This window comes from Chryseobacterium ginsengisoli (genome assembly GCF_039542325.1).
GTDB lineage: Bacteria > Bacteroidota > Bacteroidia > Flavobacteriales > Weeksellaceae > Chryseobacterium > Chryseobacterium ginsengisoli.
This window is the reverse complement of record NZ_BAABHX010000007.1, coordinates 115,344-173,014: the sequence shown is the minus strand read 5'-3', so window position 1 is coordinate 173,014 and position 57,671 is coordinate 115,344. Positions and strand designations below refer to the sequence as shown.

Annotated in this window: 52 protein-coding genes and 1 riboswitch (2 of these 53 cut by a window edge); of the genes, 16 read left to right on the top strand and 36 right to left on the bottom strand. The window is 34.0% G+C overall.

Translation table 11 applies throughout. The features are described from left to right. The 3 genes from ABD940_RS18765 to ABD940_RS18755 all read right to left on the bottom strand — a co-directional run. A protein-coding gene (locus tag ABD940_RS18765; protein WP_345207350.1) for an Ig-like domain-containing domain crosses the window boundary here: on the bottom strand, positions 1–1,282 show its 5' portion. It extends 467 nt beyond the left edge of the window; the window shows 1,282 of its 1,749 coding nt (coding positions 1–1,282); the start codon lies at positions 1,280–1,282; the stop codon falls past the left edge of the window. Between the two features lie 25 nt (positions 1,283–1,307). Next, the gene (locus tag ABD940_RS18760) at positions 1,308–2,570 is read right to left on the bottom strand and encodes a serine hydrolase domain-containing protein (protein ID WP_345207348.1); all 1,263 of its coding nucleotides are present in this window, start codon (positions 2,568–2,570) and stop codon (positions 1,308–1,310) included. Between the two features lie 212 nt (positions 2,571–2,782). Beyond that, positions 2,783–3,712 (bottom strand): 2-hydroxyacid dehydrogenase, encoded by a 930-nt coding sequence (locus ABD940_RS18755; RefSeq protein WP_345207346.1) that lies wholly within the window; start codon positions 3,710–3,712, stop codon positions 2,783–2,785. Between the two features lie 95 nt (positions 3,713–3,807). Between ABD940_RS18755 and ABD940_RS18750 the strand changes: the two genes are divergently transcribed. Next, positions 3,808–4,164: a DUF1648 domain-containing protein gene (locus tag ABD940_RS18750; RefSeq protein ID WP_345207344.1), complete on the top strand. Its 357-nt coding sequence runs from the start codon at positions 3,808–3,810 to the stop codon at positions 4,162–4,164. Here ABD940_RS18750 and ABD940_RS18745 read toward each other — a convergent pair. The 4 genes from ABD940_RS18745 to ABD940_RS18730 form a co-directional block, all read right to left on the bottom strand. Beyond that, positions 4,157–4,681: an acyl-CoA thioesterase gene (locus ABD940_RS18745; RefSeq protein WP_345207341.1), complete on the bottom strand. Its 525-nt coding sequence runs from the start codon at positions 4,679–4,681 to the stop codon at positions 4,157–4,159. The genes ABD940_RS18750 and ABD940_RS18745 overlap by 8 nt on opposite strands. Continuing rightward, positions 4,669–5,436 (bottom strand): hypothetical protein, encoded by a 768-nt coding sequence (locus ABD940_RS18740; protein WP_345207339.1) that lies wholly within the window; start codon positions 5,434–5,436, stop codon positions 4,669–4,671. Before ABD940_RS18740 ends, ABD940_RS18745 begins: the two co-directional genes overlap by 13 nt. A 305-nt stretch (positions 5,437–5,741) precedes the next feature. After that, positions 5,742–7,844 carry a TonB-dependent receptor gene (locus ABD940_RS18735; RefSeq protein ID WP_345207337.1) on the bottom strand — a complete coding sequence of 701 codons (2,103 nt, stop codon included), beginning with the start codon at positions 7,842–7,844 and terminating at the stop codon, positions 5,742–5,744. Positions 7,845–8,072: 228 nt separating this feature from the next. Continuing rightward, positions 8,073–8,843 (bottom strand): WG repeat-containing protein, encoded by a 771-nt coding sequence (locus ABD940_RS18730; protein ID WP_345207335.1) that lies wholly within the window; start codon positions 8,841–8,843, stop codon positions 8,073–8,075. Between the two features lie 332 nt (positions 8,844–9,175). On the opposite strand from ABD940_RS18730, the gene ABD940_RS18725 reads away from it, so the two are divergent. Continuing rightward, complete coding sequence (locus ABD940_RS18725) at positions 9,176–11,956, top strand: bifunctional aconitate hydratase 2/2-methylisocitrate dehydratase (RefSeq protein ID WP_345207333.1); 2,781 nt, start codon at positions 9,176–9,178, stop codon at positions 11,954–11,956. Positions 11,957–12,056: 100 nt separating this feature from the next. Here the strand turns inward: ABD940_RS18725 and ABD940_RS18720 are convergent, their stop codons facing one another. The 3 genes from ABD940_RS18720 to ABD940_RS18710 all read right to left on the bottom strand — a co-directional run bounded on the left by ABD940_RS18720 (position 12,057) and on the right by ABD940_RS18710 (position 14,157). After that, entirely contained in the window at positions 12,057–12,548 is a 492-nt protein-coding gene (locus ABD940_RS18720; protein WP_345207331.1) for a hypothetical protein, read from the bottom strand. After that, on the bottom strand, positions 12,548–12,829 hold the full coding sequence (locus tag ABD940_RS18715) for a hypothetical protein (protein ID WP_345207329.1): 282 nt from the start codon (positions 12,827–12,829) through the stop codon (positions 12,548–12,550). The genes ABD940_RS18720 and ABD940_RS18715 overlap by 1 nt, the downstream gene beginning before the upstream one ends. A 77-nt stretch (positions 12,830–12,906) precedes the next feature. After that, entirely contained in the window at positions 12,907–14,157 is a 1,251-nt protein-coding gene (locus tag ABD940_RS18710) for a hypothetical protein (protein WP_345207326.1), read from the bottom strand. Positions 14,158–14,492: 335 nt separating this feature from the next. Here ABD940_RS18710 and ABD940_RS18705 point away from each other — a divergent pair, with 335 nt between their 5' ends. After that, complete coding sequence (locus ABD940_RS18705) at positions 14,493–16,760, top strand: aconitate hydratase (protein WP_345207324.1); 2,268 nt, start codon at positions 14,493–14,495, stop codon at positions 16,758–16,760. 53 nt (positions 16,761–16,813) lie between these two features. On the opposite strand, the gene ABD940_RS18700 is transcribed toward ABD940_RS18705, so the two are convergent. Next, complete coding sequence (locus ABD940_RS18700) at positions 16,814–17,500, bottom strand: LytR/AlgR family response regulator transcription factor (protein WP_345207322.1); 687 nt, start codon at positions 17,498–17,500, stop codon at positions 16,814–16,816. Next, on the bottom strand, positions 17,493–18,503 hold the full coding sequence (locus ABD940_RS18695; RefSeq protein WP_345207320.1) for a sensor histidine kinase: 1,011 nt from the start codon (positions 18,501–18,503) through the stop codon (positions 17,493–17,495). The genes ABD940_RS18700 and ABD940_RS18695 overlap by 8 nt, the downstream gene beginning before the upstream one ends. Positions 18,504–18,661: 158 nt before the next feature. On the opposite strand from ABD940_RS18695, the gene ABD940_RS18690 reads away from it, so the two are divergent. Together ABD940_RS18690 and ABD940_RS18685 are read left to right on the top strand one after the other, a co-directional pair. Beyond that, a complete protein-coding gene (locus ABD940_RS18690; RefSeq protein ID WP_345207318.1) occupies positions 18,662–19,501 on the top strand; it encodes a DUF5694 domain-containing protein in 840 nt (279 codons plus the stop codon). Positions 19,502–19,566: 65 nt separating this feature from the next. Then, entirely contained in the window at positions 19,567–21,792 is a 2,226-nt protein-coding gene (locus ABD940_RS18685; protein ID WP_345207316.1) for an outer membrane beta-barrel protein, read from the top strand. A gap of 70 nt (positions 21,793–21,862) precedes the next feature. Here ABD940_RS18685 and ABD940_RS18680 read toward each other — a convergent pair whose 3' ends face one another. The 14 genes from ABD940_RS18680 to ABD940_RS18615 form a co-directional block, all read right to left on the bottom strand. Then, positions 21,863–22,573, bottom strand: a complete 711-nt coding sequence (locus ABD940_RS18680) for a HesA/MoeB/ThiF family protein (protein ID WP_345207314.1) — start codon at positions 22,571–22,573, stop codon at positions 21,863–21,865. A 161-nt stretch (positions 22,574–22,734) separates the two neighbouring features. Then, entirely contained in the window at positions 22,735–23,853 is a 1,119-nt protein-coding gene (thiH, locus tag ABD940_RS18675; RefSeq protein ID WP_345207312.1) for a 2-iminoacetate synthase ThiH, read from the bottom strand. 85 nt (positions 23,854–23,938) lie between these two features. Continuing rightward, a complete protein-coding gene (locus ABD940_RS18670; protein WP_345207311.1) occupies positions 23,939–24,715 on the bottom strand; it encodes a thiazole synthase in 777 nt (258 codons plus the stop codon). Continuing rightward, a complete protein-coding gene (locus tag ABD940_RS18665; RefSeq protein ID WP_345207309.1) occupies positions 24,712–25,326 on the bottom strand; it encodes a thiamine phosphate synthase in 615 nt (204 codons plus the stop codon). The genes ABD940_RS18670 and ABD940_RS18665 overlap by 4 nt, the downstream gene beginning before the upstream one ends. Before the next feature lie 106 nt (positions 25,327–25,432). Then, positions 25,433–26,176, bottom strand: coding sequence for a hydroxymethylpyrimidine/phosphomethylpyrimidine kinase (locus tag ABD940_RS18660; protein WP_345207308.1), 744 nt, complete (start codon positions 26,174–26,176; stop codon positions 25,433–25,435). Continuing rightward, positions 26,152–26,736: a thiamine phosphate synthase gene (locus ABD940_RS18655; protein WP_345207306.1), complete on the bottom strand. Its 585-nt coding sequence runs from the start codon at positions 26,734–26,736 to the stop codon at positions 26,152–26,154. Before ABD940_RS18655 ends, ABD940_RS18660 begins: the two co-directional genes overlap by 25 nt. Beyond that, complete coding sequence (gene thiC / locus ABD940_RS18650) at positions 26,733–28,544, bottom strand: phosphomethylpyrimidine synthase ThiC (protein ID WP_345207304.1); 1,812 nt, start codon at positions 28,542–28,544, stop codon at positions 26,733–26,735. The genes ABD940_RS18655 and thiC overlap by 4 nt, the downstream gene beginning before the upstream one ends. An 11-nt stretch (positions 28,545–28,555) precedes the next feature. Continuing rightward, the gene (gene thiS, locus ABD940_RS18645; protein ID WP_345207302.1) at positions 28,556–28,762 is read right to left on the bottom strand and encodes a sulfur carrier protein ThiS; all 207 of its coding nucleotides are present in this window, start codon (positions 28,760–28,762) and stop codon (positions 28,556–28,558) included. Between the two features lie 57 nt (positions 28,763–28,819). After that, a riboswitch (TPP riboswitch) is annotated at positions 28,820–28,920 on the bottom strand. A 115-nt stretch (positions 28,921–29,035) separates the two neighbouring features. Further along, complete coding sequence (locus ABD940_RS18640; protein WP_345207300.1) at positions 29,036–29,413, bottom strand: hypothetical protein; 378 nt, start codon at positions 29,411–29,413, stop codon at positions 29,036–29,038. A 16-nt stretch (positions 29,414–29,429) separates the two neighbouring features. Continuing rightward, the gene (locus ABD940_RS18635) at positions 29,430–30,017 is read right to left on the bottom strand and encodes a glycoside hydrolase family 19 protein (RefSeq protein ID WP_345207298.1); all 588 of its coding nucleotides are present in this window, start codon (positions 30,015–30,017) and stop codon (positions 29,430–29,432) included. Between the two features lie 99 nt (positions 30,018–30,116). Next, complete coding sequence (locus tag ABD940_RS18630) at positions 30,117–30,794, bottom strand: RluA family pseudouridine synthase (RefSeq protein ID WP_345207296.1); 678 nt, start codon at positions 30,792–30,794, stop codon at positions 30,117–30,119. A 3-nt stretch (positions 30,795–30,797) separates the two neighbouring features. Further along, on the bottom strand, positions 30,798–31,124 hold the full coding sequence (locus ABD940_RS18625; RefSeq protein WP_345207294.1) for a hypothetical protein: 327 nt from the start codon (positions 31,122–31,124) through the stop codon (positions 30,798–30,800). Next, a complete protein-coding gene (gene panB / locus ABD940_RS18620; protein WP_345207292.1) occupies positions 31,124–31,939 on the bottom strand; it encodes a 3-methyl-2-oxobutanoate hydroxymethyltransferase in 816 nt (271 codons plus the stop codon). The genes ABD940_RS18625 and panB overlap by 1 nt, the downstream gene beginning before the upstream one ends. Before the next feature lie 63 nt (positions 31,940–32,002). Beyond that, the gene (locus ABD940_RS18615) at positions 32,003–32,716 is read right to left on the bottom strand and encodes a Crp/Fnr family transcriptional regulator (protein WP_345207290.1); all 714 of its coding nucleotides are present in this window, start codon (positions 32,714–32,716) and stop codon (positions 32,003–32,005) included. An 89-nt stretch (positions 32,717–32,805) separates the two neighbouring features. Between ABD940_RS18615 and ABD940_RS18610 the strand changes: the two genes are divergently transcribed. From ABD940_RS18610 to ABD940_RS18570, 9 genes are all read left to right on the top strand, one after another. Next, entirely contained in the window at positions 32,806–35,172 is a 2,367-nt protein-coding gene (locus ABD940_RS18610) for a heavy metal translocating P-type ATPase (RefSeq protein ID WP_345207505.1), read from the top strand. 118 nt (positions 35,173–35,290) lie between these two features. Then, on the top strand, positions 35,291–35,515 hold the full coding sequence (gene ccoS, locus ABD940_RS18605; RefSeq protein ID WP_345207288.1) for a cbb3-type cytochrome oxidase assembly protein CcoS: 225 nt from the start codon (positions 35,291–35,293) through the stop codon (positions 35,513–35,515). Positions 35,516–35,520: 5 nt separating this feature from the next. Next, positions 35,521–37,779: a cytochrome-c oxidase, cbb3-type subunit I gene (ccoN, locus tag ABD940_RS18600; RefSeq protein ID WP_345207286.1), complete on the top strand. Its 2,259-nt coding sequence runs from the start codon at positions 35,521–35,523 to the stop codon at positions 37,777–37,779. Between the two features lie 19 nt (positions 37,780–37,798). Beyond that, positions 37,799–37,999 (top strand): CcoQ/FixQ family Cbb3-type cytochrome c oxidase assembly chaperone, encoded by a 201-nt coding sequence (locus ABD940_RS18595; RefSeq protein ID WP_345207284.1) that lies wholly within the window; start codon positions 37,799–37,801, stop codon positions 37,997–37,999. A gap of 10 nt (positions 38,000–38,009) precedes the next feature. Beyond that, a complete protein-coding gene (locus ABD940_RS18590) occupies positions 38,010–38,891 on the top strand; it encodes a cbb3-type cytochrome c oxidase N-terminal domain-containing protein (RefSeq protein WP_345207282.1) in 882 nt (293 codons plus the stop codon). A gap of 98 nt (positions 38,892–38,989) precedes the next feature. Beyond that, positions 38,990–40,444, top strand: a complete 1,455-nt coding sequence (gene ccoG / locus ABD940_RS18585; RefSeq protein ID WP_345207280.1) for a cytochrome c oxidase accessory protein CcoG — start codon at positions 38,990–38,992, stop codon at positions 40,442–40,444. 10 nt (positions 40,445–40,454) lie between these two features. After that, on the top strand, positions 40,455–40,907 hold the full coding sequence (locus tag ABD940_RS18580) for a FixH family protein (protein WP_345207278.1): 453 nt from the start codon (positions 40,455–40,457) through the stop codon (positions 40,905–40,907). Further along, positions 40,898–41,665: a sulfite exporter TauE/SafE family protein gene (locus ABD940_RS18575; protein ID WP_345207276.1), complete on the top strand. Its 768-nt coding sequence runs from the start codon at positions 40,898–40,900 to the stop codon at positions 41,663–41,665. Before ABD940_RS18580 ends, ABD940_RS18575 begins: the two co-directional genes overlap by 10 nt. 10 nt (positions 41,666–41,675) lie before the next feature. Continuing rightward, on the top strand, positions 41,676–42,428 hold the full coding sequence (locus tag ABD940_RS18570) for a hypothetical protein (protein ID WP_345207274.1): 753 nt from the start codon (positions 41,676–41,678) through the stop codon (positions 42,426–42,428). A 58-nt stretch (positions 42,429–42,486) separates the two neighbouring features. On the opposite strand, the gene serS is transcribed toward ABD940_RS18570, so the two are convergent. The 10 genes from serS to ABD940_RS18520 form a co-directional block, all read right to left on the bottom strand. Continuing rightward, complete coding sequence (gene serS / locus ABD940_RS18565) at positions 42,487–43,755, bottom strand: serine--tRNA ligase (RefSeq protein ID WP_345207272.1); 1,269 nt, start codon at positions 43,753–43,755, stop codon at positions 42,487–42,489. A gap of 67 nt (positions 43,756–43,822) precedes the next feature. Then, the gene (locus ABD940_RS18560; RefSeq protein ID WP_345207270.1) at positions 43,823–44,326 is read right to left on the bottom strand and encodes a hypothetical protein; all 504 of its coding nucleotides are present in this window, start codon (positions 44,324–44,326) and stop codon (positions 43,823–43,825) included. A 38-nt stretch (positions 44,327–44,364) separates the two neighbouring features. Then, positions 44,365–45,621: an MATE family efflux transporter gene (locus tag ABD940_RS18555; protein WP_345207268.1), complete on the bottom strand. Its 1,257-nt coding sequence runs from the start codon at positions 45,619–45,621 to the stop codon at positions 44,365–44,367. A 1-nt stretch (position 45,622) separates the two neighbouring features. Further along, positions 45,623–46,753: a glycosyltransferase gene (locus tag ABD940_RS18550; RefSeq protein WP_345207266.1), complete on the bottom strand. Its 1,131-nt coding sequence runs from the start codon at positions 46,751–46,753 to the stop codon at positions 45,623–45,625. A 104-nt stretch (positions 46,754–46,857) separates the two neighbouring features. After that, complete coding sequence (locus tag ABD940_RS18545) at positions 46,858–47,346, bottom strand: hypothetical protein (protein ID WP_345207264.1); 489 nt, start codon at positions 47,344–47,346, stop codon at positions 46,858–46,860. A 24-nt stretch (positions 47,347–47,370) separates the two neighbouring features. Next, the gene (locus ABD940_RS18540) at positions 47,371–48,510 is read right to left on the bottom strand and encodes a hypothetical protein (protein ID WP_345207262.1); all 1,140 of its coding nucleotides are present in this window, start codon (positions 48,508–48,510) and stop codon (positions 47,371–47,373) included. Positions 48,511–48,548: 38 nt separating this feature from the next. Continuing rightward, positions 48,549–49,334: a (Fe-S)-binding protein gene (locus ABD940_RS18535; RefSeq protein WP_345207260.1), complete on the bottom strand. Its 786-nt coding sequence runs from the start codon at positions 49,332–49,334 to the stop codon at positions 48,549–48,551. Between the two features lie 87 nt (positions 49,335–49,421). After that, positions 49,422–50,762: a 4Fe-4S dicluster domain-containing protein gene (locus ABD940_RS18530; RefSeq protein ID WP_345207258.1), complete on the bottom strand. Its 1,341-nt coding sequence runs from the start codon at positions 50,760–50,762 to the stop codon at positions 49,422–49,424. Between the two features lie 10 nt (positions 50,763–50,772). Beyond that, positions 50,773–51,723, bottom strand: coding sequence for an MlaD family protein (locus ABD940_RS18525; RefSeq protein WP_345207256.1), 951 nt, complete (start codon positions 51,721–51,723; stop codon positions 50,773–50,775). 127 nt (positions 51,724–51,850) lie between these two features. After that, complete coding sequence (locus tag ABD940_RS18520; protein ID WP_345207254.1) at positions 51,851–53,992, bottom strand: peptidylprolyl isomerase; 2,142 nt, start codon at positions 53,990–53,992, stop codon at positions 51,851–51,853. Between the two features lie 259 nt (positions 53,993–54,251). Here ABD940_RS18520 and lon point away from each other — a divergent pair, with 259 nt between their 5' ends. Then, complete coding sequence (lon, locus tag ABD940_RS18515; RefSeq protein WP_345207252.1) at positions 54,252–56,657, top strand: endopeptidase La; 2,406 nt, start codon at positions 54,252–54,254, stop codon at positions 56,655–56,657. A 219-nt stretch (positions 56,658–56,876) separates the two neighbouring features. Further along, positions 56,877–57,671 carry the 5' portion of an AI-2E family transporter gene (locus ABD940_RS18510; RefSeq protein WP_345207250.1) on the top strand. 318 nt of this gene lie beyond the right edge of the window, so 795 of the gene's 1,113 nt are visible here — the first part of the coding sequence; it begins with the start codon at positions 56,877–56,879; the stop codon falls past the right edge of the window.

The window sequence follows — 57,671 nt, the reverse complement described above, 5'->3', positions numbered from 1 at the left end:
TTTTAGCATAAAAAGAAGACACAGTCTCTTTCGGAACCGTCAACTGGTATTTTTTCCCGGACACGAGATCAGACTTCACTATAATCTGATAAGGATTCGTTTCAGAAATTTTTGCAGTGAAAGGAATCGTATTAATCGTATCTCCCGCAACTCTGAAAAGCCATTTATCCGTATTAATTTTATCTAAATAATAATTCGAGCTGATTTTAAAATCTTCTTTTGGAGGAAGCATTCCGCCACCATTATCACTGTTGAGATCCATCGCATTTTTCGTATTATACTTGTAGAAAAGTGAAGCATTATACAATGAATCCTTTTTACCAATACCTGCATTATATCCGAATTTAAGATTCTCTGTTGCCGTTTGTCCAACATCACTTTTTACAGCATCGAACCAAATTTTTACCGTATCAGATTTTACAGCATGAGTAACTTTATAATCTTTAATTTTCTCACTTAACGGCTGAACTTTTACATCGATTGGTTTTCCTTCAAAAGCCATCAAAACACCGCCCGGAGTTTCCTTCATTTCAAGATACTTCACAGGTTTTTTGGAAGGATATAATTTTAAATTTAACCCCGAAACAGACTTTTCAACAACAACAGGATCTTTTTGAAAACCTACTTTTTCTTTCCCTGGATCGTATATTGAATTTCCGTTTTCGTCTTCAAAAGCAATGATTTTATATTTTCCGGGCGCCAAATAATTCAGTTCATAATAACCGTCGTCATCAACTTTCGTAATGTAATAAGGTTTTTGCTTATAATTGATGGTATCTTTTACCTGATACAATCCGACAACAAATTTATTTTCGCTCGCTTTCTTAATTGATAATGCATCTCTGATATCTCCACTGATATAAAGATCATCCAATTTTTCGCCCGTAGAAAATGCAAAATTATAGTATCTTAAAATATTAGATTCATTATTATCTGCAATTGCGTTTCCGAAATTGAAATTATACGTAGTATTTGCCTGCAAAGTATCCGTCCACTGGATCAAAACAAATTTATTAGCAATCGTAGAAGGAATAATTCTCTTGATATTTTTAATCGGAGGAGAAATATTTAAATTTTTATTGATGTCTTTCAACGTGACATATTCGTCAAAATCCAGTCGCAATTCTTTGATATTCCTCGGAACATTTATTCTTGTTGTATCAATATTTGAACTTAAAAATTTCGGAGCCAATGTATCTTTCGTCCCACCAATAGGCGAACCAACCCTTGCACAAGAATGCAAAAGAAAACCAATGACGAATAATAAAAGAAGTCTTTTCATGAACATGTTTACGCAAAAATAAACATTATTCTCCATAAACTTCACTATGTCCTTTCAATGTATCTTTATCATCGCTCATGATACTGTGAAGTTTGTCTTTCTGAGGTGGAAAATCTTCAAATAATCCCGACAAGGCCAAAGCTGTATAAACCCTGTTTGAATATTTGTTTCCTATCGCGATAATTGTAACTTTTGACTTTAATAAATGGGCAAAAACAGAGTTTGTTCCATGCCACCAACCGTTGTGATACGTTAATTTCTCACCATTATCAAAGATTTTCATTCTAAAGCCAAGACCGTAATTATTCATCCCGAATTTTTCGTTGCTGTAAGGCGTGAAAACCTGCTCCATTAATTCAGGCTTCAAGAAATTTTTCGAAAACATTGCCTTTGAAAAATTATAAAGATCTCTCGGTGTCGTATAAACATTTTTATCTCCGTAGATCAAATCCAATCTATCTAAAGGATACAATTTGTTTCCTCCGTAATAAAAAGACTGTGAAGCCGTAGGAATATCTTTTTCCTGAAAAATGTAGGTATTTTTCATTTTTAAAGGATCAAAAACCATTTCTTTCATCGCTTGAGGAAAAGGTATTTTTGTCACTTTCTCGATAATCAAAGCCAACATGGCAAAATTTGTATTGCAATACATGAAACCTGTATCGGTATCTCTCGCCAGATCAGGTTTATATTTAATGATCATATTTAAAACATCCTGATTCGTGATGAAAGTTTTTGAAAGTTCCGCAGGAGCCGGTTGAATTTTCGTGATGAAATATTCATATTTCGGAAGACCGCTCCTTTGAGATAATAATGTCTTGACAGTAACATTCGGATAAGGAAAACCCGGAAAATACTGTGTTAAATGATCGTCCATTTTAACTTTTCCTGTCTCAATCAATTTCAACATTGCCATTGCCGTCAAAGTTTTTGAAACTGAGGCTACATGAAGCGGAGTATTTTTATCAATTTTATTTTGATTTCCTTCTCTCGCAAAACCTCGATAATTTTCGTAAATAATATCGTCACCTTTTGCCACTAGAATCCCTCCACTCAGATCACTTCCTTCCCAGACTTTTTTGTAATACTGATCGATATATCTTGTCAACGAAGCTTTGTCAGGAATCTGACTATCTCCTTTTGTGAAAACTTTGCTTAAATCAACATTTCCGTAATTGGGAAGATTAGTCGTATTCTCAGCGACAGTTTCTTGATTTTCAGATTTTTTTTTGCAGGAAAAAAGGAATAAAAAGGCAGATAAAATAAGTACAAAATTACGCATCTTCATGAGTTTCGAAATGAGCGGCAATTTAATAAAACTCAAAATAAATAGTAAATATTGATGGTAAATTATGAATTATTTAACATAAAAAAGAAAATGGAAATCTTTTTAGATAGATGTTTCGACTAATTCAGCATGATATCTTTAATACTAACTCATTTAATTTAGCAGCTAATTATAGTGTTGTCATGCTGAATTTACCGAAGCATCTTATTTCATTAAGCAAAATGAGCTACAATTTTATCAACAATAACTTGCGCCAGTTTTTCCTTACTTTGAACAGTCCAACCGGCAATGTGTGGCGTAACAATTACTTTTTCCGATTCTAAAAGATATTTTAAATCTTCATTCTCAACTTCTAAATTTTCAAAAGACGACTTTTCATATTCTAAAACATCAAGGCAGGCACCTTTTACTTTTCCGGCTTTTAAAGCTTCAACTAAACTCTTGGTTTCAATGTTTTTTCCTCTTGCTGTATTTACAAAGTAGAAATCATTCTTCATATCAGAAATGAAAGGTCCATCAACCAAATAATAAGTAAGATCTGTCAAAGGAATATGTAAACTCAAAACTTCAGCTTTTTCTTTTAATTCCTGCAAAGAAACCTGTGTTGCATTTTCATCCGAAAGATCAGGTAAAATATCATAAAAAATCACTTTACATCCAAAACCTGAAAGTCTTTTCGCTGTGGCTTTTCCCATATTTCCGTAACCAATCAACCCTACTGTTTTTCCAAGCAATTCGTCACCTCTGTTTTCCTCGCGAAGCCAGATTCCGTTCTTCACCTCTTGAGAAGCGATGAAAAGTCGGTTCATTAAAATCAATAACATTCCGACAACGTGTTCTGCTACAGAATCTCTGTTTCCTTCGGGAGAATTGATTAATTGAATTCCCAATTTTTCAGCAACAGGAATATCAATATTTTCCATTCCCGCTCCTACTCTTGCAATGAATTTCAGGTTTTTTGCTTTCTCTAAAAAGTTTTTATCCAAAGGAATTCTACTTCTGATAATAACTCCGTCATAATTTTCAATTTTGTCGCAAACCTCATCATATGAAGACGTAAAATCTTCTTCTAGAATAAAGTTTTTTGCTAAAAGCTGTTCGGTAATTAAAGGATGATTTTTATCGAGTAATAATATTCTCATGGAAGACATAATTCTTTATATTTGCTATGCAAAGGTAAGATTCGAAGATTTAGAAACAGCTTTTGCGGGATAGAATTTTTCAATTTTTGATTCAAATGAAATTGCATCAGATCATTTTTAGCTTTTCTGTTTTATTACTTTTTGCTTACATCATTTTATTAATGATAAAATTTCCATCAGTTCAGGAAACCATTCCGATTCACTATTCCGCAGAAGGAGCAGATGGATTTGGAAATAAGATATTTTTGTGGCTGAATGTCGGAGTCAACATAATTATCCTGATTTTTATTGGATTAATATCATTTTACCCTCAAAAAATGTTTAGAAAAGACGACAACTATCTTGAATCATCATTTGAAACCGCAACAAAAAACCGACAAATATTTTTGTCGGTTCTATCTTTAATTATAACATTAATTTTTTGTGGACTTTCTTTAAAAGAGATTATTTAGGTTCTTCCTGAAAAAGTTTTTTAAGTTCGATTGATTCTGAAGGCTTCATTCTTCCCGAAAGGATTAATGATAATTCTTTTCTTCTCAAAGCTGCATCGAATCTTTCTTTTTCAAGTTCGGTTTCTGGTTCCATTTCAGGAATTGGAATCGGTCTGTTGAATTCATCTACCGCAACAAAAGTATAAATTCCTTTATTGGTCTGAATTTTTTTGCGGTTGATGGGATCATCCAACCAAACATCTACATAAATTTCCATTGATGTAGAGAAAGCTCTGGAAACTTTAGATTCCATAACTACAATTCCACCTTCAGGAATCGGATGATCAAATGAAACATGATTTACAGAAGCTGTAACTACCCTTCTTTCACAGTGTCTTGTTGCAGAAATTGAAGCACATCTGTCCATTCTCGCCAACAATTCGCCCCCAAAAAGGTTTCTCAATTGATTGGTATCATTTGGAAGTACAATATTAGTCATCACCGTCAGAGATTCTGAAGCTTTTTTTACTTTTGCCATTTAGTCTTAGTGTTGTTTGTTTTTGCAGGCGTTTTAACTCCCTTTTGTACTACAGGTTGTTGAATAGGTTGCTGTACTACTGAATCTTTCTTCAAAGAATCTGCAACCGGAGTGTAGCTGTGTACTTTCACAGTATCTTTTTCGATTCTGTGCGTTTTTGTCTGAACAGAAATATTTGTTTTATCAAAGGATTTTTTACCAAAAAGAAGTTCCTGTTGCGTATAAGCAACGTATAGAATTCCCAAAACAGGAATAATAATCAGGAAAGCCCAAAGAATAGATTTATTGAATTTATAATCTTTTTCCGTATTTACAGCAACATTTGATTTCAGGTCTTTGTTGTTGATGTCTGAAATTCTGATCTCTTCCAATCCATAAAAATCAGGATGATCCGACTGAAGCCTGTTTCCTCTGAAATGAGTCACTCCATCTTCAATAAAAATAGTTCCTAATCCCTGAATTTCCAAAGTCTGATCTGCCTGCAACTTTTTCTTCCAAAAATCTGTCTGGATCTGCATATCTGTTTTTGAAGCTTCCAAAGTCATTTGTTTCTGACCCGCTACGAAAGTCGCCAATTCCTCAGATTGCACTTCATAATCCGGCGTATAAACAATTTTGCTTGCAGGAGGAAGAATACTCCCATTTTCGGAATTGATAATTGCCTTGGAATTCTCAAGAGAAAATACCCCAAAATTCGGAACTGTGACAGTACCAAACTGTTTCAAATATTCTAAAATGTAAGCTGAAATATTCATTATGGTGGCAAATTTATGACTTTTTCATGACTTTTTGAGAGATTTATTTTTATGAATAAGAGTTTAAAACAGTTTTATATTTTATTGATTTTCAAATTAACAGTACAAGTTGGTTATTGCTTGAACTTCTTTATTTTGAAAGCTAAAAATGCTATTTTCATTTCTTAAAATTTAGATTTTTGCTATAAAAAGATGAATATTGATTATTATTTTCAAAAAATTAAATCACACAAAAAAAGGCTGCCGAAGCAACCTTGAAAATCTAACTTTTACTTTTTACTATAATTTGTTGAAATATAGTCTGATTATTGAATTTTCCAGCTGATTCCGAACATAAAATTGGTTCCAGCCTGAGAAAAATAGTATGGCGAACCGTCATAAACAGCTCCATTGTTGACATACTTTTTGTTGAAAATATTATTCACTAATAATTTCAAAGCGATGTCGTTATTTTTGATTTTAAATTGATATTGAGCATTAAAATCCGTTAAAAAATAATCTTTCAGTTGCAAATCCTGAGTTTCTGTATTATCCAGATATTGTTTCCCAACATATTGATTCTGTATTACAAACTGGAAATTTTTGGTTGGATTGAATCTTAAACCTAAGTTTGCAATTATGTTTGGCGAGAAAGAAATCTGCGTATTACCTAAATCTTTCGTTGACGTTTCATTTTCGATTTTAAAATCTAAATTTCTGTTGTTACTGAAACTTACATTTCCTGTCAGTTCAAATTGTTTTGAAAGTTTTGCCAAAGCTCCCAATTCAATTCCGCTTCTGTAACTTTTCCCGGAATTGGTTCTGATAAAGGCTCCGACATTGTTCAGTTCGCCATTTAAAACCAATTGGTTGACGTAATACATATAATATAAATTCGCTGTAAATGATACAATTCCGAATTGTTTTTCTATTCCCGCTTCAAAATCATGAAGTTTTTCAGCTTTCACATCATTATTCGCCAATAAATCATCTCTGTTTGGTTCACGGTGTGCATGTGCATAAGAAACGAAAACTTTCCCGTTTCCGATTTTATAATTTGCTCCGACTTTTGGATTGAAGAACAACCAGTTTTTATCTAAGTTTGCGCCTTCATCATCTCCTGCTGTAATAATTTTTGTGTTGTAATCTACATTTCTCAATTGCAAATCTCCAAAGAATTCAAAGTTTTGAACTCTTACCAAAGCTTTTGCAAATCCAGAAACCTCATTTTTTACAGAACGGCTTCTGTAATATTCGTGTTCATCAATTTCAGGGAAGAAAACTCCGGTTACATTTCCGTAATGTCTTCCGTAATATTGATTGGCAACGGCTCCGAAATTTAAATCTAAATTATTAAATTTTCCGTAAAGCGTAGAAACAACGCCATAGAAATCGTTATTCAGCCATTTTTTTCTGATAAAATCTGAATATTCTTCACCATTTACATCCGCCAGATTATATCTAGCAAAAGGATCTCCCTGTTTATAATTTTCGTAATATCCTTTTCCTTTTGTATAATGTAAAGTTGTTTCCAGATTCCATTTATCACTGAACTTCTGTTCCCAAAGCAATTGATAATGGTTTTGTCTGTAATTGTCTGTTTCATTGTTATAAAACCCTGAAATATTTCCGCCATCGTCATAAATCGCTCCCGAATAATTAAATTTCGGATTGGTTTCCCAAGTTTCTTTGTCGATTCCGTTCCAAGCTTGGTAGGTTTTTTCTTTTCCGCCAAAAGCCATCAGACGAATTCTCGTATTCCCTTCTTCATACAAAGCCGTAAAATTGTAAGAATCTAATCTGGATGAGGCTCTGTCAATATATCCATCCGAATTGATGTGTGTATATCTTCCCATCACAGAAAGCCTGTTTCCCCAGAATTTTCCCGAACCGATTTCCGCAGAATATTTGTAAGTATCGAATGAACCATAACTGTCATCCGTTTTGAAATAAAACTTCTCATCAGGATCTTTGGAAAGTACATTGATACTCGCTCCGAATGCTGCAGATCCATTATTAGAAGTTCCGACACCTCTTTGGATCAGGATTTGTGATGCAGAACTCGTCAAATCCGGCACATTCACGAAAAACGTTCCCTGACTTTCGGAATCATTATACGGAACTCCGTTCATCATCACATTGATTGCGCTTCCTGCAACTCCACGAATTCTAAAACCTGTATATCCAACTCCATTTCCAGCATCAGAAGTAGAGATAATAGAAGTTTGGTTTTTAAGTAAAATAGGCAGATCCTGTCCTAGATTTTTGCTGTCAAGATCTTTGGCAACATTAATGATTTCTTTAGCAACAGGAAGTCTTTTGGTAAAATTAACGGCTTCAATTTCCCTTATTTTTAAGGAATCGGTATTTTGTGCCTGCAAAAAAGCAAATGAGCCTACGGTAAGCCCTAAAAAAAATAATCCTTTCATTCTATAAATCTTTAAAATTTAATGAATAAAAGGGGCGGATTATGATGAGTAATTAGTAATCGGTAATAAGTAATATTTGAGAATTGCTCATTACTCATTACCTATTGCTCATTTTTAATTTCCCTAAACAGCATTATCTGTTCCAGGTTCATTGGGTATAATCTCAGCTTGTTACAGCACCCCTTTATTTCAGCCGCGAAATTACAAAAAATATACACGCCGAACAATTTAATATGTTTTGTTCTTAGAATCAATATAGTAATAGTTCTTCCCGTCTTTGGAAACATCAAACATTTTCCCCATTTTCCAACTGAAATTTCTCTTGATATCCGCATATTCAAAAGGAACGATCACATTATTATTAACATCTATAATTCCAAATACATTATTTTTTGAGGCAATGATCATCGGATTTGAAACATCATCTCCTTCTAAAATATATAAATAATCGTATTGAGGATAGATTTTAAATTGCCTGTAATCCTGAGGATTCTGAAATGTAGCTTTTTCTATAATTCCGTAAAAACCATTCATCGTATATGCCTGAAACAATTGCTGAACATATTCTTTATGAACACATTTCCCAAGCTCAGATTGCTTAAACTGATAAACTCGTTTTCCTTTTTGATCTACCCTGTAAGATATCTCATCTTTTTCCACTGTCGCATAATCTGCACTTCCGAATTTTCTTAATTTTAAATTTGGTGAATTCAAAAGATTACAGTCTTCATAAAAAAACAAAGCAATATGATATTCAGGCTGAATGATGAATTTTCCTTTCTGGTTGACATATCCAAAATTTCCGTCTTTCTTTTTTGGAATTAAAACAGGAAGCTCTTCATTAAGAACAGGCAAATCGTTATTTTTCTTTGTAGAAGTTAAAGTTTTTTTAACAGTGGTTTTAGAAATAGTTTTAACAATCGGTTTCTTCACAGATTTGGTCTGAGAAAAAACAAAAATCGAAATAAATACACAAAAAAACTGAACTACATTTTTCATAATCATCATTTGTTTGCAAAAATACAACCAAAAATAGAAAATATAAAATTCATATTTATAAAGAATCTAAATAATTTCGACTATAAAAAATATTAAAAATCCGTAAATTTGGGAACATTTTTCAGGTGTTTAATAATATAAAACGTCTTAATGAAATGATTTTTGACATTAATTTCGTAAAAATGTCTTTTTCATAAATTTAACAAACCATATTATTTTAATACTTTTATAAAAAATTAAAGATTACAACTAATTCATTTTCAAATCCGTAAAGGATAATAGTTTTGCAATTTGTCGTAATCTACTTTAAGATTGAAAAGACTTCTATTATTATGAATATTTATCAGGATTACATCCAAGAGATTGAAGAAAGAAAAAACCAGGGGCTTCATCCAAAGCCAATTGACAGTGCAGACTTATTAAGTGAAATCATTGCACAGATTAAAGATACAGCTAATGAATACAGGGCTGACTCTCTTAAATTTTTTATTTATAACACTTTGCCGGGAACGACAAGTGCTGCAGGTGCAAAAGCTAAGTTTTTAAAAGAAATCATTCTTGGAGAATCCGTAGTAGAAGAAATAACACCTGCTTTCGCCTTTGAATTATTGTCTCACATGAAAGGCGGACCTTCAATTGGGGTTTTACTTGATTTGGCTTTAGGAAACGATGAAGCAATAGCAAAACAAGCAGCTGAAGTTCTTAAAACTCAGGTTTACTTATATGATGCAGATACAGCACGCTTGAAAGAAGCTTACGAATCTGGTAACGGAATCGCAAAAGATATTTTGGAAAGCTACGCAAAAGCAGAGTTTTTCACTAAACTTCCTGAAGTTGCAGAAGAAATCAAAGTAGTGACTTTCATCGCAGGTGAAGGTGATATTTCAACAGATTTACTTTCTCCTGGTAATCAGGCTCACTCAAGATCAGATAGAGAACTTCACGGAAAATGTATGATTACTCCTCAAGCACAGGAAGAAATCAAAGCTTTACAGGCACAACATCCTGATGCAAGCGTAATGCTTATTGCTGAAAAAGGAACAATGGGAGTTGGTTCATCAAGAATGTCGGGAGTAAACAACGTAGCTCTTTGGACAGGAAAACAGGCAAGTCCGTATATTCCATTTGTAAATATTGCTCCGATTGTTGGGGGAACAAACGGTATTTCTCCGATTTTCCTTACTACAGTTGACGTAACAGGAGGTATCGGAATCGACCTTCAGAACTGGGTGAAAAAAGTAGATGAAAACGGAAATCCTATTCGTAACGAAAATGGAGACATCGTTTTAGAAGAAGTTTATTCTATCGCTACAGGAACTGTTCTTACTATTAATACAAAAACTAAAAAATTATACAACGGAGATAAAGAACTGAAAGATATTTCAAAATCATTTACTCCTCAAAAATTAGAATTTATCAAAGCTGGTGGTTCTTACGCTATCGTTTTCGGTAAGAAGATTCAAACTTTTGCTGCAAAAACTTTAGGAATTACTCCTCCGACAGTTTTCGCTCCTTCCAAAGAAATTTCTATCGAAGGACAAGGTTTGACTGCAGTTGAAAAAATCTTCAACAGAAATGCAGTTGGTGTTACTGAAGGTAAATTATTACACGCAGGTTCAGACGTTCGTGTAGAAGTAAACATTGTTGGTTCTCAGGACACAACAGGTTTGATGACTTCTCAGGAATTGGAATCTATGGCTGCAACCGTGATTTCTCCAATCGTAGATGGAGCTTACCAGTCAGGATGTCACACTGCTTCAGTTTGGGATAAAAAAGCGCAGGCTAATATTCCAAAACTAATGAAATTTATGAACGATTTCGGAGTGATCACAGCTCGTGACCCGAAAGGTGAATATCACGCAATGACAGACGTTATCCACAAAGTTCTTAACGATATTACGGTTGACGAATGGGCAATCATCATCGGAGGTGACTCTCACACAAGAATGTCTAAAGGTGTTGCTTTTGGAGCCGATTCCGGAACTGTAGCTTTAGCTTTAGCAACAGGTGAAGCTTCTATGCCGATTCCTGAATCTGTGAAAGTGACTTTCAAAGGAAATATGAAAGAGCATATGGATTTCCGTGATGTGGTTCATGCAACTCAGGCTCAGATGTTGAAACAATTTGATGGAGAGAATGTTTTCCAAGGTAGAATTATCGAAGTTCACATCGGAACTCTTCCAGCTGACCAGGCGTTTACATTCACAGACTGGACAGCAGAAATGAAAGCCAAAGCTTCTATCTGTATTTCAGAAGATGATACTTTGATCGAATCGTTGGAAATTGCTAAAAGCAGAATCCAGATCATGATCGATAAAGGAATGGATAATCACAACCATGTTCTTCAGGGATTAATTAATAAAGCAAACAAGAGAATCGAGGAAATTAAATGTGGTGACAAGCCTGCTTTAACTCCTGATGCTAATGCCAAATATTACGCTGAAGTTGTTGTAGATCTTGATGTAATCGTTGAACCAATGATTGCTGACCCGGATGTAAACAACGACGATGTTTCTAAGAGATATACTCACGACACGATCAGAGACCTTACTTATTACGGAGGTGAGAAAAAAGTTGATCTTGGTTTTGTAGGATCTTGTATGGTTCACAAAGGTGATTTAAAAATCGTTTCTCAGATGCTTAAAAATCTTGAAAAAAGAAATGGTAAAGTAGAATTCCAGGCACCATTAGTTGTGGCTGCTCCTACTTATAATATCATTGATGAATTAAAAGCTGAAGGTGACTGGGAATTTTTAGAAAAATACTCAGGTTTCGAATTCAACGATAATGCTCCAAAAGGAGAAGCTCGTACACAATACGAAAACATGATGTACCTTGAGCGTCCTGGATGTAACCTTTGTATGGGTAACCAGGAAAAAGCTGAAAAAGGAGACACTGTTTTAGCAACTTCTACTCGTCTTTTCCAGGGAAGAGTTGTGGAAGATTCTGAACGTAAAAAAGGTGAATCTTTATTAGCTTCAACGCCGGTTGTTGTATTATCTGCGATTATGGGTAGAATTCCTAATATCGACGAGTATAAAACGGCTGTAGAAGGTATTGATCTTACAACTTTTATACCTTCAATCAAAGAATTGGTTACAGTTGGTCATTAATTGATTTTAAAAGAAAGTCGAGAGGCTTTTTAAATATAAAATGGAAGATTTCTTTTTGAAGTCTTCCATTTTTTTTGCTTAAAGATGATCTATATAATTACTAATATTTCTTAGGACTACCGGTAATTCCATCATGATACCCCATTTTGTAAACCATAATATCTGGACGAGAATAATTGTATCCATGTGCCATATATGACTCATCTGCAGTTACAGTTTCAGCTGAAGACAACCCATATCCATTTTCACCATCATTGTATCCATTAATATATGCCTCAATTGATTTTGCTTCATTATCCGTAACATGAGATGAAGATGAAGCTGAAATATTTTGCTTCTCCAATCTATTAATACGAGAGATTATTTCATTAACTAACTCGGAATTATCTTTAGAAAATCCACGTCGGTTAGCATCCTGTGTGTATTGAATTAAATCATTCTTAAATTTATTTAATTCATCAACATTCATATTATCAACATGCTTTAATCTTTGATTAAGTTCAATCTTCAACGATTCTAAATCTTCTGGCATCCTTTTTTCACAAGAAAAAAACACTCCAAATACAATAATTATTACGAAACACTTTTTCATTACAAATTTTCTTTTAAATAATGTTTCGACTTAATTTCTATTTTCAAAATATCTCCAGCAGAATAATTTGTCTGAATCCATTTAGTAAATTCCTTCCCCAACATTATTCTTGGGGTGGAATTAGAATTTGCAATTCTGTTTATGTAACCTAAAATTAACTTTTCATCATTTTTTTGAAAAATAATAGGTTCATTATGATCTCCCAAACTTTCGGAATACTCAACTCTAACATTAAAAAATCCTTGATTAAAATAGGTTTTTGATAAGATAACTTCTATCATAGTATTAATTTTTGGCTAATCTACTTTGATTAATAAAAATAAAAAAGTCCAAATGTGTCCAATTTCAGAAAAGAGAATCAAGCAAAATACTTGGAGAAATCAGAATCTAAATCCTCTAGAAGATTATATATTTTAGAATAATTTGTCTTTTCTACCAATTGTTTTAATTCTTGAAACATAAGCTTTTTTTTAGCCAAACCTTTTTCATAAATAATACATTTTACTAGATACATTATTTTGATATAATCATTATAAAGCAAACCTGTAATATCATTAAAATCAGAATCTGTTAATTCAAGATCATCTATTTTTGAATCTTGATTTGCAACCCAAGCCAATGCAAAAGTTGTTTTCACAAAAGCCATATTGATTCCGAAAAAATGCATAGTCTTTTGCTTATCTTTCATAATTGGAAAAGATTTCAAAAAGGGTTTTGCTTTTTTTAAATAGTAATAAGCTATATCATATTCTTCCAACCACAAAAGGGTATTGCAAAAGAAAATAAGCATTTCCTGTTGATGAATTTCTTCTAATTTAGAGTTCTCCAAACCATCAATATAAACTTTAAATATCTTTTGAAAACTTTCCTCATCATCATTTCTTTTTGCAAAAATCAACTTAACCGTATGATAGCGCATTTCGTGATATGGCATGTATTGATGATTTTCACGATAATCTTTATATATTTTATCGAGTAAAACCATTTCTTTAGCCAACTCGCAATCGCCATTCGAAAGAAAAAAACCTAATAATAAGAAATTGTTGAGAGCCAATTTTACAAGAATATTTTTCGTTTGGGAAATTCTATTCATTAAAATGTTTCTAAACCAATCTTGACCAAAAAAATTATAATTGGGTAACCATGCAAGAAAATAATCTGAGCACCAATTATTTTTTTGATAAAGCGAGTAAAAGAATTGTAAATTTTCTTTTTTATAGTAAATAACTTTAGCATAATCATTCAGAGTATCTACAGTCATAGTATTTTGATGATAGTCGATGTTGTAGCGTTCTCCATTCTCAAAAAAAACAAGCATATTTTCTATGTAAATTTTGTCTTTATCTGAGATATTTTGTTGATTTTCAAAATTTAGAGAAAAATCTTGCCAGTCAGCAAAACCAACATATTTGCAAAGCAATGAAAGTGACGTTAATCCAATTTTTTTGTTTTTATCTATTTTTCCAAAAAACCGTCTTAAAGTCTGAACACTGAGATTTGTATTTTCAGATAATTCTTCAAAACTTTTTATGGAATTTAGTGGCTTTCCAAACCTTTTTTTAACAAAAATTTTTAGTTGCTCTTCGATTTCATAATCTGAATTTGACATTTCGTTATAATAAACTATACTTACGAAGATAAGTAAAATGTGCTTGAAACAAACTGTACTCCCATCTAAAGTTTCTTTTTACAAATTAAATTACTTTTGTTTAGAATCTTTCTATTTAAGAGTAATTATAATTATTTTAACTTATGTCAATGAATCAAAATTTATTTTTTCCTTAACTTGATAGGTATTAAAAATAGTAATCATTCATCTTATTTATACTGTTTTAAGATGGTAGGAATAGAATTTGATGAATGGGTAATTGAGGAAATTTCCGCTTTAAAGTTTAACTTAAAATCCGGGAAAAAACTTATTAAAAAAGAAAAATTAAAATAGATATGACTTTCGACATCGACATGATCAAAAAAGTGTACGAGCGTTACCCGGAAAGAATTGCTGCGGCAAGACAGATTGTGGGAAAACCTCTTACCCTTTCAGAAAAAATTCTTTACACTCACTTGTGGGAAGGGAATGCTACACAAGCACATGAAAGAGGAAACTCTTATGTAGACTTCGCACCAGACAGAGTAGCAATGCAGGATGCAACAGCGCAAATGGCACTTTTACAGTTCATGCAGGCTGGAAAAGCAAAAGTAGCTGTCCCTTCAACCGCCCACGCCGATCACTTGATTCAGGCAAGAGTAGGTGCACAGGCAGATTTACAGGAAGGTCTTAATAAGAATTCAGAAGTTTTCAATTTTCTGGGTTCTGTTTGTGACAAATATGGAATCGGTTTCTGGAAACCGGGAGCCGGAATTATCCACCAGGTTGTATTAGAAAATTATGCTTTCCCGGGAGGTATGATGATCGGAACTGACTCTCACACGGTAAACGCAGGAGGATTAGGAATGGTTGCTATCGGAGTTGGAGGTGCAGATGCAGTAGATGTAATGGCTGGAATGGCTTGGGAACTTAAAATGCCAAAATTAATTGGTGTAAAGTTAACAGGTAAAATGTCTGGCTGGACTTCCGCAAAAGATGTTATCTTAAAAGTTGCAGGAATTCTTACCGTAAAAGGAGGAACAGGATGCATCGTAGAATATTTCGGAGAAGGAGCTCAATCTTTATCTGCAACAGGAAAAGGGACAATCTGTAACATGGGTGCTGAAATTGGAGCTACCACTTCAACTTTCGGGTACGATGATTCTATGAGAAGATATTTGGCTTCTACAGGAAGACAGGATGTTGTAGATGCTGCTGACAAAGTTGCTGAACATTTAACTGGAGATGCAGAAGTTTATGCAAATCCGGAACAATATTTCGACCAAGTAATTGAAATCAACCTTTCTGAATTGGCTCCACACTTAAACGGACCTTTCACCCCAGATTTGGCGACTCCGGTTTCTGAATTTAAAGCTAAAGCTGAAGCAAACGGATGGCCTCTTGAAGTAGAATGGGCATTGATCGGTTCTTGTACGAATTCGTCTTATGAAGATTTATCAAGAGCGGCATCGATTGTTGAAGATGCGGTTGCTAAAGGCGTTAAACCTAAAGCTATCTTGGGAATCAACCCAGGTTCTGAACAGGTGAAATTCACAGCGGAAAGAGACGGTTTCTTAGATTCATTCAGAAAATTTGAGAATGCTAGAATCTTTACCAATGCTTGCGGACCTTGTATCGGACAATGGGACAGAGAAGGTGCTGAAAAAGGGGAGAAAAACTCGATTATTCATTCTTTCAACAGAAACTTTGCGAAAAGAGCGGATGGTAACCCAAATACTCACGCTTTCGTAGCATCGCCGGAAATGGTTGCTGCCATCGCAATTTCAGGAAGATTAGATTTTAATCCAATTACAGATACTTTAACGAACGAAGCTGGCGAGCAAATAAAATTAAACGAACCTCAAGGTTTCGAATTACCAGCAAAAGGTTTCGCAGTAGATGACAACGGATACCAAGCTCCATCAGCAGACGGATCAGGTGTTGTTGTGAATGTAAGCCCGACTTCTGACAGACTTCAGTTATTGGAAGAATTCCCGGCTTGGGATGGTAAAAATATTACGGGAGCAAGACTTTTAATTAAAGCTTTCGGAAAATGTACAACCGACCACATTTCTATGGCTGGGCCATGGTTGAAATACAGAGGTCACCTTGATAATATTTCAAACAATATGTTGATCGGCGCTGTAAATGCTTTCAACATGGAAACCAACAAGGTGAAAAATGTACTGACTGCAGAATACGGAGAAGTTCCCGCTGTACAGAGAGCCTACAAAGCTGCTGGTGTTCCTTCAATTGTTGTTGGAGATCAAAACTACGGTGAAGGTTCTTCAAGAGAGCACGCTGCAATGGAACCGAGACATCTTGGCGTAAAAGCTGTTCTTGTGAAGTCATTCGCGAGAATCCACGAAACAAACCTTAAAAAACAAGGAATGTTGGGAATTACTTTCGCTAATGAAGCGGATTACGATAAAATCTTAGAAGACGATGTTATCAACTTCTTGGATCTTGATCAATTCGCTCCTGGAAAGCAATTGACTTTAGAATTCATTCATAATGATGGAACTAAAGATATCATTATGGCAAACCATACGTATAACGATCAGCAAATTGATTGGTTTAAGGCTGGTTCTGCTCTTAATTTGATTAAGCAACAAGAAAATTAATTGTTAGATTTTAATTAATAATAGAAAAAGCAACTTCAAATTGGAGTTGCTTTTTATTTTATTTTCGTCAAAAAGCTGTTTCTGTAACTTTCCCCGATCGGAATTTCCTGATCTGAAAACAGAATTACTTTTTTAGAATCAAAGCTTTTAATCTGATTTAAATTAATAATAAACGATTTATGAATTCTAACAAAAGAACTTTCCGGAAGTTGCTGTTCCATAGATTTTAAGGTATCTAAAACAATATATTCCTGTTCTGAAGTTTTAATATTCACATAATCTTTTATACTTTCCACATATAGAATATCTTCAAAATTGATTCGATGTTGTTGTCCTGAAGATTTTACAAAGAAATGAGAATCTTCCTTACTTTCATTAGTCGAAAAACGTTCCTGAGCTTTTAAAGCACTTTTATAAAAACGTTCAAACGAAATAGGTTTTAAAAGATAATCCACAATATTGTGTTCGTAACCTTCCAATGCATACTCGGAATAAGCCGTTGTCAAAATATATTTTTGCTTATCCCCGAGAATTTTCATGAAATTAATTCCCGTAAGTTCCGGCATCTGAATATCAAGAAAAACTAAATCAGATTCATTATTTTGAATAAATTCTAATGCATCAATCGGATTTTCGGTGGAGAAAACCAATTCGAGAAAAGGAACTTTCTGTACATAACTTTCCAGAAGCGAAATCGCCAATGGTTCGTCATCCACAACAATACATTTAATTTTATTCATTTCGCAAATCAATTTTTAAATCTACGATAAATTCTGTTTCTGAGTTTTTGATATTTAATTCATATTTTTTAGGATACAGAATTTCCAACCTTTTTTTTACATTTTCGATGCCGATTCCTGAAAGCGAGTCTTTCATTCGTTCTTTTTTATAGTTTAAAAGATAAAAATGTAAAATCTGTTTTTCATCAGAAAGTTTCATTTCAAAACCTTTATTTCTAAAATCACCGTGTTTAAAAGCATTTTCCACAAACGGAACTAAAATCATCGGAGAAATATTCAGTTTTGGATGATTAATATTCTTTTCGATCATTAATAATTCGGGATTTTTAATTCTTAACTTTTCCAGAGCTGTCAAACTGTCGATATAGCCAATTTCTTTATCCAAGGTAATCGTATCTTCTCCAAGGTCTTTCGTGCTATATCTTAATAATCGGCTTAATTCTTCGATTGCCGGCAAAGCTTTATCAGAATTCTGATAAACTAAAGAATAAATATTATTCAAAGAATTAAAAATGAAATGAGGGTTGATTTGTGTTTTTAAAGCCTGTAATTCAGCATTTTTTTTTGCTTTTACCAATTCCGTTTTTTCGACTTCAGCATTCATAAAATGCCTGAAAAACCAAAACGTTGTACTGATGAAAATCGTTGTGCTGCTGTAAAAAATATTATCGAAAAAGTAAAAAATAAATGGTGTTTCTTTCGCATAATTTCTAACCCCGAAAAAAGTCGGTAAAAACCATTCTTCTGCACAATATCTTACACCAACGAAACAACAAGCACTTAAGAAAAATACAATAACCGATTTATATATTTTATTGGCATCAAAAAACTTCGGAACCACGACAAAATAATTTGTATAAAAACAAACAATACTCGTAATAAAAAACGTGATATTAAAGATCGTATTCCTTGAATGAAAAACAAAATAAGGAATCAGAACCGATCCCGTAACATAAATCGTCCAAAAGAAAATATGCAGATAAAGAAGCTTATTGATTTTCATACAACAAAAATAGATTTTCTACGAAATTTCGGGTCATTTTTTCGACAAACCGTTCATTTTTTCCGATGAAAAATATTTTATACCGCTTCACATTCCGTTTGTCGAAATGCTGTTTTATGATATTTCCATGTATGCTAATTTTGTCAAAAATCAATCTCATGAAAACAATATTATACACATTTTTACTTTGCTTATCTGTATTAATTTCTGCGCAGAAACAACCTTCAGAATATTTTCAAAATCCAAAAACGAAAGTTTTAGTTGTCGGATCTTTCCATTTTGATTATCCCAATCTTGATGCTCATAAAACTGAGAAAGGAGATCAGGTAGATGTTTTATCGCCTAAAACATCCAAGGAAGTGACGGAACTTATTAATTATATCAAAAAATTCAAGCCAACAAAAATTGCAATCGAAGCCTGGCCGAATTGGAACGCCAATCAAAAATTAAAAGAATACAAAGAAGGCAAACACGCCAATGAAAGAGATGAAAGATTCCAAATTGCTATGCGTCTTGCAAAGGAGCTTAATCTAAATGAATTATACAGCATAGATGCAAACTCGGTCTTGGATGATTTGCAGGAAAAATTTGGCAAGAAAGATTCTTTGTACTTTAAAAATTTAAGCCAAGATTATGATTTTGTAAGCGAAGATCCAATATCAAAACAGTATAATGCTTTCTTTAAAAGTTCAGAACCGAAAAATTTCAAATCAATTTTAGATCTTTTTAAATTCATGAACAGCAAAGAGTATCACAAATATGAATACGGTGCTTATTTAAGTGGAGATTTTAAGTTAAGGGAACTCGACGGCGCAGACATGTTGGCTTTGTACTGGTATGACAGAAATCTGAGAATATTCAGAAATATCCAAAATATTACACATACTTCAGAAGACAGAATTCTGGTGGTTGCTGGAAATGGTCACGCATCGGTTTTAAGACAATTATTTACCTCATCTCCTGAATTCGAGTATACAGAATTTGATTCATTAAAATAAAGATGTAAAGTCGTCTTTGTAACAAAATTCTTTTTTCTGCGTCTAACCTGATAAGAAAAAACATTATGAAGAAAGCAATTATTGCGCTATCTCTTTTGGGTACGATATTTACTTTTGCTCAGGAAAAAACGAATAACCAGCCGACCAAAGAAAAACAAATTGAAGGTATTACCATTACCAAAACGAAAAAAGCTGTTGAGCAAAAAGCCGATCGTACGATTTTCGATTTTTCGGAACAGCCGCAGCTTAACAACGGAAACGTTTTAGAAGGTATCAAAAAACTTGCGGGACTGGTTTCTACAGACATCGCCGGAATGATGTATCAGGGAAAAATCCTTGATGTATATTTAAATGGAAGACCTTTAAATATTACTTCAAACGAGCTGAATTCTTTTCTTGAAGGAATGCCTGCAAATTCTGTTGACAGAATCGAAGTAATTACGCAACCCGGCGCAGAATTTCCTGCAACTTCCGGAGGTGCGATCATGAATATTATCACGAATAAAAATGCTAATAAATATTTAACAGCAACATATTCCGGAAATTATTCTTTCACGAATTATGATAAATTCAGAAGCAGAACGAGTAATTCTATGAATTTGAATGCAAGGAATAAAATCTTTGGATGGCAATTAAATTTCGGACAGAACTATCGCGAAAGTATGCTTAATACAAATCAAAATGATTTATTATTAAGCAATACAGACAGAGTTGGTCGCGGATATTTTGCAAAATCAGGACTTACTTTTGATCTTGGACAGGACAGATTATTATTGAACTACGATATTTATCATAACAATAATGATAATTACACTTCGAGTGACGGCTCTGCAGATCTGCCTTATTATTTAGATAAAAATATTATCAAAGCTGCAGAGTTTACAGCTTTTGATGCGGCACATACATTTAATGTAAGACAGGAAGCTGTTGTAACGTATCAAAAACGTTTTACAGACAAAGCTCAAAAATTAGATTTTCAGTTTGGTTATACAAAATCTGACAGTAAATTTGATCAGGATAATATTTTCAGAGATGTAACTTACCTTCCGAATGAAAAAATTCCAACTTTTTCAGATGGAAATCAATTAAGTAACAAATCTGATATGAAAATTGCCAACTTTAAAGTCGATTATTCTCAGCCTTTGAAAATTCTTGACGGTGGAAAAGTGAGTTTAGGAGGTTTGTATGAAAATCAGAATTTTGATACTGAAAGTAAAGGTTTAACCAATTTAGAATATAAAAGGCAGACAACTGCAACATATTTAGAATTTCAGGCAAAACTGAAAAAGTTTGATTTCATTGTAGGAACACGTGCTGAAAATTATGATATTTCGGGTGTTACGAGAGCTCTTGACAGTACAAATGCTGTTGTTCAGAAAGATTTAATTCCTTTTAATAAGTTTAAATTATTCCCGAACGCAAGTGTTCAGTATAATTTGATGAATCAGGTTTATGTTGCTGCGAATTATAATAAAAAGATCAGTTTACCAAGTATTTCAGCCTTAAATCCGAATAACACGACTTTCCAGGGACCAAATACACAGGTTACCGGAAACCCGAATCTACAGCCTACAATTTTTGATAATTATGAATTGAAAATTTCAGCGTTTGACTATGCCTTTATCGGATATAGTGTAAGTTCTGCAAAAAATCAGGTAGCGCAGATTATTAGAAAAGACGGAAAAAATCTTTATAATGAACAGGTGAATATTTCAAATATGAAAATTCATAATTTTAATCTTGGATTGCCCGTTCCGTTTATGATTTTCAGCAAACCTTTAAGCGAGATCATGAAGTTCAATTTTAATCCTGATAAAATTAATTTCATGTATTTGTATGCTGGTTATCAGAAACATGACATTGATAATTTAAACAATAAAGGTTTCTGGATTTTCAATGTTATGGCGCAGGTAATTTTACCGAAAGACATTAAATTAACTGCAAATTATAGTTATCTAACACCAAAAGCCGGATATTTTTACTTCACTGCAGAAAAACCATTTAATAATAATGTTGATATTACGTTAACGAAAAAATTCATGGACAATCGTTTGACGGTTTCTGTTTTTGCGAATGATATTTTCAATGGACAGGTAATGCAGGTACGTTCGAATCCGCCTGGAGGAGGTGAAATTGTTGTTCTGAGAAATAAATATGACACCAGAAACTTCGGATTATCAATTAATTATAAAATCCCGACGAAAAATAAATTGGCGAAAGAAGATGCTAATATTTTAAACAGCACTAAAAAAGAAGATAATGGTGGTGTGATGCAGCAACAAGGACAATGATAAAACGTCAATAAATCAAAAACGAGTCAGCAAATATTTACTGACTCGTTCTTTTTTAAACAAATATAATTTAGAAATCAATCGTCTGAAATCGCCAGTGTAAGGTATCAATCAGCGTGATTTGATTTAATTGTAAAGGCAAATCCGTCATTATTTTTAAAGCTAAATTTGCCATCATGCTTCCTACAATTCCGGACAAAGCTCCCAAAACTCCGAGACTGTCGCAATCTGAAAGATTTTCATCAAAAGGAGGTTCAGGGAAAATATCTCTTAAGTTTTTGCTTCCATTATAATTAAAAATGGCAGCCTGTCCCGAAAAGCCCAGAATACTTCCGTAAACTAAAGGCTTTTTTAATTGTACACAAATATCATTAACTAAATATCTCGTTTTAAAATTATCGGAACCATCAACAACTATATCAAACTGAGATATAATTTCTTCTGCGTTTGACTCATCGATCTTACTTTCAATTCCAATAAAATTGACTTGATGATTAAGATTTTTCACAAATTGCTCCGCGCTTTTTACTTTTGATTTTCCAACAGAATTTTCGTTATGAATGATTTGTCGGTTTAAATTATGAAGTTCAACCTCATCAAAATCTGCAACACTTAAAGTTCCGACTCCCGCCGCAGCCAAATATTGAATCACAGGACTTCCCAATCCGCCCGCTCCAATAACCAGAACTTTAGCATTCATTATTTTCCTTTGACCTTCCAAACCAATTTCTTCAATGAAAATCTGTCGGCTGTATCGTGCAAAAATGTCTTCGCTTTTCATTATACTATTTTAATTTGAACCATTAAGATTTTATTAAAGAGTTAAGAAAAATTAAGTATTCGCAAGCGAATAAAATAAGCTGGATGCTAAAAAAATATTTTTAAATATTTCCTTAATTAAACTTAACTCCTTAATAAAATCTTAATGGTTCAAAATTCTTTTTAAATTCCATTATACACAGAATCCCAATCTTTCATCACAGGATCGTAACCGGATTTCTTAATGATATCCTTAATTTCATTCATGCTTCTTTCATCACTGGTTTCAAATTGTTCTAAAGATTCTTTATCAACCGCATAACCACCGGGATTTGTTTTTGAAGCAGCACTCATCGCTGTTGCTCCTAATGAAATGATATTATTCCTAAATTTTTCATTTTCTCTGGTGGAAATCGAAATCTCCAAATCTTCATTCCAAATTCGGTAAGCACAGATTAATTGTAATAAATCTTTATCAGACATAATAAAATTCGGCTCAATAATTCCTTCTGCTGGTCGAAGTCTCGGAAACGAAACGGAAAATTTACTTTTCCAATATTGCTTTTGAAGATAATCGATGTGAAGAGCATTAAAAAAACTGTCAACTCTCCAATCTTCCAGACCGAGCAAAACGCCCAATCCCATTTTATGAATTCCAGCTTTTCCAATCCTGTCGGGTGTTTCCAAACGAAAATTAAAGTTTGACTTCTTGCCTTTCGGATGGTATTCTTTGTAAACTTCCTGATGATAGGTTTCCTGATATACCAAAACTGCATTTACTCCTGCATCATGAAGCTGCTGATATTCTTCTTCCGACAAAGGCTGAACTTCAATCGAAATATTAGCAAAATGCGGCTTCAACAAACGAACAGCCTTCAGAAAATAATCAATTCCGACCGTTTTATTCGCTTCTCCGCTTACCAGCAACACGTGATTGACTCCCATTGATTTTAAAACAGTTGCTTCAATCATCAATTCAGTATCAGAAAGTGTTTTCCTTTTAATGGAATTATCTAAACTAAAACCGCAATAAGTACAGATATTCTGACATTCATTGCTCAAGTACAACGGCGCATACAACTGAATGGTTTTCCCGAATCGTTTTTGAGTAAGTTGCTGCGTCATTTTTGCCATTAACTCTAATTTCTGAGCAGCAACAGGCGAAAGAAAATTCAGGAAATCTTCTATTGTCTTATTCTTTTTTTGAAGACTATTTTCTACATCGGACAAGGTCACTTTTTCAAGCTTAGATTTGACCTCATCCCATTCATATTTTTCAAAAAAATCTTTAAAACTTTTCATACAATTTTGTTTAAAATAATTGACAGATAGGATTTTATCCTACCCTTTGCTGAATCGTCCCTTTGGGACTCTTATTTTCTTGGCTTTAATCAAACAAAAAAGAAGTCAGCGGGCTTGATGCTTCTGCGTGCTGTGCAATCGCGCCCAAACCGGATTCAAAAGCTCTTCTTCCCGCAATGACGCCTTCTTTAAAAGCCAATGCCATATTCACAGGATTTCTTGCAACCGCGATTGCTGTATTCACCAAAACTGCATCAGCGCCCATTTCCATTGCTTTTGCAGCATCGGAAGGCGCTCCAATTCCCGCATCCACCACAACAGGAACGTTGCTCTGACTGATAATTATTTCTAAAAAATCCAACGTTCTCAAGCCTTTATTGGTTCCAATCGGCGCTCCCAAAGGCATCACAACAGCCGTCCCCGCATCTTCCAAACGCTTACACAAAACCGGATCAGCATGAATGTAAGGCATCACGATAAATCCTAATTTTGCCAATTCTTCCGTTGCATACAGTGTTTCAATCGGATCGGGTAATAAATATTTCGGATCCGGATGGATTTCCAATTTTACCCAGTTTGTTTCCAAAGCTTCTCTTGCCAATTGTGCTGCCAAAACCGCTTCTTTGGCTGTTCTTGCTCCTGAAGTATTGGGCAAAAGATGAGATTTTGTTGGTTTTAAGGCACTCAATAAATCATCTTCTGAAGATTGAGAATCGATTCTTTTCAACGCCATTGTTACCATTTCACTTCCTGAAGCGATGATGGAATCGGTCATTTCTGAAAGATTTCCGAATTTTCCTGTTCCTAAAAACAATCTTGATTCAAAAACTCTGTCTGCTATTATTAATGGTTGATTTTTCATTGTAAAACGGTTTTAAATTCGTTGATAATGGAAGGCTGATTGGTGATTTGTCCTGAAACTGCCATTCCGTAAATTCCGATTTGCTGTAAGAGTTCGATGTCACTCAGAACGACTCCGCCGATGGCGAATATTTTTGGAATTTCTAGTGATCTTTCTTTTAAATTTTGGACAATTTCTTTGTATCCTTCAAAATCCAAAATCGGACTTAACTGTTCTTTGGTTGAAGTAAATCTCAACGGTCCCAAACCGATATAATCGCAAGGTTCGTTCAATCTTTGAAGAACATCTGAAATTGTATTTGCCGTTCCTCCGATGATTTTATTTTTCCCTAAAATATGTCTTGCAATTTCTATGGAAGTATCTTTTAATCCTAAATGAACGCCGTCTGCATCGATGTCTTTTGCAATATAAACATGATCATTAATGATACAAACCGTGTGATTATCGGAGCATAATTTTTTTGAAATTTCACAAAGTTTGATAAATTCACTTTCAGGAGCATTTTTCCAGCGAACTTGTATCCATTTTACCCCATTATCAAGGGCTTTTCGAATATTTAGCTCCTGATCTTCTATGGTGAATCCTTGAGATATGTATTGTAATTTTTCCATTTTTATTTTTTAAACGCAAAGTGCGCAAAGATTTTTTTTAACTACTAAATGCTTTTAAGTTCGCAAAGGCGTTCCACTTAACAAAGACCATAAAGTTTTTAAAGTTTTAATAGTGAAATCCTAATAAAGTCGGATTGCTTGTTAAAAATTTTTCGATGTATAATTTTCCGTTTCGACAAGCTTCCTCTAAATTTTTTCCAAAAGCTAAATGACTTGCAATTGCGGAAGAAAGTACGCAACCTGAACCGTGTTTTGGATAAAAATCAGAAGTTGTATCAATTGGATTAATGAATATTTCTTTACCGTTTTGAATTAAAATATCTGTTCCTAGCTTATCTTCCCGATGACCGCCTTTCATTAAAACTGAACATGAATTTTTTGATTCTTCAAAAAGATGATTTTCTTTTAAAACCTTATATTCATTATAGTTTGGTGTAATTAAATCTATTTGTTTTAAAACATTTTCCAACTCATAAATTGTATTTAAATCAAAAAAAGAAAATTCAGAAGTACTTTTCAAAACAGGATCCCAGACAATTTTGGCTTCGGAATTATTGATTTTAATAGTTTTAATGATTTCATTTAAAAATTGAGCATCTTTTACAACTCCAATTTTCAAGGCTTCAACATGATAATTTTTCATCAAAAAATCAATTGCAGATAAAATTTCATCTAAAGGCTGCCAATTCAAGCTCAAACATTGAGATTCTGTCTGTAAAGTCATTACTGTACAAACTCCCAATCCCTGAACTTTCAATTGTTCAAATGTTTTAATATCTGCCAATAAACCTGCACCTCCACTTGGATCGTAGCCGGCAATGCTCATTACGAAAGGACGTTCTGTCTGCATTTTCTGAAAACATTTAAAGGTTTATCACTTTCCCAGATTGCTCCTAATAAAGCCACTCCGTCTGCTCCACTTTCAAAAACTTTATTGATATTTTTTTCATTAATTCCTCCCAAAGCAATTAATTTTACATTTGGATTCTCTCGTTTTTTAATTTCATTCAAAATCGTTGAGTTTTTACCATATCCTTTTTTAGAAATACTCGGAAAAACCGGACTGATAAACGAATATTCCCAATCTTCATTTAATTCATTAAAAATTTCAATATCATGAACAGACGTTGAAATTATTTTATCTGTAAAAGTTTTAAACAATCCATTTTGTCTGTCAATTTCTCTGAAATGAAATCTTGAGATCTTAAAATTTTTCACTAAATCATAATGACTATATAAAACCAATCGATGATGAAATTCAGAATCTATCTTTTGAATAAAATCCGTCATTCCTTCTGAATTAATGAAAGGTTTTCTGATATGAAGCAAATCCAATCCTTCTTGAAATAATTCATTAATCAATTCAGTTTCGTTTTGAATAGTTTCTTCGGGAGTGATTACAAGGATCATATATAAATTTCTTTTCCTTTTTCAATGAATTCCTGCGATTTGTCGAACATTCCTTTCTCTGCAGACTCACGGATTTCCTGTGTGATTTTCATCGAACAGAATTTTGGTCCGCACATTGAGCAGAAATGGGCAATCTTCGCTCCGTCTGCCGGAAGTGTTTCATCGTGATAAGATCTCGCTGTATCAGGATCTAACGACAAATTAAATTGATCTTCCCAACGGAACTCAAATCTGGCTTTACTCAAAGCATTATCTCTGTATTGCGAACCGGGATGACCTTTAGCTAAATCTGCAGCGTGAGCAGCCAGTTTATAGGTAATAACTCCAACTTTTACATCTTCTTTATTCGGAAGTCCTAAATGTTCTTTAGGGGTCACGTAGCAAAGCATTGCACACCCGAACCAGCCAATCATTGCCGCTCCGATTCCCGAAGTGATATGATCGTAACCTGGAGCAATGTCTGTCGTCAAAGGACCTAAAGTGTAAAACGGAGCTTCATCACAGACTTCCAATTGCTTTTCCATATTTTCTTTGATCATGTGCATCGGAACATGACCGGGACCTTCAATCATCACCTGAACATTGTGTTTCCATGCGATTTTTGTTAATTCACCTAAAGTTTCTAATTCTGCAAATTGTGCTTCATCATTCGCATCGGCAATCGAACCCGGACGAAGACCGTCTCCCAAAGAGAAAGCAACGTCATATTTTTTCATGATCTCACAGATCTCCTCGAAATGGGTGTATAAAAAGTTTTCTTTATGATGAAACAAGCACCATTTTGCCATGATAGAACCCCCTCTGGAAACAATTCCAGTGACACGTTTTGCTGTTAAATGAATATATCTCAACAAAACTCCGGCGTGGATTGTGAAGTAAGAAACTCCCTGCTCCGCTTGTTCGATCAAAGTATCTTTAAAAATTTCCCATGTTAAATCTTCTGCAACTCCTTTCACTTTTTCCAATGCCTGATAAATCGGAACGGTACCAATCGGAACCGGACTGTTTCTGATGATCCATTCTCTGGTTTCGTGGATGTTTTTTCCGGTAGATAAATCCATAATCGTATCTGCTCCCCATCTGCAAGCCCAAACTGCTTTTTCAACTTCTTCTTCAATGCTTGATGAAACGGCACTGTTTCCAATGTTGGCATTAATTTTAACCAAGAAATTTCGTCCGATAATCATCGGCTCGCTTTCAGGGTGATTGATATTGTTGGGAATGATTGCTCTTCCGGCTGCGATTTCGTCTCTTACAAATTCTGGAGTGATTTTGCTTTTCGGAGTTCTTGCTCCAAAGCTGTTTCCAGGATGTTGAAAAGCCATATCCTTTGAAACAGAATCCAATTGCTCAATTTTTTGATTTTCTCTGATGGCAATGTATTCCATTTCGGGAGTGATGATGCCCTGTCTTGCGTAGTATAATTGGGTAACTTGTTGTCCTTCCTTCGCAACTTTTGGTTTGTGATTGTAAGAAAAACGCAATTCATCCAATTTTGAATTGGAAAGACGGGCTTTTCCGTATTCAGAAGTAATTCCATCAAGAATTTCTACATCATTTCTATCCAAAATCCATTGTTCTCTGATTCTTGGTAGTCCTTTTTCAATATCGATTTCTGAATTCTCGTCGGTGTAAGGTCCTGATGTATCGTAAATTGTGACGGGCGGATTTTCTTCAATTTTTCCGTTGGTAAGCTTTGTCGGACTTAGGTGTATTTCGCGCATCGCTACATTGATCGGATGAATTTTCCCTTCAACATAGATTTTTTTTGAGTTCGGAAACGGCGAACGTGTGATTTTATGAGCCATAAAAATATTTTTTAACCGCCTTGAGTAGCAGTGATAATTAAAATTGAATCGTTGTTGTTGAGAATAGTTTCCGCCCAGAATGACTGCGGAATAATGCGATTGTTAAGGGCAACTGCAATACCTTTTTGTTTGTAAGGTACCTCAATAGCCATTAATGCTTCCAGAGTTTCGGGAAGTACATCAAACGTTTTTCGTGTGTGATTGATTGTGAGTTCCATTCCTAAATTTTTTAAACACTTTAGGAATGCCCATCATTGTACAATAGAATGTACAGCAAAAGTCATCTCACTTTTCCCTACGCTAGTATGATCTAGAAATCAGGTTCAAAGGGTAAAATCTCAGCCTGTTTTGTAAACAGACACCCCTAAAGTTTGAAGCGAAGTTATACATTTTTTTGAAATGCACAAAATTTTTAATTTTTCTAAAATAAAAAAGACTATCCCAATGTTGAGATAATCTTTAAAGTTTTCAGTCAAGTATTTTTAAAGAAATTAACAGCCGCACATTCCTTTTTTAGAATAGAAATAGGCTTTTTTCTTGTAGATAATTTTTATTTCATATATCTTGTTTTCAATACATGAATTTTTATCTTTTATTGATTTTGTTTCTTTAATATAAATCTTATACACTTTATTTCCAAAGGCTTCAGGATATTCTTTTGTTGCTTTTATTGGAGGAAAAATTTCATCTTTTCCTGTAAAATTAAACAAAGCTCCTTCATCTTCAGATAAATTAGCAACCGCATTTTTCTTTCCATCAATATAACAACCTGCATGCATTTTAGGATCTTTCAAATCGTGAAGAATAGGTTTTTGTGCGAAGAAACTATTTGAAAAGAAAAATATAAGTAAGAATAATAAATGTTTCATGGCAAGATTATTTTAATTATAGAAAATAATGTAATCCTGCTTTATAACGATTCAATCTGTCCGGCAAACCATTGTAACCTCCGTTAATAGCTTTTGTGATTTTCTTAAAAACAACAAGATTATTTCCGGTATCGATACTTTTAGTAATATCAATTTGATCTGCTAATGCATTTAGCTTTCTGCTATTCCAGAACCAGCCTGCACTTTCTGCTGCATTTTTCAGTTGTATATCATTACATTTTGTAACATTTTTCCCTCCTAAAAACGTGGGATTTACGATAAAATCAGTTCCTAATGCGAGAGAAACTGACTTATAGTTTGCTCTTCCGGTGATCTGAATCAATCCTCTTCCTTTGAATTTTACGCCGTCTCCTTTTTGGGTATTTCCCAAATCCGCTCTTCCTTCATAAGCACTTCCGCTTGCCAATTCTTCGGTATAGAACAACCCGCCACTTTCGTGACCGACCTGTGCCAAAAAATTAAGCATTCTTGAAGGTGTATTAATAGAAAACTTATCACATGTTGCTACAACATATGGTAAAAATTTCGAAGCATACATCGATTTAGAGCATGTCGCTTCTTTAAGTTGTCCAAGTGTAAGCATGATTATTGTTCTTTAAAATTGATAGTGTAAAGCTATTTTTAAAAAACAAATACAGATACAGGGAAACCACTATTTTGAAATAAGTATTTTTACGGAATTTTACTCTTCACAAGCTCTCCAAATGGCATCATTTTGCGGAACCGGAGCAATGATTTCAATATTTTCTTTGGTAACAGGATGAATAAATTCCAGCTTTCTGGCGTGAAGATTAATTCCACCATCCGGATTTGAACGAGGTGCACCGTATTTTAAATCTCCTTTAATCGGAACTCCGGTTTTGGATAATTGAGCCCTGATTTGGTGATGTCTTCCTGTTTCAAGATCGATTTCCAACAAAAGATAATTATCTAAACTTTTAATGACATTATATGTAAGAATTGCTTCTTTTGCGCCATCTGTAGCTTTTGTAAAGACGATGGCTTTATTATTTTTTTCGTTTTTCTGTAAATAATGAACCAATCTTTGATTTTTTGGAATCATATCTTTCGCTACAACTGCCCAATATGTTTTTTTGATCTCGCGGTTTTTAACCATTTGAGTCAAACGGGACAATGCTTTGGAAGTTTTAGCATAAATCACCAAACCCGAAGTTGGTCTATCGATGCGATGAACCAAACCCAGAAAAACATTTCCGGGTTTGTCATCTCTTATTTTTATAAAATTCTTGATTGAGTCTAATAAAGATTCATCGCCGGTTTTGTCGCCCTGTACAAGCTGTCCGACTTTTTTATTGATAACCAAAAGATGGTTGTCTTCATATACAATCTGCTCCTCCATTTTTTATCGGCGAAAATTTGGTCTGTTGGAAAATGAAATAATAACTCCGCCTAAAAGTCCAATGGTCTTCATTCCCGTAAGTTTTGAATCATAAGGTAAAAAAGCACCAACAATGCAAAGTGCAGCTGCTGCATACATCGGATAAACAAATTTTCTGTTCGCCAATAATGGAGCCTGCAAAATAAAACTTATCCCAACAACGATATAAAATATTCTTTTGGAAAGCATGTCATTTACATCAGGAGAAAACAAATTGAACCATCCCACTGCAAGGCAAACGATAGCTAAAATTGAAACAACACCCTGAATAGTCTGAAGATTTTGATTCATTAATAACTTTCTTTTTCGTTCGGGAAATCTACACTTTTTACATCTTTCACGTATTGCGCAACCGCTCCTGTGATTTCTGTATAAAGATCAAGATATCTTCTTAAAAATTTTGGGCTGAAACCTTGGTTCATTCCCACCATATCGTGATAAACCAAAACCTGTCCGTCACAATGCGCTCCGGCTCCGATTCCGATTGTAGGAATTGAAATAGCTTCGGTAACTTTCTTAGCCAAATCCGCAGGAATTTTCTCTAAAACAACTGCAAAACAGCCTAATTCTTCTAAAATTTGAGCATCAGCAATTAATTTTTCAGCTTCAGCTTCTTCTTTTGCTCTTACTTTATATGTTCCGAATTTGTAGATCGACTGAGGTGTCAATCCCAAATGTCCCATTACGGGAATTCCGGCGTTGATAATTTTTTTAATAGATTTTGAAATTTCCTTTCCACCCTCAATTTTCACAGCATGAGCACCGCCTTCTTTCATCATTCTTACTGCAGATTCCAACGCTTTTTCAGGATTACTCTGATATGTTCCGAAAGGTAAATCTGCCACAACCAAAGCTCTGTCAGTTCCTCTTACCACACTTTGAGAATGGTAAATCATCTGATCCAAAGTAATAGGCAACGTCGTTTCAAAACCCGCCATTACATTTGCTGCAGAATCTCCGATCAAAACCGCATCAATTCCTCCCGCATCTACCATTTTTGCAGTAGTATAATCGTATGCTGTAAGCATTGTTATTTTTTCCTTGTCGAATTTCATTTTACGCAAGGTTTCAGTCGTAACTTTTTTAATTTCAGAATGAACAGACATAATGTATCTATTTTTAAAAGTTAAAAAGTCGGCACTGAGCCGACTTAAAGTTTTCTATGATTTTTATAAAACTACGTGTCCTAGTTTCATTAATTTGTCGTGGTTGAGAATTTTGATATTTCTTCCGTCTACTTCGATGAGATTATCTCCTTTAAATTCCGAAATCAAGCGGATAGCACTTTCTGTAGCTGTTCCGATGATATTGGCGATTTCTTCTCTTGTTAAAGAAATTTTAATAAAACCTTCCGGATCAACTCCCAATTTTTGTTCTAAAAGCAATAAAATCTCTGCTAATCTTTCTCTTACCGTTTTTTGAGCAAGGAAAGTAATCGTATTGGAAGATTCTCCCAATTCGTAAGAGATCTTTTGAAGCATTACAAATGATAACTGAGGATCAACCTCTAAAAGAGACATAAAAATATCTGCCGGTAAAAATGTTGCTTCGATATCCGTCATCGCTTCAGCCTTTGCCTGGAAATTTTCCCCGCAAAGCAAAGAACGATAACCGATGATATCACCTTCTTTGATAAATCTAAGAATCTGATCTTTTCCGAAAGCTCCCGATTTTGATAATTTAGCTGCACCTTTTTCTAAAACGAACACTCCTTTTGGAGTTTCTCCGTCCTCAAAAATAGTATCGTGCTTCTGAAAACTCAGTTTCTTTTTTGCGTTAATATATTTCTCAAAATCAGCGCTGGAAAGTCTTTCCTTGAATGATTTATCATTAAAAACTCTTGCGAACCTCTCTTCGATTGCAATCTGTTGTTCCTGCGACATTTTATATGACATTTATCACAAAAATAGAACTTTTTAACTCGATAAACAAAAAAAATTGTTATAATTTTGTAGTTCAATAATTTATGAAGGTGAGCGAGAACTGTTTTCATTGTGGTCAAGGTATCGAAAAGGAAAGAATTTTATTCGATGAAAGGATTTTCTGTTGCAACGGTTGCAAATCGGTCTACGAAATTCTGAATACCAATAATTTAAGCAATTTTTACGAGCTTAATAAAAGAGCAGGAATTCGTCCCGATGAAAGTTCTTCACAGTTTGAATATCTGGACACTCCTGAAATCTTCGAGAAGGTAACAGATTTTTCTGAAGGCAGCACAAGTTTAGTTACATTTAAAATTCCTGTAATACATTGTTCTTCATGTATTTGGTTACTAGAAAGCCTTCATACTTTAAATAAAAATATTAAATATTCTCAGGTTAATTTTACCAGAAAAACTCTACAGATATCCTTCAATCATAATGATTTAAAATTAAGCGAATTAGCTGTTTTCTTAACGAATCTAGGATACAAACCTGTCGTTAGTCTTGAAACAGCTGACAAAAACGTAGAGCATTTAGATAAATCTTTACTTGTAAAATTTGCGATTGCTGCATTTGCTTTCGGAAACGGAATGTTCCTCGCTTTCCCTGAATATATCGGCGGTGAAGATTACTGGATGGAGCACTACAAAGGACTTTTCAGAGCTTTAATGTGCTTTTTGGCAATTCCTGTTGTTGTTTATTCAGCTTCAGACTATTACAAATCAGCTTGGTATGGTTTAAAAAACAAGATAGTTAATATTGATGTTCCGATTGTTTTAGGAATTATCGTTCTTTTTGGACGAAGTTTATATGAGGTTGCAACAAACTATGGATCAGGATATTTCGATACACTTTGTGGTCTTTTATTTTTCATGCTTTTAGGTAAAATTTTCCAAAAAAGAACCTACAACGCACTTTCATACGATAGAGATTACAAATCTTTTTATCCGATTGCGGTTACAAAAGTTGATTTTGAAGGAAAACAGGACAATATTTTGCTTTCTGAAGTAAAAGTTGGAGACAGAATCTTGGTTAGAAATCAGGAAATTATTCCGGTTGATGCGATTTTAATTAATGGAGAAGGAAATATCGACAACAGTTTCATTACCGGAGAAAGTGAAAGTATCAGCAAACAACCCGGAGATAAAATTTTTGCAGGAGGAAAACAAATTGGTTCTTCCTTGGAACTTGAAGTTATTAAAAATGTTGATCAAAGTTACCTGACACAGCTTTGGAATAAAGAAGCGTTTAAAAAGCACGAAACAGGACTTGACACATTAACAAATAACGTCAGCAAATACTTCACATTCATTATTTTAGGCATTGCTTTAATTGCCGGAACTTATTGGTATTTTATTGACTTAAACAAAATGTTCCAAGTAATTTCTGCCATTTTGATTATTGCCTGTCCTTGTGCTCTCGCATTGTCTGCACCGTTCACTTTCGGACACATTATGAGGATTTTAGGTCGAAATAAGTTCTACGTAAAAGATACAATTACGATCGAAAAAATTGCAAAACTTGACACGATTGTTTTCGACAAAACAGGGACAATTACTCACAGAAAAAAATCAAATATTAAATTTGAAGGCTCTGAGATCAATGAATTTGATTTATTGAATTTCAAAACGTTATTAAAGAATTCAAACCATCCGCTTTCGAAATCTTTATATGAATTTATCGAAGTAAAGGATGAATATTTTCCTGTTGAAAAATTTCAGGAAATTTCAGGAAAAGGTTACGAAGCCAGTGTAAGAGGAAATGTTTATAAAATTGGCTCCGCAAAATACAATAATCAGGAATCAAAAAATCTTGAAACAGCGGTTTATATCAGCAAAAATGATGAATATTTAGGGAAATTTATCTTTAAGAATGAATACCGCGAAAACCTGAAAGACTTATTCAAAAAACTTACCAATTATAAAGTTTTCATTTTAAGTGGTGATAATTCGTCTGAAGAAAATCAATTGAAGGAATTAATTCCGAATTACAAAGGAATGGCTTTCAACCAAAATCCTGAAGACAAACTGAATTATATTCAAAATCTTCAGAATCAAAATATGAAAGTTGCGATGCTTGGAGATGGGTTAAATGACGCCGGAGCTTTAAAACAAAGCAACGTAGGCATAGCAATTTCCGATGATTCAAACAGCTTCACACCCTCTTCAGACGTCATTATGAATGGTGAAAAAGTAGTAGGATTAGACAAATACCTAAATGTCTGTAAAGGCTCAATAACAATTGTGAAAATGACATTTATAATCAGTTTCCTTTACAATATTGTTGGTTTAAGTTACGCAGTTACAGGACATATGCATCCTCTTTTCGCAGCTTTAATTATGCCTGCAAGTTCTATCACAGTAGTTTCATTCACCACACTTTCAACTTGGATTTTGGGTAGGAAATACTTCAAATAACGCTCTCAAAAGCCCTTATTTAGACTGATTTTAAATTAGCCAAAACCCGTATTTCGTGATGAATGTCATTATTTTTCACTAAATTTGAACCCCGAAAATAGGTTAATTTTGTTGTCAAATGGATATTCTATATTTAATGATCCTATGCAGTGTTTCTTTGGCTGCTGTTTTCCTGGTCGTGTTTATAGTGTATGCCCGAAAAGGACAGTTTGAAGATGATGAATCTCCGGCTGTGAGAATACTCTTCGATTCCGATGAAATAAAGGAAAAAGAAGAGCTAGGCAACAATAAAGGCGATAATGAAAAAGGAGAAAATAATAAAATTGAAGAAAAAAGTGAATAGTTGATATGGAAACACAAAAGTTTAGTTATGACAACAGTATTGTCCGGGCATTCCTTTATGCGACCGTAGGTTTCGGGATCATAGGGTTTTTGTTTGGACTTACGGCGGCATTAATGCTTTTCTATCCGGAACTTCCAGAATTCTTTTTTGGAACGGATGATACTACCATTAACAGTATAGGTGGTGGTATACAGGGCTTAATAAAAACTCATGGTGCATTTGGATTCGGAAGAATCAGAATGTTGCACACAACCACTGTAATCTTTGCATTCGTAATGAACATCGTTTATGTAGGAGTTTATTACTCTTTACAGAGATTGTTAAAAACAAGAATGTACAGTGATACATTGTCTTGGATCCACTTCTGGACATGGCAGATCATGATTTTGGTGACTTACGTTACATTCTTTATGGGAATTAACACTTCTAAAGAATACGCAGAACACGAATGGCCAATTGATATTTTGATCGCATTCTCATGGATCATTTTTGGGGCAAATATGTTCTTAACTATTGCAAAAAGAAGAGTAAGACACTTATATGTAGCAATCTGGTTTTACATCGGAACTTGGATCGCAGTAGCAATGCTACACATTTTTAACAACTTAGAAGTTCCATTATCTTTCACAGGCTGGAAATCTTATTCAGCTTACGCAGGGGTAAAAGATGCCATCGTACAATGGTGGTACGGTCACAATGCGGTTGCATTCGTATTGACAACTCCGGTTCTTGGTTTGATGTATTATTTCTTACCAAAAGCTGCAGACAGACCGGTATTCTCATACAAACTGTCTATTATTCACTTCTGGTCATTAATTTTCGTATATATCTGGGCTGGTCCTCACCACCTTCAGTATACAGCTTTGCCAGCTTGGGCTCAAGCAGTGGGAACAGGTTTCTCCATCATGCTTATTGCACCATCTTGGGGAGGAATGCTAAACGGACTTCTTACATTAAGAGGAGCTTGGGATAAAGTAAGAGAAAATCCTATTTTGAAGTTCTTCGTAGTTGCAGTTACTTGTTATGGTATGGCAACATTCGAAGGTCCGCTTTTGGCAACTAAAAACATTAATAAAATCGGTCACTTTACAGACTGGGTAATTGGTCACGTACATTTAGGTGCACTTGGATGGAATGGTTTCATGGCATTCGGTGTTATTTATTACTTGATCCCAATCTTGTGGAGAACGAAATTATATTCAACAAAATTAGCTAACTGGCATTTCTGGTTAGGAACATTAGGTATCATTTTCTATGCAGTACCAATGTATATTTCAGGTTTCACTCAGGGATTAATGTGGAAACAATTCAACCCGGACGGAACTTTAGTTTGGAAAAACTGGTTGGATACTGTAACTGCGATTATTCCTTATTTTAAAATGAGATTCGTAGGAGGTTTATTCTATCTTTCAGGAGGTCTATTAATGGTAGTTAACTTAATCGCTACTGTAAGAAAAGGATCGTTCCAAAAAGATGTACCTGCAGAAGCTCCGGCATTAGCAAATGTTAGTCCTAAACGTAAAGAAGGAGAAGGAACTCACCTTTGGTTAGAAAGAACTCCTGTATTATTAGGTATTTTATCTTTATTAACAATCTCAATTGGTAGTATGGTGGAAATCATCCCTACTCTATCTCTTAAGAAAAGTGTACCTACCATTTCAGCTGTAAAACCATATTCTCCACTGGAATTAGAAGGTAGAGATATTTATATCAGAGAAGGATGTAACGCTTGTCACTCACAGATGGTAAGACCATTCAGAGATGAGATTACGAGATTCAACGGTAAAAACGGACAGTATTCTAAAGCAGGAGAATTCATATATGACAGACCATTCTTATGGGGATCAAAAAGAACAGGGCCGGATTTGCATAGAGAAGGTGGTAAAAACCCAAGTGCATGGCATTACAAACACATGTACAACCCAAGATCTACATCTGCAGGTTCTATCATGCCTCGTTATCCTTGGTTAATTGCTACCAACTTAGACAGATCTAAAATGGTTGACAAAATGAAGCTAATGAAGAATGCATTTGACGTACCTTATACAAAAGCAGGAATTGACTCTGCAAACACTTGGGCAGATAACCAAGCTAAGAAAATTGTAAAAGAAATTATGTCTGAAGCACCTGATTTGAAAGAAGCTTATTCTAAGAAACCTCAAGGTGAATTAGAGAAAAAAGAAGTAGTGGCTCTTATTTCTTACCTACAAAGATTAGGAACAGATATTAAGACAACTGAAATAAAAACAGCAAGTAATAACTAAATATTAAAAGGTTCACATCATGATACCTCAGAATTTTAAAGACATATTATCCAATACAGAAAATGCTGGTTTTTACCAGACGTTGGCTCTGATTTTCTTTTTGCTGTTCTTCGTCGCATTAGTAATTTATGTTTTTAGCAGACCTAAAAAATATTACAGAGAAGAAGAAGAAGCACCTCTGCAGGATGATCAAGATGACGATTTTAATTTAAAAAATTAAACTACTTATTATGAAACAAAGAACACCGGTTGTTGTAAACATTTTAATAATAATTGGACTTTTAATAGTTTTTTATTATCTGTTTGTACAAAGTTATGCCTTCTTAGGTTCACCATATTTCTGGGGAACTGTAGTGATTGGCGGTATTTTGGCTTACATTCACAGTGCGATCGGAGATTTGATTGAGAACAATAAATTCAAAAAATTATCTCCTGAAGAGAAAGCAGCATATTTAGCAGAGAAGAAAGTTCCTTTCTTAAAAAGAATGTATGATGCAGCTTTCAAAAAACAATCTGCAGCTGAAGAAAATGATATCCTTATCGATCATGGTTTCGACGGGATCATGGAATTGGATAACCAATTACCAAAATGGTGGGTAGGTTTATTCTATTTTGGGACTGCTTTTTGTATTGTGTATATCTGCGCATTCTCTTTTACAGATTTCGCTCACCCGTTAAGCGAATATGAAAAAGAATATAAGGAACAATTAGCAGCAATTGCAAAATATAATGAAGAACAGCCTCCTGTAACAATTGAAACAGCGAAATATTCAGCTGATAATATTGCCGAAGGTAAAGAATTGTTCAAAACAAACTGTGCATCTTGCCACAGAGAAGATGGTGGTGGTGGTATCGGTCCAAACCTGACTGATAACTATTGGATCAATCAGCCGGAGAAAACGTTATTCAAAAACGTATTCCATATGGACTGGAATGGTTCTCCAAATAACCCAACGATGAGACCATTCGGTAAAAACGGAGAAGTTTCAGGTGCTGAAATTGAGAAGATTGCAGCATACGTTTACCACATCAACCAAGAGCAAGCTCCAGTGACACAGGCTCAAGGCGGGGCAGCTCCTCAGGGAACTGAAGCTCATTGGGAAAAAGAATAATTTAACTTAAATAAATTAAAACATATGAAAAACATAATTTGTTATTAGATAAAAAATAGTAACGAATTATGTTTTTCTTTTTTTAAATACTTTACAAAATGTCAGATATAGAAGAAATAGAAGTACGCGGCGGACAGGGACAAGTTCTGGACCCTGAGACTTACAGAGATTCTATCGGGACAATGGAACAATCCGGTAAAAGAAGGTGGGTATTTCCAAGAAAGCCAAAAGGAAAATACACCAACTATAGGAATATTGTAAGTTATATTTTATTGTTAATATACTTTGCGGTACCATTTATCAAGATTAATGGTAATCCTCTTATTTTATTTAATGTAATCGATAGACAGTTCTTCATTTTCGGACAGCCTTTCTATCCACAGGATTTCTTTATCCTTACTCTTGGAGCGATTACTTCTTTAATATTTATCATCATTTTTACGATTGCGTTCGGAAGAATTTTCTGCGGGTGGATTTGTCCTCAGACAATTTTTATGGAATCTATTTTCCGTAAGATTGATTACCTTATTGAAGGAGATCGAAATAGACAAATGAAGCTCGACAGACAGGAATGGAATACCGAAAAGATCTGGAAAAGAAGCTTGAAATGGACAATTTTCATCATTATTTCCTTAATTATCACTCACTTCATGTTCATGTATATTGTAGGATATGAAGAAGTTTTCAGAATAGTTTCCGAAGGACCATTTGCCAATCCTACAAACTTTATCGTAATGATTCTTTTGACGGCAGCATTTTACTTTGTGTTTGCATGGTTCAGAGAGCAGGTTTGTACTTTGGTTTGTCCATACGGAAGATTACAGGGTGTTTTAATTGATAAAGACACGGTAAATGTTTTCTATGATTTTAAAAGAGGAGAAAACAGATCAAAATGGAGAAAAGGCGAAGATAGAAAAGCCGCAGGAAAAGGTGATTGTATTGACTGCCATCAATGTGTTGTAGTTTGTCCTACAGGAATCGACATCAGAGACGGACAACAGCTGGAATGTGTAAATTGTACCGCTTGTATTGATGCTTGTGATGAAGTAATGGAAAAAGTTGGTCTTCCAAAAGGACTGATAAGATATGCTACAGAAAACGAGATCGAAAAAGAGATTCCATTTAAATTTACAGGAAGAATGAAAGGTTTTGCTGTCGTTCTTGTACTTTTAACCGGATTTTTAGGCTATCTTTTATCAAGCAGAGCTGAAATGGAAGCCAAATTCATTAAACCTGCAGGAAGTACTTTCTTCGTAAGAGACGGAAAAATTACAAATACTTACAATTATACTTTCTTAAACAAAACCAACGAGAAAAAAATTGTAACAATAAAAGTAATTGAGCCAAAACACGGAGAAATTATTTACAGTGCTTCAAGCAAGATTTCTGTAGAAAGAGATAAAATTACAAAAGGAACTATCAATATCAGTTTCCCGGAAAGTGAAATGAATCTTTCTAAACAGAATATTACGATCGGGGTTTACGATATGAAAGGAAAACTTGTGGATTCTTATAAAACATATTTCGAAGGACCATTTAAATTACAATTTTAATTTTTGAAGAATGAAAAACTTTAGTTGGGGACACGGTGTTGTAATCGCATTAGTTGCGTTCATAGTTTTTATATTATCGATGATGTTTCTTTTCCCGAACGGGCAGAAAAACTCTGAAATGGTAACGGACAATTACTATGAGGAAGAATTAAAATATCAGGATGTAATCGACGCTAAGAAAAGAGCCGACGATTTACAGGAAAAGCCTGTTTACAGTCAGGATAAAAACGGAATTAAAATAACTTTTCCAAAAGATTATAACAATTCCAATACTACGGTAAAATTTGTTTTGAACAGAACCGACGACCAAAATCTTGATGTACACAAATCTGTACAGTTAGATGCCAATCAATCATTTTTAATTCCGGGACAGGTTTTAAAAATGGGAAATTATACTTTACGTCTTACCTTCACAAAAGACAAGACAGACTATAGAATGGATTATGATGTGATATGGAAATAGCACTTATTTTATCGGCAATCGGTTTGGGTTTTGCTTCCGGATTTCACTGTATCGGAATGTGCGGACCTATTGCTTTGTCGATGGGATTAACAAAAAAACAAGCTACTAATTTTTACCTTCAGAATCTAACCTATCAATTCGGAAGAATTTTCACTTATTCTCTATTAGGTGCAATTTTGGGAATTATAGGAGAAGGCTTTGAGATGGCTGGTTTTCAGAAATATTTAACGATTGCCGTTGGGATTTTATTGATCATAATGGCTGTTTTCTCTTTTGGAGGAAAAGATTTTGCTTCAAAAGTCCCTTTCTTTTCTAAGTTTTTATTTAAAGTAAAATCAAATTTAGGAAGATTACTTCAAAAAGCAGATTACCGTTCAAGATTCACCACAGGAATATTAAATGGATTTTTACCATGTGGAATGGTTTACATGGCTTTAACGGCAAGCTTGGCAAGCGGTGGAATATGGCAGGGAGCTTCATATATGGCTTTATTTGGTTTGGGAACACTTCCTTTTATGTTTGCCGTAGTTTTAGTCGGAAATCTTATGAATCAGACTTTCAGAATTAAAGTTTTAAAAGTCATTCCTGTAGTAATGATTATTTTAGGAGGATTATTTATTGTGAGAGGTCTGGAATTAGGAATTCCTTATATTTCTCCACGAGCAGAAGCAATGACGATTTCTAAAGATAATCAAGGCGACTGTCATTTACCGGGAGATCACAGTACTCACGATCATAGCAAAGTTAATTGCCATTAAATAAAAACGTATGAAAAAGATTTTATTTTTTTTATTCGTCATTCTTTTCGTCATTCAGTCATGTTCAGTAGAGTCTGAAGTTATTTTTCACAAAGACAAAGCATCAAGCACAATGATCAACATTGATATGAAAGATGCCATGACGATTTTAAAAGCCAGACTTGCAGACACTTCCAAAACAAAAAAATCAGGAATTGAAGATATCGGAACACTTCCAAAAAATTGGACAAGTGCTTATGGCTATCTGAAGAAAAAAGAGTGGAAAATAAAAGATCCGGATTCTATTAAAATCCTGAAAAAAATCTTTGTTAAGTCTAATTTTGATAATACAGAAATGTCTGGGTTTTCTTTGAAAATGGATCGTTTTTCAAAAGATGACTATTTTTCAACAAAAAAAATATTAAAAAATAATCAGCTTCCGATCGATCAATTAGCAATGAATTCATGGGATGGAAAAACATTAACAATAGATACGGAAAATCTAAGTTTAAATGGACTTAAAGATATTTTAAGCAATCATGAACTTACTTCCTTGCAAGCCAAAACCTCGCTGGAATATGCGAAAATGATTTATAAAAAAATAGGTACAACATTAAAGTTTGACAAAAAAATAAAATCTATCTCCGGAAAACATGATTGGATTACGAAAGTAGATGATTATTCGGTAAGGATAAATTATGATCTCAGTTATTTATTTAGTGAAGAAAAAGGTAGAAAACCTTTAGTAAATTCGGATAAACAAATAATTATTACAACAGAATAAAATAAAACCACTGGAAATCATCATCCAGTGGTTTTTGTATTTAAGTATAATTAAAATCTTAATTAATCACATCAAATCTCGCATATTCAGCGATTTTCTTCGGAAGTTTAATTCCGTCTTCAGTCTGATTATTTTCAAGCAAAGCTGCCATAATTCTTGGCAATGCCATTGCAGAACCGTTCAATGTATGAACAAGCTGAGATTTTCCGTCTGTTTTATAACGACATTTCAGTCTGTTTGCCTGAAACGTTTCAAAATTTGAAACAGAACTTACTTCCAGCCACATTTCCTGAGCCGCGCTCCAAACTTCGAAATCATACGTCATTGCAGAAGCAAAACCTGTATCGCCACCACAAAGTCTCAAAACTCTGTAAGGCAATTCAAGATCTGTAAGAATTTCTTTGATATGTTCTACCATTTCCTCCAAAACAGCATAAGAATTTTCAGGTTTTTCAATTCTTACGATTTCTACTTTTTCGAACTGGTGAAGACGGTTCAGTCCTCTTACATGAGCTCCGTAACTTCCCGCTTCTCTTCTATAGCACTGAGAAAATGCAGTATTTTTAATCGGCAAATCTTTCTCATTAAAAAGAACATCACGATATAAATTCGTCACTGGAACTTCTGCCGTAGGAATCAGATATAAATCGTCTTCCCCGATATAATACATTTGTCCTTCTTTATCAGGCAATTGTCCTGTTCCATATCCTGATGCTTCATTAATAACGTGAGGAGGATTTACTTCCATATATCCTTTTTCAACATTTTTATCCAGAAAATACTGAACCAAAGCTCTCTGTAGTCTTGCTCCTTTATTCAAATAAACAGGAAAACCGGCTCCGGCAATTTTTACTCCCAATTCAAAATCGATAAGGTTGTATTTTTTGGCAAGTTCCCAGTGAGGAATTGCTCCTTCACCAAGACCTTCTACGTCATGAGATTGATAAATAATTTCGTTATCATCTGCGGATGCGCCACTTTTCACCAATTCATTCGGGATATTGGGAATTTGATACAGAATATTAATTAAATCTTTTTCTAAACTACCCAATTGAGTCTCCAATTCTTTGCTGGACGATTTGTACTGTGCCGTTTTAGATTTTGATAATTCTGCTTCTTCTTTTTTTCCTTCTTTCATTAAAATCCCGATTTCTTTGGAGATCTTATTGATTTCGGAAAGTTGGGAATCCAGCTCAAACTGAACTTTTTTCCTTTGTTCGTCAGTAGCAATAGCCTCGTCTACCAACTCAAGATTCTTGAATTGTCTTTTCTTAAGACCTTCTAAAACGCGCTCTTTATTGTCGCGCAAAAAATTGACTTGTAACATTTTATTTAGATGTTAGTTATTAGAATGTTGAGCATCGGAATGTCAACAGTTTTGCAAATGTATAAAATTATTTTACGATAGTAACTACGTTCGGAGAACCTGGTTGTTTTGTAAATCTCAATGTATCATTATAATATACTTTCGAGACTTCAAAAACAGAAGGCGTCATATGATATTCAATTCTCAGACGTTCATTAATAGTATCAAGAATGGCATCATTCAAATGCTTTATTAATGATACTGTAATTACAGACTGATAAGTTTTATTGTTTGGATCAAGCGTATCGAGCCCTACTCTTTTCGCACCTGCAATATATTCAATAAAAAGCGTGGAATCGGCAGTAGCTTTTAGAGTACTGCTTACTGGAGCAAGATCTTTTACACCATTCACGTCATTTAAGGAGTAGGTAAAATAGGTGTTATTTTTCTTTTTGTGAAAGAGATCTCTTCCTGCTCCGTTTTTCATATAAATATTCAAGATCTGGTCGATTTGCTGTAAATCATCATCATCCGTTCTGCAGCTCAGAAAGGCACAAAAAATCACCAAAAATCCAAAAACAATATTCCTCATTTCCAACAAAGATAAAAACTTATTTTTATTTTGTCCTCTTATTTTTTCTTTAAGACTTTATTTAAAAGTAAATTAATTTCAGTTTTTGAAAGAATAAAATCCTGAACACGAAATTCTGTGATCTGATAAAATCTCCAAAATAATAATCCGGACGAAAGACAATACGAAATAGAGGTAATAACACAGGCTCCTCGAATTCCCCACCTCGGAATAATATAAAACGAAGAAATCGCTGTGAAAATAAGCCCGATCATTGCTTTAACATTCAAAATTCTCAGCTTATTGATTCCTGCAAAATAATATCCGATAATATTACTTACTGCAATTGCTAAAATTCCGGGTGAAAGAAATAAAACAATTTCTTTGGTCTGGCTAAAATCTTTCCCGAAAATCATGGAATATAGTTGAGCGGGAATTATCAGCATCACGACAATAAATAATAATGTAATTAAAAAGCTCACACGCAAAGAAATCTTTGTTTTTTCAATGGCTTCATTAGAATTTTTATTATTGATAATATCTGCATAAAGCACTACAGAAAGACTTCGGCTTACCGTCCAGATTGCTTCGGAAAAGGCAATTCCTACGGAAAAAACCCCGACACTTACGATTCCTTTAAAATATTCAAGGAAATAAAATGATAATCTGTTGTTTAAAAACTGTAAAAAAGCGCTCAATTGGGTTTTCCATCCATAATCGAATAATTTATTCCCAATTTCTTTAGAAAACGAAATTCTTTTAAAATCACAATGCTTTAAAACCTGAAATGTACTCACTAAAAATAAAGCTCCGAAACAGCTTATCTGAGCCAAAAAATAGGAATTAACAGAAGTAATTTTAATTAAATAAACAACAATGATGATAAATACAATATGAACAATTTGCTGTAAAACAGTGTATAAATTGAACAATTTGATATTCTGCTGCCCAACAAACAAATTCACATTTGCTGCGAGAAGCGATGACAAAACCGAAAGTGCAATTAAATAATTCGAATATTCTAAAGTATGGTTAAAACTGAAAAGAACAGGAATTAAAATTCCGATCAAAATCGACCAGAGATAAGCAAACGGTAAAATTTCCTCCGTTTTGAACTTTGAAGCGAAATAACTCATGCTACTTCCCACAAAAACATTCGCAAAAAAACTGACAATTGTAAGATCCGCAATTACTATCGAAATCGTTCCTTTTCCTTCACTTCCCCACATATTTGTAGAGTAAATGACCAACCCGAAATTCAATATCAGAATCAGAAAGCGGGAAACGAAGGTTTTCAAAATAGTATTTTGCTTCATCTTATTGTATTGATTTTTTGATGAAGTTTACAAAAGAGTCTTTGATAACATTCCAGTTATATTTTTGTTCATATTCCAATCTTGCATTTTTCGCATGACCTGAATATAATTCAGGATTTTCGATATATTGTAGAATATTATTCGCAATTAAATCCGAATTTTCAGGATCCACCAGGAAGCCAAATTTTGAAACATCAACATGTTCTCGGGTTGCTTTCAAATCTGTATAAATAACGGGTTTTCCTGAAGCGGCGTAATAAAATATCTTGATCGGTAAGCAATGATGATTTTCATAATTCAAAGCCCTCAAATCAAAGCAAATATCTGCATCCGCATAAGCTTCTGTAAAAGTTTCAAATGAAGTTGATCTTCCTATTTTAATATTTTCAAATTGATATTTCTTAATTAATTCGGAAAAATATTTTTCGTCTTTTTCTTTTCTTGCACCACCAATCAAAAGAATTGAAATCTCAAGTTCAGGTTTCTTTTTTCTTAAACTGTCAATCGCAGCGAAAAAATTTCCTATTCCTTTTTCTTCGGAAAATTGTCCAGTATAGCAAAGTGTGATTTTATTCGGTTCTAATATTTTAATATTTTGATGAATATAAATATTATCCGGATAATAAGGCAAAACAATGGATTTTTTAAACGGAAAAAAGTAAGCTAAAGGAAATTTTTTCGTGTTTTCTCCAAAAATGTAATGTGTGCTGATAAAACCTACATACAATTGAATCAGGAAAAATTTAAAAGCATGAATAATGTTTAAAGGAAAAGAAAAATTTTCCACCATTCTCATTGATGGATACCATTCGGTGATGTCATAAACAATGCTGATTTTTTTCTTCTTTTTGAATTTTTTAGCCGCAATTACCGCCAAAGGTTCCGAACAAATAATAGAATCCGGCTGAAAAGAATCGCAAACTCTTTCGAAAACTTTCGTTTTCTCTTCTGTGCTTTTCTCTAAAACCGAATAAGATTCAATTTCAATTCCCTCAATATTTCCCTGAAATTCTGATGAAAGACTACAGATTTTAACTTTATTTCCCTCTTTTTGCAATGCTTTAGCCTGATGATAAAAAATTCTGTCATCATCATATCGGTGAGCGGTCGTTAAAAAGAGAATTTTAGACATTATTTTCAATTAGAATCCTTTTTATTCATGGATTTTGCAAATATACTTTAAAGCAAAAAAGTGGAACTACTCCACTTTTTATTGTATTGATTTAAATATAAAATTTATTTAATTCCGGCTGCCCAGCTTCTTTCGAAAGGCAAAAGGAAATTTCCTATAAATTCCATATAAGTATTTTTCGAAAAGTCAAAAACCTCAATATCTTTAGAAATTTCGCCGCTTCTTACTTTTGATTTAAAATCGATAAGCTTCAACGTTTTTACCTCGCCATTTTCTACGAAACTTGCTTTCATTCTGTCGAAAAGTCCCAATTGATATTCTTCATCAATCTCTCTCATGATTTTTCCAAGTGCATCAATGCTGCATCCGGAAGCCATTTCCTTTTCTTCATCCACGCAAATTACGATGAATTGATTTTTTTCAATTTTAAAAGATGATGAAAGTGGTTTTCCGTGTGCCGCCCAAGTTGCCAAGAAATCGAACAATTTTTCAGTTATTGTTTTTGCTTCCTTCGTTTCCAAAGGTCTTGATGCAGGATATATGATCACTCTATAGTCGTTAGCTTCTACGATGTTTGATTCTTCAATCTTCATTTCTGATACATTTAAAGTTCAAAATTACGCAATTTTCCTGAGTTTGAAACCATTATACTTTTTACTTACTGCATATAAAAATGTGATCAAGAGTAATATGATTAATCCAATAAAAAATCTAAAAATTGAGGAATGAGGAAAAAATAAAAATTTAATATAAATATTTACGAAAACAAGAACAGAAAAAGTTCTTATCCAAGAATCTTTTGAAAAGTAAAATATCAAACCTAAAAGTCCTACAGATGTTGCGGTAACTTTTTTGAAAGTCAAAAATTTGTTAAAAACAATAGTAAGATATTCTTCAAGGCTAAAATCCGGTGAAGAGGCGGAAATAAAAGCACGCCTGTGAATAAAAGTATCATAAAAAAGATGTTTCCAGCCAGGATAATGACAAATCTTAATGATCGTGAAATATAAAAGTAAGAGAACTATCCCTTGAATTGCAAGATTAAAATCCAGCTTTTTATTTGTAATGTATCCGTAAACTGCAAATGTTGCTAAATAACTTAGCGTGAAAGGAATATAATCCGGTCTAGTAAAAGTAATGGCAAAAAGAATCGAAAACATAATCCATTTGTTCCATTTTTTAATAAAACCGAGCATGAAAACCAGTAAAATCTGAAAAACAAACATATCAGGCGTTGCTCCTCTCGACATATCCGTTATTGGTGGCAAAAGCATTATTCCGACAGTCAAAATAATTGCCAGGAAATAATTTTCTGGAAAAATATTTTTTAGAATTAAAAAAAGTAATAATCCTGAAATAAAATAAGAAAAAATACTTAAAAATGTAACAGTATCGGGTGAAGAAAATCCTAATTCGTATAAAATTAAAATCGCAAGATTGTATCCGACTTTAATATGATAATAAGGCAATTGTTCGGTAAAAGCCTTTGTATTATTAGCAAAAGCCTGTCGCGCTTTGTCGGCAGGCTTTAACGTTCCTAAAATATCTTTATACTCCAATTCCGGAGCTTTTTTCTGTATTTCCGTGTAAGTAAGTATGCGAACTTTATCCGGTGAATCAGGAAATTTTAAAGTATATAAACAACCTACATAACCAGGCATATCCCAATCATAGATCCTGTTTTTATAATTCCAGAAACTAAGAAATGTGATGATGATTACAATGAAAAAAAAGGAAATATTCCATTTTGATTTCATGAAAATATCGGTTCGTTTATAACTTTTAGATCAAAATATTACAGATCTTCTGCTTCTGCCAAAAGCTCTACGATATCTTTTACGGCAACTTCTTCATTTTTGTTGAAGTGTTTCACACCATCCGTCATCATCGTGTTACAGAATGGACAACCTGTTGCAATTACTTTAGGTTCAAAAGACAAAGCTTCCTCTGTTCTTTCTATATTGATGTCTTTTTTACCTTTTTCGGGCTCTTTAAACATTTGTGCACCTCCTGCTCCACAACATAGACCGTTTGTTTTGCAACGCTTCATTTCTACAAGCTCGGCATCCAATTTTTCCAATAAAACTCTCGGAGCTTCATATTCGTCATTTGCTCTTCCTAAATAGCAAGGATCGTGGAAAGTGATCTTTTTTCCTTTGAAAGCACCACCTTCAATCTTCAAACGACCTTCTTCCATTAATTTTCTAAGAAACTGAGTGTGGTGAATAACTTCAAAATTCCCTCCTAAACTAGGATATTCATTTTTAAGCGTATTGAAACAGTGCGGACAAGCCGTAACGATTCTTTTTACTTCATAAGCATTAAGAATTTCAATATTCGTTAAAGCCATCATCTGGAAAACAAATTCATTTCCCGCACGTTTTGCAGGATCTCCAGTACAGCTTTCTTCCTGTCCCAAAACAGCAAATTCAACGCCGATTTTATTTAATATCTTGCAGAATGCTTTTGTAATTTTTTTAGCACGGTCGTCAAAACTTCCCGCACAACCAACCCAAAATAAAACTTCAGGCGATTTTCCTTCGGCAGCATATTCTGCCATTGTTTTTATATTGAAATCCATTTATTGTAAAATGTATTTTATATTAATATAAAGGATATTTAAATTTTCAAGTTCAATCAAAATTGATATGAAATTCCATCTTAATGATTAATCATTTGCCCAATTCAGACGATCTGCCTGATTATATTGCCAAGGTGCAGCATTGTTTTCTACATTGGTCATCATCAAATTCAATTCCTGTGGCGCAGCTGACTGTTCCATCACCAGAAATCTTCTCATTTCGAAAATAATAGAAAGCGGATCAAGCAAAACGGGACAAGCTTCCGTACATGCATTACATGTCGTACAAGCCCAAAGTTCTTCTTTTGTGATATAATCGTTCAAAAGTTTTTTACCATCATCTTCGAATTTGCCATTCTTGTCGATATTTCTTCCAACTTCTTCCAGACGATCTCTGGTTTTCATTAAAATTAATCTTGGAGACAATTTCTTACCTGTAATATTTGCAGGACAAACTGAAGTACAACGACCACATTCTGTACAAGAATAAGCATTTAGCAATTGAACCTGATTTAAATCAAAAATATCTTCTGCACCAAATTTTGAAGGAACATCTGCCTCACTCCCTTCTGCCGAAGCAGCATAAGGATCTGCATTCGGATCCATCATTAACTTGATCTCTTTTGTTACAGATTCAAGGTTATTGAATTTTCCTTTCTTTTCAAGATTTGCGTACCATGTACTTGGAAAAGCCAAAATGATATGTAAATGTTTAGAATAATAAAGATAATTCATAAAGAACAAGATCCCCACAAAGTGGAACCACCAAGCTCCTCTTTCAATAATGAATAAAAACAGATTATCAAAACTGAAAACTTCAAAAAACGGGACAAAAGTCATTTCACTGATCGGAAATGATCCGATATGATGAAATCCTTCAAATCCTCTCATCTGAAGAATAAAATCAGAGCTATTCATAGTAAAGAAAGCCATCATTAATGCAAATTCAATGATTAGAATCCAATTGGCATCATTTTTTGGCCATCCGAAAAGTTCTTTCATTGTTAATCTTTTCACTCCGTAAAAATTTCTACGAATGAAGAAAGTGACAACTCCGATTACAACCAAAAGAGCCAGAACTTCTAATGTTGCCGTAAAGAAATTGTAAAAAGTATGTCCGAAAATTGTTGCTAAAAATCTATGCGTTCCAAAAATTCCATCAACGATGATTTCAACAAGTTCAATATTAATAATGACAAAACCAACGTAAACAAAAAGGTGTAAAATTCCCGCAACAGGACGTTTGCTCATTTTACTCTGTCCCATCGCAACAGTTGCCATGGTTTCCCAACGTTCTTTTTTTCTATCGCTTCGGTTGATTTCTCTTCCTAGCCTGATGTTTCTGTATATTTTCTGCAGACTTTTTGCAAACAGCCCAAAACCTGCAACCAATAAAATCAGAAAAATAACATTATCGATATATTGCATGGTCTATATATTAGTCTTTACTGTTCTTACCGAAAACCGAGAAATTAACGTATTTCTTAGGATGAGCCTTCAAATCTTCAATCAAAGCATTCAAATTATTTGATGCTGCATTAAGATTATTATAAAGCTGATCGTCTTTCATTATTTTACCCAAGCTTCCTTCGCCTCTGTCAATTCCTGAAACTACATTGTTCAACTGTCCAACTGTAGCATCTAAGTTTGCAATAGTTGCGTTCAGTTTTTTAGTATCAATACTTTCTGCTAAATTTCCGTATTTATCTAAAGTAACTTTACCAGTTTGCATTGTTACACTTGCATCATCAAGAACTTTCTGAAGCTTAGGATCATTGTGACCAACTAAAGAATTTACACTTCCTGCAGTTGTCTGTAAAGCTGCAACTGTTTTATTAAGATTAGACAACAATGCTTTAATTTCCTGTCTATTTTGAGCATCTACAAGCTGATTTGCGTTTGTCATTAACGAATCTACTCTATGCAAAACGACCTGTAGCTGATCTTTCACAGGACCTACCTGAGAAGAAAGACTTCCCAAAGTTCCTAATTTGAAAGCACCTTTTAAAGTATCACCATCTTTTGCGGTTTGTCCGCCGTACATCAAATTGATTCTCATCTCTTTACCGCCCATTAAACTCGGTTCAAAAATCTCTAACGTTGAATTTTTTGAAAACTCAAAATTATTATCAACAGTGATTTTTACAAGAAAATCGATTTTCCCGTCTTTTGCAGTACGAGGAATGATTTTATCAACCTGTCCTACCTTTAATCCATTGATGGATACAGGAGAAGACTGTGCTAAACCTTCTACATTTTCATATTGTGCGTAAAATATATTGTCGGTAGTAAAAAGGCTTCTGCCTTTCATAAATTGAAACAGCACCACGAAACCAATAATGGCCAGAAGTGCAATTACACCAGCTTTTAATTCTTTACTGAACTTCACTTGCTAAATTTTTTCTAATGAGCAAATATACTACATTTAAATTAATGTTTTTCTTTATTGCTCTGCGTTACACACAAAAAAAGCGGCAAAAACTTTGCCGCTTTTCATCTATCTGAAAAATATTTTCTTATTGTTGTTGAGAACCTAACTTGTTGTAGATCTCAATTCTGTAATCATCGATCTTAGCATTGTCCTGTAAGCTCTTTAACCAAGCCTGTCCGAACATTCCTCCGTTTCTCTGAGTAACAGATTCTGTAAATTGTTTAAGATCTCCAGGTTGTTTGTTTACTGTTTCGTTCTTTTTGATTAAAACATAAACTCCTGTTCCACCTTCAACCGGGTTAGAAAGTTTTCCTTTCGCAACTCCGAATGCAGCACCAGCAACTTTTGGTTCCATAGAACCTGCAACTGATGGGCTTAATAAGTTAACCTGTGCAGATTGTTTTGTTGTTCCGAATTGTTTTGCAATCTGGTCTAAACCTGACTTTCCAATTTTCTCAACAATTTGTTTTGCAGCCAATTTATTTTTAACAACAGTTTCAATCTGATCTCTTACAGATTCAGGATCTGCAGTTCCTTTATCTTGTTTACCGTTTAAGTAAACCACGATTTTATCTCCTGTTCCGTCTACAGTAAAGAATTCTGTATCTCCTTTTTCTCTCTTTTTATCGAAAGCCCAAGCTAAGATATCTCCATCCTTTTCTGTTCCTAAACCTTGAAGCTGACCGTCGAATCTTTTCGCCTGTTTAGGATTTGAGAACTGATAGTTTCCTTTTTTAGCAATATTCACGAAATCGTTGAAAGATTTCCCTTGAACCTGCTGAATGAATCTTCTAGCATTTTTATCTGTAGCAGCTTCTGTAGCATCAGAAGGCTTAACAGCTTTTACTAAATGAGCAACTTTATAGCTCATTGTTCCTGCTTTTTTATCTTCTACATTAATAATATGGTAACCAAATTCTGTTTCAGCTAGACCAGTAGAACCTTTTGCATTGCTTGCCAAAAAGTTAAGATAACCTGGAGCAAATTGACTTTGAGGAGTCGTCCAGCCAACACTACCGTTTCTTTCAACTGCATTCGGCTCATCAGAAAGCTTAAGACCATTTGCAAAAGCAGCCGGATTAGCTTTAATTACAGCTAAAAGGCTATCAGCAATCTTTTTTGCCTGCTCTTTAGTTCTTGTAGCTGTCGATCTTTCTGCTCCTTTATAAGAAATCAAAATATGTTTAGATAATGTAGAATCTGAAGCTTTTTTATCTAAAAGTTTAGAAACCACATAGAAATTTTGCTCCTTATAAGGTCCAAAAGTCTGTCCAATAGCCGCAGATGGAATTTGAGCCTGAATAGTTTGCGGCAACTGGTTTGGCGTCACATATTGATTATTGTAAGGCATATCAGAATTAGCCATTACGAACATAGAATCATTCTTTGTATTCTGGAAGTTTTCAGTACCTCCGCTCGCATCAGTTCCTGCTGAGAATAATTTATTGATTTCTTTCTGAGCTACTGCATCATCTGCTGCGCTCGGTTTAGAAGGAAAATAAACAATTCCTAAATTTCTGCTCGCATCAGCTTTAAACATTACAGGATGCTGATTGATATAATTAGCCAAATCTTCAGTTGTAACTTTGATGTTATTTTTTTGAAGATAAGTAGCATAATCTACTTTTACAAAATCGATATCAGCTAACTGATCTCTTTCTTTCATCAACTCTTCAGCCTCCTTTTTACCTGTTGTGATACCTGCAGAAACATTAGCAAAGACCTGTCTTGCCATCAATCTGTATTCGATTGACTTTCTGGATTTCAACCACTGGTTGTAACCTTCCGGCGAAGCTGCCTTCATGTCTTCTATTTGTTTTTTAAGCTCTTGGGTTTTGAAATTACCTTTTTCGTCAAAAAACTGTTTCTGCTGAGCAAACATCTGATCAAACTGAAGTTGATTCCAGAAATAATCTTCCGTCATTTCGAAGCCCATTTTTTCGAATTGCTGCTTGATCAGTTTCGACTGTACAAGCAATTGCCAAGCCTGCTCTTCAAGACCAGTCTTCGGCTGACCCTGTTGTTCAGCCTGTTGCTGCAACACGAAAAGTTGATCATCAAACTCTCCACGGGTAATTTTCTCACCATTTACTTTTCCTAAAACATCAGGATTTTTTCCAAAAACCTTATCAATACTATCTGGGTTTACAAGGAACGCCAAAAGCGCCAATGCAATTACTCCCATCAAAAGCCAAGGTCTACTCCTAATTGATCCTAAAATTGCCATTATATAAATTATAGTTTTTTATCAGTTTGCGAAAATACACATTTTTAAGAAATTACGGAACTCCAAGTGCTTTTTTTAATTTTTAAAATTCAAATTTTATAAAAAAAGGAAATTTTGACCATATTTTTTAGCAAAAAATGAATGGCATGGGTCTTGTGCAATTTAAGCACACATAATATGCTGCCCTATATAAAAGCATATTATAAAATTTCACGTTAACGAATTAAAACGACAATGACAATTTGTCATTCGATTTATTATGACAGAATTTGAAGATATTAGTTTAGAAGAAATGATAAGCGACGGATTTGATATTGTAGCCGAAGAGATCAACCTTTCAGATCTTGCGGAGACAGAAAGAAATTCTGAGCAAAAAATATTCCCGATCCTTCCCGTAAGAAATATGGTAATGTTCCCGAACGTTGTCATCCCTATCACAGCCGGAAGAAAAACCTCAATACAACTTCTCGAAGAAGCTCAGAAAAATGGAGATTTTATTGGAATTGTAAGTCAGAAAAACTCAGATTTGGAGCAGCCGGCGGAAAAAGACATATTCCAGATCGGTACGTTGGCAAAGATTATTAAAATTATAAAGCTTCCTGAAGGTAATATTACAGCCATTACAAAAGGTTTTCACAGGTTTAAGATCAAGAAAATGGTTGAAAACCAGCCTTATTTCAAAGCTGAAATTACCAAATTGAAAGACGGAAAAGCAAAAAATAAAGAAGAATACGAAGCATTACTGGAAAATGTTAAAGATTTAGCTTTAAAAATAATTGAGCTTGATCCAAATATTCCAAATGCAGCCAATTTTGCGATAAAGAATATTAATAATAATGATGATCTATTAAATTTCATTTGCACAAACGCCAATTTTCCATCTTCTGAAAAGCAAAAACTGCTTGAAGAGAAAAATTTAATGGAAAGAGCTAATAAGTGTTATGAAATGATGCATGAAGATTTCAGAAAGCTGGAATTAAGAAATCAGATTCATCAGAAAACATCAAAGGATCTTGATAAGCAACAGAAGGAATATTTTCTGAATCAACAGATTAGAACTATCCAAGAAGAATTGGGAGGAGGTACTGAAGGTGATATTGATGATCTGATTGCAAAAGCAAGAAAGAAAAAATGGAGCGGTGAAGTTGAGGAACATTTTCAAAAGGAAATCAACAGATTACAACGTCAAAATCCAAACTCGCCTGATTATAATGTTCAGAGAAATTATTTGGATTTCTTCACAGATTTACCTTGGGAAACTTACACAAAAGACGTTTTTGACATTGCAAAAGCTGAAAAAGTTTTAGATAAAGCTCATTTCGGATTGGAAGATATCAAGAAAAGAATTTTGGAGCACATGGCTGTTTTGAAATTAAAAAACAACATGAAATCTCCTATTCTACTATTAGTCGGACCTCCGGGAGTTGGTAAAACTTCATTAGGAAAATCAATTGCAGATGCGTTGGGAAGAAAATATGTAAGACTTTCTTTAGGTGGACTTCACGACGAAAGCGAAATCCGCGGACACAGAAAAACTTACATTGGTGCGATGGCGGGTAGAATTCTTCAATCTATCAAGAAATCAGGAACTTCCAATCCTGTAATTGTTTTAGACGAGATGGATAAAATCGCCCAAGGATTACACGGTGATCCAAGTTCTGCACTTCTTGAAGTTCTTGATCCTGAACAAAATAAGTCTTTTTATGACAATTTTCTGGAAATGGGTTATGATTTGTCTAAGGTAATGTTCATTGCAACGGCAAACTCATTGTCAACGATCCAAAGTCCGCTTTTGGACAGAACTGAAATCATCCAGATTGCGGGTTATACTTTAGAGGAAAAAATTGAAATTGCAAAAAGACATTTAATTAAAAAACAACAGGAAGAAAACGGTTTGGATTCAAAATCATTCAAACTTGGAAATCCTGAATTAAAACATATCATTGAAGCTCATACTTCGGAAAGCGGTGTAAGATCTTTAGAAAAAAGAATTGCAGGAATCGCACGTTGGGTTGCATTGCAAACGGCTTTAGTAAAAGAATATGATCCTAAGATTTCGCTTGAAAAAGTAGATGAAATTCTTGGAGTTCCGAGACCGAAAAGCTTATCGGAAATCACTGGAGTTCCGGGAGTTGTTACAGGTCTTGCATGGACAAGCGTCGGAGGAGATATCTTATTCATTGAAAGCATTTTAAGCAACGGAAAAGGTGCTTTAACCATGACCGGAAACTTAGGGACTGTCATGAAAGAATCTGCAACAATTGCTTTAGAATACATCAAAGCAAAACACGATGAGCTTGGAATTTCTCAGGAAGATATCGAAAAACATAATATTCACGTTCACGTTCCGGAAGGAGCAACTCCGAAAGACGGGCCTTCTGCGGGAATCGCTATGCTGACTTCGATGGTTTCTTCATTTAAGAATAAAAAAGTAAAACCTCACCTTGCAATGACTGGTGAAATTACGCTAAGAGGAAAAGTACTTCCAGTAGGTGGAATTAAAGAAAAATTGCTGGCTGCAACAAGAGCAGGAATTCAGGAAGTAATTCTTTGTGAAGCAAACAGAAAAGATGTTGAGGAAATCAAAAAAGATTATCTTAAAAACCTTAAAGTTCATTATGTCAACAGAATGGAAGAAGTAGTTGATATCGCGATCGAAAAATAAATATAAATATTAACATTCTCAATAAAAGAAAACACGTCTCAGATTTTTGGGACGTGTTTTTGATTTTATAAAGATGATTTGATTCTTTCAAAGTCCGGATATCTTTTCTCAATGGCATAAAATTTTCTAGAGCTTATGAAAAGAATTAAAGTTAATTAACCAAATAAACCCTTCAATTCGAAAGGGTTTTCTTATTTTTATAGTGACGATTTTGAAATTATGAATTTACTTCGACTCCCTTTTTTAGTCAAACTTACGCTTGTTGTCATTTCCATTATTGGTCTTGGCTATCTTTTAGCGTTAGGCGAAAGCATTTTAGCACCTTTCTTTCTGGCATTTTTGATGGCAATGCTTTTTTTGCCGATTGCCAATTTTATGGAAAGAAGGTTAAGATTTTCGAGATCTTTGTCTACGATTACATCTGTTCTAATTATGTTAACTATTTTAACGGGATTAATTTATTTCTTTGGATCTCAATTATCAGATTTTAGTAAGGATGTTCCGCATCTTTCTAAACAGTTTAATCAGGTTTTTCATAATTTACAGACTTGGATATCGCATACTTTTAATGTAAAAGTTGATGAACAGTTCACTTATCTCGATCAGGGGTTGAGTAAACTTCTCTCTTCTACAGGTGTGATTTTGGGCTTTACTTTCGGTATTTTTTCCACAGGACTTGGTTTTATTGTTTTCTTTATCTTATTTTTTATTTTCATCTTAAATTACAGAAGAGTTTTAAATAATTTTATTGTAACGGTTTTTAATGAAAAACATAAAGCAAATGTTCAGGAAATCGTGAATGAAGTAAGGATCATGACGAAGAAGTATATTACCGGACTTTGCCTGCAGGTTCTGATAGTCTCTATCCTTACATCAACAGTTTTAACTATTTTCGGAGTAAAATACGCTATTCTTTTGGGAATTTTGACAGGTTTATTAAATGTGATTCCTTATCTGGGAATATGTATTTCACTTTTAATTTCTTGTTTTATTGCCTTTGCAACTACGACTCCA

What these genes read in the sequence shown, in the direction of transcription:
- ABD940_RS18760 (WP_345207348.1), bottom strand. Translation starts at nt 2,570, where the DNA reads ATGAAGATGCGTAATTTTGTACTTATTTTATCTGCCTTTTTATTCCTT.
- ABD940_RS18755 (WP_345207346.1), bottom strand. Translation starts at nt 3,712, where the DNA reads ATGAGAATATTATTACTCGATAAAAATCATCCTTTAATTACCGAACAG.
- ABD940_RS18750 (WP_345207344.1), top strand. Translation starts at nt 3,808, where the DNA reads ATGAAATTGCATCAGATCATTTTTAGCTTTTCTGTTTTATTACTTTTT.
- ABD940_RS18745 (WP_345207341.1), bottom strand. Translation starts at nt 4,681, where the DNA reads ATGGCAAAAGTAAAAAAAGCTTCAGAATCTCTGACGGTGATGACTAAT.
- ABD940_RS18740 (WP_345207339.1), bottom strand. Translation starts at nt 5,436, where the DNA reads ATGAATATTTCAGCTTACATTTTAGAATATTTGAAACAGTTTGGTACT.
- ABD940_RS18735 (WP_345207337.1), bottom strand. Translation starts at nt 7,844, where the DNA reads ATGAAAGGATTATTTTTTTTAGGGCTTACCGTAGGCTCATTTGCTTTT.
- ABD940_RS18730 (WP_345207335.1), bottom strand. Translation starts at nt 8,843, where the DNA reads ATGAAAAATGTAGTTCAGTTTTTTTGTGTATTTATTTCGATTTTTGTT.
- ABD940_RS18725 (WP_345207333.1), top strand. Translation starts at nt 9,176, where the DNA reads ATGAATATTTATCAGGATTACATCCAAGAGATTGAAGAAAGAAAAAAC.
- ABD940_RS18720 (WP_345207331.1), bottom strand. Translation starts at nt 12,548, where the DNA reads ATGAAAAAGTGTTTCGTAATAATTATTGTATTTGGAGTGTTTTTTTCT.
- ABD940_RS18715 (WP_345207329.1), bottom strand. Translation starts at nt 12,829, where the DNA reads ATGATAGAAGTTATCTTATCAAAAACCTATTTTAATCAAGGATTTTTT.
- ABD940_RS18710 (WP_345207326.1), bottom strand. Translation starts at nt 14,157, where the DNA reads ATGTCAAATTCAGATTATGAAATCGAAGAGCAACTAAAAATTTTTGTT.
- ABD940_RS18705 (WP_345207324.1), top strand. Translation starts at nt 14,493, where the DNA reads ATGACTTTCGACATCGACATGATCAAAAAAGTGTACGAGCGTTACCCG.
- ABD940_RS18700 (WP_345207322.1), bottom strand. Translation starts at nt 17,500, where the DNA reads ATGAATAAAATTAAATGTATTGTTGTGGATGACGAACCATTGGCGATT.
- ABD940_RS18695 (WP_345207320.1), bottom strand. Translation starts at nt 18,503, where the DNA reads ATGAAAATCAATAAGCTTCTTTATCTGCATATTTTCTTTTGGACGATT.
- ABD940_RS18690 (WP_345207318.1), top strand. Translation starts at nt 18,662, where the DNA reads ATGAAAACAATATTATACACATTTTTACTTTGCTTATCTGTATTAATT.
- ABD940_RS18685 (WP_345207316.1), top strand. Translation starts at nt 19,567, where the DNA reads ATGAAGAAAGCAATTATTGCGCTATCTCTTTTGGGTACGATATTTACT.
- ABD940_RS18680 (WP_345207314.1), bottom strand. Translation starts at nt 22,573, where the DNA reads ATGAAAAGCGAAGACATTTTTGCACGATACAGCCGACAGATTTTCATT.
- thiH (WP_345207312.1), bottom strand. Translation starts at nt 23,853, where the DNA reads ATGAAAAGTTTTAAAGATTTTTTTGAAAAATATGAATGGGATGAGGTC.
- ABD940_RS18670 (WP_345207311.1), bottom strand. Translation starts at nt 24,715, where the DNA reads ATGAAAAATCAACCATTAATAATAGCAGACAGAGTTTTTGAATCAAGA.
- ABD940_RS18665 (WP_345207309.1), bottom strand. Translation starts at nt 25,326, where the DNA reads ATGGAAAAATTACAATACATATCTCAAGGATTCACCATAGAAGATCAG.
- ABD940_RS18660 (WP_345207308.1), bottom strand. Translation starts at nt 26,176, where the DNA reads ATGCAGACAGAACGTCCTTTCGTAATGAGCATTGCCGGCTACGATCCA.
- ABD940_RS18655 (WP_345207306.1), bottom strand. Translation starts at nt 26,736, where the DNA reads ATGATCCTTGTAATCACTCCCGAAGAAACTATTCAAAACGAAACTGAA.
- thiC (WP_345207304.1), bottom strand. Translation starts at nt 28,544, where the DNA reads ATGGCTCATAAAATCACACGTTCGCCGTTTCCGAACTCAAAAAAAATC.
- thiS (WP_345207302.1), bottom strand. Translation starts at nt 28,762, where the DNA reads ATGGAACTCACAATCAATCACACACGAAAAACGTTTGATGTACTTCCC.
- ABD940_RS18640 (WP_345207300.1), bottom strand. Translation starts at nt 29,413, where the DNA reads ATGAAACATTTATTATTCTTACTTATATTTTTCTTTTCAAATAGTTTC.
- ABD940_RS18635 (WP_345207298.1), bottom strand. Translation starts at nt 30,017, where the DNA reads ATGCTTACACTTGGACAACTTAAAGAAGCGACATGCTCTAAATCGATG.
- ABD940_RS18630 (WP_345207296.1), bottom strand. Translation starts at nt 30,794, where the DNA reads ATGGAGGAGCAGATTGTATATGAAGACAACCATCTTTTGGTTATCAAT.
- ABD940_RS18625 (WP_345207294.1), bottom strand. Translation starts at nt 31,124, where the DNA reads ATGAATCAAAATCTTCAGACTATTCAGGGTGTTGTTTCAATTTTAGCT.
- panB (WP_345207292.1), bottom strand. Translation starts at nt 31,939, where the DNA reads ATGTCTGTTCATTCTGAAATTAAAAAAGTTACGACTGAAACCTTGCGT.
- ABD940_RS18615 (WP_345207290.1), bottom strand. Translation starts at nt 32,716, where the DNA reads ATGTCGCAGGAACAACAGATTGCAATCGAAGAGAGGTTCGCAAGAGTT.
- ccoS (WP_345207288.1), top strand. Translation starts at nt 35,291, where the DNA reads ATGGATATTCTATATTTAATGATCCTATGCAGTGTTTCTTTGGCTGCT.
- ccoN (WP_345207286.1), top strand. Translation starts at nt 35,521, where the DNA reads ATGGAAACACAAAAGTTTAGTTATGACAACAGTATTGTCCGGGCATTC.
- ABD940_RS18595 (WP_345207284.1), top strand. Translation starts at nt 37,799, where the DNA reads ATGATACCTCAGAATTTTAAAGACATATTATCCAATACAGAAAATGCT.
- ABD940_RS18590 (WP_345207282.1), top strand. Translation starts at nt 38,010, where the DNA reads ATGAAACAAAGAACACCGGTTGTTGTAAACATTTTAATAATAATTGGA.
- ccoG (WP_345207280.1), top strand. Translation starts at nt 38,990, where the DNA reads ATGTCAGATATAGAAGAAATAGAAGTACGCGGCGGACAGGGACAAGTT.
- ABD940_RS18580 (WP_345207278.1), top strand. Translation starts at nt 40,455, where the DNA reads ATGAAAAACTTTAGTTGGGGACACGGTGTTGTAATCGCATTAGTTGCG.
- ABD940_RS18575 (WP_345207276.1), top strand. Translation starts at nt 40,898, where the DNA reads ATGGAAATAGCACTTATTTTATCGGCAATCGGTTTGGGTTTTGCTTCC.
- ABD940_RS18570 (WP_345207274.1), top strand. Translation starts at nt 41,676, where the DNA reads ATGAAAAAGATTTTATTTTTTTTATTCGTCATTCTTTTCGTCATTCAG.
- serS (WP_345207272.1), bottom strand. Translation starts at nt 43,755, where the DNA reads ATGTTACAAGTCAATTTTTTGCGCGACAATAAAGAGCGCGTTTTAGAA.
- ABD940_RS18560 (WP_345207270.1), bottom strand. Translation starts at nt 44,326, where the DNA reads ATGAGGAATATTGTTTTTGGATTTTTGGTGATTTTTTGTGCCTTTCTG.
- ABD940_RS18555 (WP_345207268.1), bottom strand. Translation starts at nt 45,621, where the DNA reads ATGAAGCAAAATACTATTTTGAAAACCTTCGTTTCCCGCTTTCTGATT.
- ABD940_RS18550 (WP_345207266.1), bottom strand. Translation starts at nt 46,753, where the DNA reads ATGTCTAAAATTCTCTTTTTAACGACCGCTCACCGATATGATGATGAC.
- ABD940_RS18545 (WP_345207264.1), bottom strand. Translation starts at nt 47,346, where the DNA reads ATGAAGATTGAAGAATCAAACATCGTAGAAGCTAACGACTATAGAGTG.
- ABD940_RS18540 (WP_345207262.1), bottom strand. Translation starts at nt 48,510, where the DNA reads ATGAAATCAAAATGGAATATTTCCTTTTTTTTCATTGTAATCATCATC.
- ABD940_RS18535 (WP_345207260.1), bottom strand. Translation starts at nt 49,334, where the DNA reads ATGGATTTCAATATAAAAACAATGGCAGAATATGCTGCCGAAGGAAAA.
- ABD940_RS18530 (WP_345207258.1), bottom strand. Translation starts at nt 50,762, where the DNA reads ATGCAATATATCGATAATGTTATTTTTCTGATTTTATTGGTTGCAGGT.
- ABD940_RS18520 (WP_345207254.1), bottom strand. Translation starts at nt 53,992, where the DNA reads ATGGCAATTTTAGGATCAATTAGGAGTAGACCTTGGCTTTTGATGGGA.
- lon (WP_345207252.1), top strand. Translation starts at nt 54,252, where the DNA reads ATGACAGAATTTGAAGATATTAGTTTAGAAGAAATGATAAGCGACGGA.